The 57671-nt window shown below is 71.9% G+C and carries 49 protein-coding genes; 30 read left to right on the top strand and 19 right to left on the bottom strand.

The genetic code is table 11. The features are described 5' to 3' along the window. Nucleotides 1–72 precede the first annotated feature (72 nt). Nucleotides 73–693, bottom strand: coding sequence for a TetR/AcrR family transcriptional regulator (locus KXC43_RS07465; protein WP_221375225.1), 621 nt, complete (start codon nt 691–693; stop codon nt 73–75). Nucleotides 694–794: 101 nt separating this feature from the next. Here KXC43_RS07465 and KXC43_RS07470 point away from each other — a divergent pair, with 101 nt between their 5' ends. Further along, complete coding sequence (locus KXC43_RS07470; RefSeq protein WP_221375226.1) at nt 795–2270, top strand: MFS transporter; 1476 nt, start codon at nt 795–797, stop codon at nt 2268–2270. A 400-nt stretch (nt 2271–2670) separates the two neighbouring features. On the opposite strand, the gene KXC43_RS07475 is transcribed toward KXC43_RS07470, so the two are convergent. Next, the gene (locus tag KXC43_RS07475; protein WP_221375227.1) at nt 2671–3468 is read right to left on the bottom strand and encodes a CE1 family esterase; all 798 of its coding nucleotides are present in this window, start codon (nt 3466–3468) and stop codon (nt 2671–2673) included. Between the two features lie 83 nt (nt 3469–3551). Here KXC43_RS07475 and KXC43_RS07480 point away from each other — a divergent pair, with 83 nt between their 5' ends. From KXC43_RS07480 to KXC43_RS07495, 4 genes are all read left to right on the top strand, one after another. Then, nucleotides 3552–4193 carry a TetR/AcrR family transcriptional regulator gene (locus KXC43_RS07480; protein WP_308129000.1) on the top strand — a complete coding sequence of 214 codons (642 nt, stop codon included), beginning with the start codon at nt 3552–3554 and terminating at the stop codon, nt 4191–4193. 427 nt (nt 4194–4620) lie between these two features. Continuing rightward, nucleotides 4621–5199, top strand: coding sequence for a TetR/AcrR family transcriptional regulator (locus KXC43_RS07485; RefSeq protein ID WP_221375229.1), 579 nt, complete (start codon nt 4621–4623; stop codon nt 5197–5199). Then, entirely contained in the window at nt 5196–6368 is a 1173-nt protein-coding gene (locus KXC43_RS07490) for a GDSL-type esterase/lipase family protein (RefSeq protein ID WP_221375230.1), read from the top strand. Before KXC43_RS07485 ends, KXC43_RS07490 begins: the two co-directional genes overlap by 4 nt. Nucleotides 6369–6546: 178 nt before the next feature. Continuing rightward, nucleotides 6547–7158, top strand: coding sequence for a hypothetical protein (locus KXC43_RS07495; RefSeq protein WP_221375231.1), 612 nt, complete (start codon nt 6547–6549; stop codon nt 7156–7158). A gap of 57 nt (nt 7159–7215) precedes the next feature. Here KXC43_RS07495 and KXC43_RS07500 read toward each other — a convergent pair whose 3' ends face one another. Next, complete coding sequence (locus KXC43_RS07500) at nt 7216–7983, bottom strand: class I SAM-dependent methyltransferase (protein WP_221375232.1); 768 nt, start codon at nt 7981–7983, stop codon at nt 7216–7218. Nucleotides 7984–8368: 385 nt separating this feature from the next. On the opposite strand from KXC43_RS07500, the gene KXC43_RS07505 reads away from it, so the two are divergent. Beyond that, on the top strand, nt 8369–8521 hold the full coding sequence (locus KXC43_RS07505) for a hypothetical protein (RefSeq protein ID WP_221375233.1): 153 nt from the start codon (nt 8369–8371) through the stop codon (nt 8519–8521). Between the two features lie 262 nt (nt 8522–8783). After that, nucleotides 8784–9005: a helix-hairpin-helix domain-containing protein gene (locus tag KXC43_RS07510; protein ID WP_255643768.1), complete on the top strand. Its 222-nt coding sequence runs from the start codon at nt 8784–8786 to the stop codon at nt 9003–9005. A gap of 166 nt (nt 9006–9171) precedes the next feature. Here the strand turns inward: KXC43_RS07510 and KXC43_RS07515 are convergent, their stop codons facing one another. The 5 genes from KXC43_RS07515 to KXC43_RS07535 all read right to left on the bottom strand — a co-directional run bounded on the left by KXC43_RS07515 (nt 9172) and on the right by KXC43_RS07535 (nt 15385). Further along, nucleotides 9172–10113, bottom strand: coding sequence for an endonuclease/exonuclease/phosphatase family protein (locus tag KXC43_RS07515; RefSeq protein ID WP_221375234.1), 942 nt, complete (start codon nt 10111–10113; stop codon nt 9172–9174). 116 nt (nt 10114–10229) lie between these two features. Then, entirely contained in the window at nt 10230–11348 is a 1119-nt protein-coding gene (locus tag KXC43_RS07520; protein ID WP_221375457.1) for an RCC1 domain-containing protein, read from the bottom strand. A gap of 164 nt (nt 11349–11512) precedes the next feature. Then, on the bottom strand, nt 11513–13930 hold the full coding sequence (locus tag KXC43_RS07525) for a glycoside hydrolase family 3 N-terminal domain-containing protein (RefSeq protein WP_221375235.1): 2418 nt from the start codon (nt 13928–13930) through the stop codon (nt 11513–11515). A 96-nt stretch (nt 13931–14026) separates the two neighbouring features. Then, complete coding sequence (locus tag KXC43_RS07530) at nt 14027–14536, bottom strand: gamma-glutamylcyclotransferase family protein (protein ID WP_221375236.1); 510 nt, start codon at nt 14534–14536, stop codon at nt 14027–14029. A 3-nt stretch (nt 14537–14539) separates the two neighbouring features. After that, nucleotides 14540–15385, bottom strand: a complete 846-nt coding sequence (locus KXC43_RS07535) for an aldo/keto reductase (protein WP_308129001.1) — start codon at nt 15383–15385, stop codon at nt 14540–14542. A gap of 68 nt (nt 15386–15453) precedes the next feature. Here KXC43_RS07535 and KXC43_RS07540 point away from each other — a divergent pair, with 68 nt between their 5' ends. Next, nucleotides 15454–15786 carry an ArsR/SmtB family transcription factor gene (locus tag KXC43_RS07540; RefSeq protein WP_221375237.1) on the top strand — a complete coding sequence of 111 codons (333 nt, stop codon included), beginning with the start codon at nt 15454–15456 and terminating at the stop codon, nt 15784–15786. Beyond that, entirely contained in the window at nt 15783–16259 is a 477-nt protein-coding gene (locus tag KXC43_RS07545; RefSeq protein WP_221375238.1) for an SRPBCC domain-containing protein, read from the top strand. Before KXC43_RS07540 ends, KXC43_RS07545 begins: the two co-directional genes overlap by 4 nt. Here the strand turns inward: KXC43_RS07545 and KXC43_RS07550 are convergent. Beyond that, the gene (locus tag KXC43_RS07550) at nt 16246–18609 is read right to left on the bottom strand and encodes a S8 family serine peptidase (protein ID WP_221375239.1); all 2364 of its coding nucleotides are present in this window, start codon (nt 18607–18609) and stop codon (nt 16246–16248) included. The two genes, KXC43_RS07545 and KXC43_RS07550, sit on opposite strands and share 14 nt — an antisense overlap. 149 nt (nt 18610–18758) lie before the next feature. On the opposite strand from KXC43_RS07550, the gene KXC43_RS07555 reads away from it, so the two are divergent. Genes KXC43_RS07555 through KXC43_RS07575 form a run of 5 tightly spaced genes read left to right on the top strand, consistent with a single transcriptional unit; the run spans nt 18759 to nt 28758 of the window. Beyond that, complete coding sequence (locus tag KXC43_RS07555) at nt 18759–19634, top strand: ABC transporter ATP-binding protein (RefSeq protein ID WP_221375240.1); 876 nt, start codon at nt 18759–18761, stop codon at nt 19632–19634. Further along, a complete protein-coding gene (locus KXC43_RS07560; protein WP_221375241.1) occupies nt 19631–20311 on the top strand; it encodes an ABC transporter ATP-binding protein in 681 nt (226 codons plus the stop codon). The genes KXC43_RS07555 and KXC43_RS07560 overlap by 4 nt, the downstream gene beginning before the upstream one ends. Continuing rightward, nucleotides 20305–23433 carry an FtsX-like permease family protein gene (locus tag KXC43_RS07565; RefSeq protein ID WP_221375242.1) on the top strand — a complete coding sequence of 1043 codons (3129 nt, stop codon included), beginning with the start codon at nt 20305–20307 and terminating at the stop codon, nt 23431–23433. Before KXC43_RS07560 ends, KXC43_RS07565 begins: the two co-directional genes overlap by 7 nt. Next, nucleotides 23430–26138 (top strand): FtsX-like permease family protein, encoded by a 2709-nt coding sequence (locus KXC43_RS07570; protein ID WP_221375243.1) that lies wholly within the window; start codon nt 23430–23432, stop codon nt 26136–26138. Before KXC43_RS07565 ends, KXC43_RS07570 begins: the two co-directional genes overlap by 4 nt. Nucleotides 26139–26184: 46 nt before the next feature. Continuing rightward, nucleotides 26185–28758, top strand: coding sequence for a tetratricopeptide repeat protein (locus KXC43_RS07575; RefSeq protein WP_221375244.1), 2574 nt, complete (start codon nt 26185–26187; stop codon nt 28756–28758). A gap of 12 nt (nt 28759–28770) precedes the next feature. On the opposite strand, the gene KXC43_RS07580 is transcribed toward KXC43_RS07575, so the two are convergent. Continuing rightward, a complete protein-coding gene (locus tag KXC43_RS07580) occupies nt 28771–30411 on the bottom strand; it encodes a DEAD/DEAH box helicase (RefSeq protein WP_221375245.1) in 1641 nt (546 codons plus the stop codon). A 159-nt stretch (nt 30412–30570) separates the two neighbouring features. Between KXC43_RS07580 and KXC43_RS07585 the strand changes: the two genes are divergently transcribed. From KXC43_RS07585 to KXC43_RS07615, 7 genes are all read left to right on the top strand, one after another. Next, on the top strand, nt 30571–31080 hold the full coding sequence (locus KXC43_RS07585; protein WP_221375246.1) for a hypothetical protein: 510 nt from the start codon (nt 30571–30573) through the stop codon (nt 31078–31080). Between the two features lie 87 nt (nt 31081–31167). Next, a complete protein-coding gene (locus KXC43_RS07590) occupies nt 31168–32160 on the top strand; it encodes a LuxR C-terminal-related transcriptional regulator (protein ID WP_221375247.1) in 993 nt (330 codons plus the stop codon). Nucleotides 32161–32187: 27 nt separating this feature from the next. Then, entirely contained in the window at nt 32188–33048 is an 861-nt protein-coding gene (locus KXC43_RS07595) for a class II fructose-bisphosphate aldolase (protein ID WP_221375248.1), read from the top strand. Then, on the top strand, nt 33045–33809 hold the full coding sequence (locus tag KXC43_RS07600; RefSeq protein WP_221375249.1) for an HAD-IA family hydrolase: 765 nt from the start codon (nt 33045–33047) through the stop codon (nt 33807–33809). The genes KXC43_RS07595 and KXC43_RS07600 overlap by 4 nt, the downstream gene beginning before the upstream one ends. After that, nucleotides 33806–34420 (top strand): dihydroxyacetone kinase subunit DhaL, encoded by a 615-nt coding sequence (gene dhaL, locus KXC43_RS07605; RefSeq protein ID WP_221375250.1) that lies wholly within the window; start codon nt 33806–33808, stop codon nt 34418–34420. Before KXC43_RS07600 ends, dhaL begins: the two co-directional genes overlap by 4 nt. Further along, nucleotides 34417–35412 carry a dihydroxyacetone kinase subunit DhaK gene (gene dhaK / locus KXC43_RS07610; protein ID WP_221375251.1) on the top strand — a complete coding sequence of 332 codons (996 nt, stop codon included), beginning with the start codon at nt 34417–34419 and terminating at the stop codon, nt 35410–35412. Before dhaL ends, dhaK begins: the two co-directional genes overlap by 4 nt. Before the next feature lie 20 nt (nt 35413–35432). After that, entirely contained in the window at nt 35433–37997 is a 2565-nt protein-coding gene (locus tag KXC43_RS07615; RefSeq protein ID WP_221375252.1) for a tetratricopeptide repeat protein, read from the top strand. Between the two features lie 131 nt (nt 37998–38128). On the opposite strand, the gene fxsT is transcribed toward KXC43_RS07615, so the two are convergent. Next, entirely contained in the window at nt 38129–40243 is a 2115-nt protein-coding gene (fxsT, locus tag KXC43_RS07620; RefSeq protein ID WP_221375253.1) for an FxSxx-COOH system tetratricopeptide repeat protein, read from the bottom strand. Between the two features lie 474 nt (nt 40244–40717). Further along, nucleotides 40718–40885 carry a hypothetical protein gene (locus KXC43_RS07625; RefSeq protein ID WP_221375254.1) on the bottom strand — a complete coding sequence of 56 codons (168 nt, stop codon included), beginning with the start codon at nt 40883–40885 and terminating at the stop codon, nt 40718–40720. A gap of 122 nt (nt 40886–41007) precedes the next feature. Here KXC43_RS07625 and KXC43_RS07630 point away from each other — a divergent pair, with 122 nt between their 5' ends. After that, nucleotides 41008–41271, top strand: a complete 264-nt coding sequence (locus KXC43_RS07630) for a hypothetical protein (RefSeq protein ID WP_221375255.1) — start codon at nt 41008–41010, stop codon at nt 41269–41271. Nucleotides 41272–41474: 203 nt separating this feature from the next. Beyond that, entirely contained in the window at nt 41475–42458 is a 984-nt protein-coding gene (locus tag KXC43_RS07635) for a hypothetical protein (RefSeq protein WP_221375256.1), read from the top strand. Nucleotides 42459–42623: 165 nt separating this feature from the next. Here KXC43_RS07635 and KXC43_RS07640 read toward each other — a convergent pair whose 3' ends face one another. Further along, nucleotides 42624–44267 carry an RICIN domain-containing protein gene (locus KXC43_RS07640; protein WP_221375257.1) on the bottom strand — a complete coding sequence of 548 codons (1644 nt, stop codon included), beginning with the start codon at nt 44265–44267 and terminating at the stop codon, nt 42624–42626. A gap of 152 nt (nt 44268–44419) precedes the next feature. Next, nucleotides 44420–45067 carry a GntR family transcriptional regulator gene (locus KXC43_RS07645; protein WP_221375258.1) on the bottom strand — a complete coding sequence of 216 codons (648 nt, stop codon included), beginning with the start codon at nt 45065–45067 and terminating at the stop codon, nt 44420–44422. A 79-nt stretch (nt 45068–45146) separates the two neighbouring features. On the opposite strand from KXC43_RS07645, the gene KXC43_RS07650 reads away from it, so the two are divergent. Both KXC43_RS07650 and KXC43_RS07655 read left to right on the top strand, forming a co-directional pair. Beyond that, nucleotides 45147–46421: an MFS transporter gene (locus KXC43_RS07650; protein WP_221375259.1), complete on the top strand. Its 1275-nt coding sequence runs from the start codon at nt 45147–45149 to the stop codon at nt 46419–46421. A 329-nt stretch (nt 46422–46750) separates the two neighbouring features. Further along, complete coding sequence (locus KXC43_RS07655; protein ID WP_255643700.1) at nt 46751–47224, top strand: NUDIX domain-containing protein; 474 nt, start codon at nt 46751–46753, stop codon at nt 47222–47224. Here the strand turns inward: KXC43_RS07655 and KXC43_RS07660 are convergent. Next, complete coding sequence (locus tag KXC43_RS07660; protein ID WP_221375260.1) at nt 47209–48306, bottom strand: tartrate dehydrogenase; 1098 nt, start codon at nt 48304–48306, stop codon at nt 47209–47211. The two genes, KXC43_RS07655 and KXC43_RS07660, sit on opposite strands and share 16 nt — an antisense overlap. Next, complete coding sequence (locus KXC43_RS07665; RefSeq protein WP_221375261.1) at nt 48303–48992, bottom strand: GntR family transcriptional regulator; 690 nt, start codon at nt 48990–48992, stop codon at nt 48303–48305. Before KXC43_RS07665 ends, KXC43_RS07660 begins: the two co-directional genes overlap by 4 nt. A gap of 95 nt (nt 48993–49087) precedes the next feature. On the opposite strand from KXC43_RS07665, the gene KXC43_RS07670 reads away from it, so the two are divergent. The 5 genes from KXC43_RS07670 (at nt 49088) to KXC43_RS07690 (ending at nt 54703) form a co-directional block, all read left to right on the top strand. Further along, entirely contained in the window at nt 49088–50341 is a 1254-nt protein-coding gene (locus tag KXC43_RS07670) for an MFS transporter (RefSeq protein ID WP_221375262.1), read from the top strand. A gap of 91 nt (nt 50342–50432) precedes the next feature. Then, nucleotides 50433–51422, top strand: a complete 990-nt coding sequence (locus KXC43_RS07675; protein WP_221375263.1) for an NAD(P)-dependent oxidoreductase — start codon at nt 50433–50435, stop codon at nt 51420–51422. Then, the gene (locus KXC43_RS07680; protein WP_221375264.1) at nt 51419–53038 is read left to right on the top strand and encodes an FAD-binding dehydrogenase; all 1620 of its coding nucleotides are present in this window, start codon (nt 51419–51421) and stop codon (nt 53036–53038) included. The genes KXC43_RS07675 and KXC43_RS07680 overlap by 4 nt, the downstream gene beginning before the upstream one ends. Before the next feature lie 8 nt (nt 53039–53046). Next, on the top strand, nt 53047–54399 hold the full coding sequence (locus KXC43_RS07685; protein ID WP_221375265.1) for an acyclic terpene utilization AtuA family protein: 1353 nt from the start codon (nt 53047–53049) through the stop codon (nt 54397–54399). Next, nucleotides 54392–54703 carry a DUF4387 domain-containing protein gene (locus KXC43_RS07690; protein ID WP_221375266.1) on the top strand — a complete coding sequence of 104 codons (312 nt, stop codon included), beginning with the start codon at nt 54392–54394 and terminating at the stop codon, nt 54701–54703. Before KXC43_RS07685 ends, KXC43_RS07690 begins: the two co-directional genes overlap by 8 nt. 43 nt (nt 54704–54746) lie before the next feature. Here KXC43_RS07690 and KXC43_RS07695 read toward each other — a convergent pair whose 3' ends face one another. From KXC43_RS07695 to KXC43_RS07705, 3 genes are read right to left on the bottom strand one after another with little or no spacing between them, the layout of a single operon-like run. Continuing rightward, complete coding sequence (locus KXC43_RS07695) at nt 54747–55265, bottom strand: PepSY domain-containing protein (protein ID WP_221375267.1); 519 nt, start codon at nt 55263–55265, stop codon at nt 54747–54749. Next, the gene (locus tag KXC43_RS07700; RefSeq protein ID WP_221375268.1) at nt 55262–56551 is read right to left on the bottom strand and encodes a sensor histidine kinase; all 1290 of its coding nucleotides are present in this window, start codon (nt 56549–56551) and stop codon (nt 55262–55264) included. The genes KXC43_RS07695 and KXC43_RS07700 overlap by 4 nt, the downstream gene beginning before the upstream one ends. Beyond that, nucleotides 56544–57212 (bottom strand): response regulator transcription factor, encoded by a 669-nt coding sequence (locus KXC43_RS07705; RefSeq protein WP_221375269.1) that lies wholly within the window; start codon nt 57210–57212, stop codon nt 56544–56546. Before KXC43_RS07705 ends, KXC43_RS07700 begins: the two co-directional genes overlap by 8 nt. Nucleotides 57213–57671: the final 459 nt, after the last annotated feature.

Raw genomic sequence — 57671 nt, forward strand, 5'->3', positions numbered from 1 at the left:
GGCGTCACGACCGGTCCGGCGTCACGACCGGTCCGGCGTCACGACCGGTCCGGCGTCACGACCGGTCCGGCGTCACGACCGGTCCGGCGTCACGCCGTAGACGAGGCGCAGGATCGCGTCGGTCAAGGTGTCGAGCAGTTCGTCGTCGGGGTAGGCGGCCGGGTGGGCGTAGGCCTCGGCGAAGGTGACGCTCCGCAGGTTGACAGCCATGGTCGCCAGCAGCGCGGGGCGGCCCATGACGGTGAGACCGGCGCGGGCGTCGCGTTCGATGCGGCGGCTGAACGCCGTGCAGCCCTCGGCCACCAGGCGGTCGCGGATCTGCATGACGTCGGGGCCGGGGTCGGGGTTGATGAAAGCCTCACGCAGCCAGCGGCCGTCGATCTTCCAGCGGACCAGCGCCCGGCTCAGGCCCAGCCGCAGGGCCTTGCGGTCGAGGCCGTCGGAGGCCAGCCACTCCGCCATCTCGAGATCGTTCTCGCCGATCACCTGGTCGACCAGCGCGGCCAGCAGAGCCTGCTTGGACTCGAAGTAGAAGTAGAAGCCCGAACGAGCGATGCCCGCCGCTCCGGCCAGCTCGTCGATGGTCACCTGGCTGATCGGCTTCTCCCGGAACACGAGGCGGGCGGCGGCGAGCAGGGCGCGCTCACGCTGATCGCCCTTGGTGGGTCCGCGGCGGCTTCCGATGGCAGGCACGGGCCGATCCTACAACCCCGTCGTCGAAGGAAATCGACGTCACATCCCGCTTTTTCGACACTGTGTTGAGAATCGTCGCCGACGCGTCTAGCGTTCGCGTCATGCCGTCCATCTCACCGTCCCGGCTCGTGCTGCCGGTCGCGTGCTACGCCGTCCTGCTGGTCTCGGCTCTCCAGACCCTCGTCGTGCCGGTCATCGCCAACATCCGGGCCGACCTCGGCGTCTCAGCCACCGCGGCCAGCTGGGTGGTGACCGCCAACCTGCTCGCCGCGGCCGTGCTCACACCCGTGCTCGGCCGGCTCGGAGACCTGCACGGCCGGCGCCCCGTCATGATCGGCATCCTGGTCGTGGTGCTGGCCGGCTCGCTGCTCGCGGCCACCACCACCAGCCTGCCGCTGCTCCTGCTGGGCCGGGTCGCCCAGGCCGCCAGCTTCGGCCTGTTCCCGCTCTCCATCGGCGTGCTGCGCGAGGAACTGCCGCCGGCCCGCCTGACCGGCGCGATGGCTCTGGTCAGCGGCATGCTGGCCGTCGGCGCGGGCGCCGGCCTCACCGTCACCGGCCTGCTCATGCGAAACGGCGGCGACTACCACCAGCTGTTCTGGCTGGCCACGGCCCTCAGCGTCATCGGCCTGGCCGGCGTGGCCGCCCTCCCCCGCCGCGCCGCCGCCGCCACCGGCCGCCTCGACCTGATCGGCGCCGGGCTGCTGGGCCTCGGCCTCGTACTGCTCCTGCTCGCACTCCAAGAGGGCAACGGCTGGGGCTGGGGCTCACCGCAGGTGATCGGCCTGCTGGTGGCCGCCGTCGTCGTGCTGACCGCCTTCGTGCTGATCGAACGCCGCATCAGCCAGCCGCTGGTCAGCACCCGCATGCTGACCCACCGCCCGATCGTGGTGGCCAATCTGGCCGGGATGTTCCTCGGCTTCTCGATGTTCGCGGTCTTCCTGGCAGTATCGAGCCTGGTCCAGACCCCGCCGACGGCAGCCGGATACGGCTTCGGCTCGACGGTCCTGGCCGCCAGCCTGGTCTACCTGCTGCCCGGCAACGCCAGCGGCATCGTCACAGCCCCGCTGGGCGGCCGGCTGGTGTCCCGCTTCGGCGCAAAAGCCACCCTGGTCGCGGCAGCCGCAGTGGCCGGAGCAGGCTTCGCGATGCTGGCCGCGCTGCACGACGCCACCTGGGAGGTGATCGTCGGCGCGCTGCTGGTCAACACGGGCGTGACCTTCGGCTACGCAGCACTGCCGGCCCTGCTGATCGAGAACGTGCCGCCCGCCGAGACCGGCATCGCCAACAGCGTGAACTCGATCGCCCGCACGGTCGGCATGTCCCTGGGCACCGCCTTCGTGGTCACGATGGTGACCCGCAACCTGGTGCCCGGCACTCCCCTTCCCCACGAGAGCCAGCTGGTCGGCGTCTTCGTCACAGGCGCGGTACTCGCCGCGGCCGCAGCAACCCTGATCGCCCTGGGCCTGCCGCACCGCCGCCCAGCGCCAATCTCCACGCTGGAGGCCGAAGAGGAGGCCGTACTCGGTGCCGCGGGCGTCGACATCCCGGCCGGCCTCGGCTCCACAACACGCTAGCCACCTGGAACGGGCGCCATGCTCCGGCGGCCGTTCCCGCGCCTCGCCGTTCCCACCCGCTCAGCAGATGGAAGGCCGGGCCGGGCCGCCCCACGCAATCCACGAGACGATGTAGCTGGTCGTGCCGCGCCGGCTGCACCAGCCTCACGAGAGGCGCTTGCCACTCAAACCGGCCACCACGACCAGTTCTGCGGGACCAGACCTTCGAGACGCGGAGGCACAAGCCGACCACCACGATCAGCCACGCCAGATTGCGAGATGCGTGCCTGCGGGCCGACAGCGGGGCCTTGAGGTGTGGGGCCGTCAACCGTTCACTCTGTCGCGGTGCGAGACAGGCGGATCGGCCGACGCGCCGCGACCGATCGCGTGACTCTCCATCGGGCCTGGTTTGTCTCGGGCGTCACGACCAGAGGAACTCGGCCATTGCTGTGGTGGTGTGGAGGTCGTGGTTGGTGCGGCCGACCAGCCTGGGCGCCGGGTGGGGGCCCGGGACCGTATGGCCCGCGCCGCGGGCGGTGAAGAGGCGGACGGGTGCGTGTCCGGCCTGGTGGTGGTCTGTGCGGCTGAGTGAGGCGGAGATCTCCACCGTCGTCGGCGGGGCCGTGATGCCGTTGCGGGCGGCGAAATAGGCGGCGGTCTCGGGCGCGGAAAGCATCTCGCCGCCGACCTTGAAGGCGAGGCGGGCCCAGGCCGCCATTTCGCCGCCCTCGTAGGGCACGATCCGGTCGGCCGTGCCATGCACGATCAAGACCGGTTTCGGTACGACGGGGAGGCCGGGAACGAGAAAGTTCGAGGGCGCGGGCTGCTGGGCCGCGATGATGGTCGCGCCGGCGATCAGGTCGGGGCGCTCGTGCAGCAGCCGCACCACCATCCCGCCGCCGTTGGAGTAGCCGGCCGCGTAGACCTCGCGCCCGTCGGCGTGGTGTTTGACCACGGCCTCGGCGAATGCCACGTCGTCGACGCCGGCCAGGCGGGCCGGAAAGCGACTGGCGACGCGCGCGTCATTCCAGTTGCCGCGGAAGCCGTCGAGGTAGGCCACAGCCGTTCCCGGGATGGCGTCGAACACCCCACCGGTGAAGGAGCGGAACTTGGCGGCGTTCTGCGTCGAGCCGTGGAAGACCAGCAACAGGCGGTCGTGTCCGCCGTCCGGCTCGATCAGGGTGTAACTGCGGGTGCGCCCCGCCGCGTCGATCTGCATGGCAAGCCCCTCGCCGTTCGCGGATGACCTATCCGTTTCAGCGTAACAGCATCCGGATGGACTATCCGGTTATCCTGGTCACCGTGACCCGCAGAGACGCCGCCCGCAATTGGCAGAACATCGTCGACACCGGCCGCGCGTTCCTCGACGAGGACCGTCCGCTGCGACTCAACGAGGTCGCCCGCGAGGCGTCGATCGGCGTGGCTACGGTCTACCGCCACTTCCCCACAGCCGAGGCGCTGCTCGAAACGCTCGCCCGCCCCAGCCTGGAGAAGCTGGTCGCCGACGCCGAGGCCTCCTTGCGCGGCGACGACGACGAATGGGCCGCGTTCGCCGGCTTCCTGACCGCCGGCATCAACGCGCAATTGGCAGACCCCGCTGTCCAACCGGTTGTCGCCGCCGCCACACACGAGCTGCCCGAAACCGCCGAACTGGTGGCCCGCCTCAACGCGCTGACCGGCGAACTGCTGGCCTGGGTGCACGCCGCGGGCCGGATCCGCCCGGAGGTGCAGCGGGCCGACGTGATCCGGCTGATGTGCGGCGTGGTGTTCGCAGCCACGGTGCACGCCGCGCCGTCCGAGCGCCCGGCCTTGACCCGCCGCTATCTCAACGTCGTACTCGAAGGCCTGTCACTACGCGATGCAAGTGGCCAGGGGCGCGGCGGCGACGGCCAGGGCGCTGAAGACGAAGGACAGGCCGCGGCGGACCGGCATGCGCAGCCGTGAGCGGCTTTGCTCGATGGTGACGTCGGTGGCGCTGAAGGTGTGGACCCATGGCGCAGAGCAGTAGCGGCGGCACTGACAGCCGTTGGCGATACGTGCCGGCCCGCCCCGGCCTAGGGTGCTCGACCTCAACCACCCCGCCGGCCGCAGATTGGCGCGCCGGGAACTATTTGACCGCCACCTCCAGCCACTCCAGCGGTCCCCGCAGCCGCTGACCGCCGCCTTCAGAACGTTCGCGACCGCCACGGAGCCTCGCGGCCGCCGCGTCCAGCCGCTGACGCCTCGCCGCGGAACCTCATGACCGGCGCTTGTAACAACCCGCCGACCCGCCATGGACGCTCAGCCGCCGCCTGAAGCCACTCGTCGTCCGGCGCATCGAGTTGCCTAAAGGCTTTAGTCAAGTGCACAATGGCTTTAGGAAGGAGCGCACATGGCACGAGCGGGACTGACGGCGGAGCGGGTTACCCGGGCCGGCGCCGAACTGGCTGATGAGTTGGGCTTCGAGCAGGTGACGCCCTCGGTCGTCGCACGGCACTTCGGGGTGCAGGTGGCGAGCCTGTATTCGCACGTTCGCAATGCGGAAGACCTGCGTGTCCGCATCGCTCTGCTGGCGCTGGAAGAGATGGCCGACCGGGGGGCTGAGGCGTTGGCCGGGCGCGCCGGGAAGGACGCGCTGGTTGCGCTCGCCACCACCTACCGCGACTACGCGCGCGAGCATCCCGGCCGGTACGCCGCGGCTCAGCTGCGGCTCGACCACGAGACCGCCCTGGCCAGCGCCGGGCCCCGGCACTCGGCCATGACGCGGGCGATCCTGCGTGGCTATGAGCTGGCCGAGCCCGACCAGACTCACGCCGTCCGGCTCATCGGCAGCGTCTTCCACGGCTACATCACCCAGGAGTTGGGTGGCAGCTTCGACCACAGCAAACCCGGCCCCCAGCAGTCGTGGGAGCGCATCCTCGACGCGCTCGACGCCCTGCTGCACCACTGGCCCCACGAAGGACGACAATGATCACCACCCCTGTCACGGCCGACCTGATCCGCGGCGCCGTCGAGCTCGAGCAGACCACCCACGGCCTGTTGCCGCACCGGCTGCCCGCCTGGGCGCGGGCCCAGGGCAACGACCCGCAACTGGCTACGGCCGAGGCGCAACCTTCCGGCGTACGGCTGGTGTTCCGCACCAAAGCGGCAGTCATCGAACTCGTCACCGCACCGACCAAGCTCGTCTACCGCGGCGCTCCGCCCCGGCCGGAAGGCGTCTACGACCTGTACGCCGACGGTGTTCCCGCCGGCATGCAGACCGTGACCGGCGGCACCACCATCACCATCGACCTCGCCACCGGGGCGGCGGAAGCCGAGCACGGTGAGCCCGGCCGCGCCCGGTTCGAGGGCCTGTCCCCCACGCTCAAGACGGTCGAGATCTGGTTGCCCCACAACGAGAAGACCGAGCTGATCGAGCTCCGTACGGACGAGCCGATCGAGCCCGCACCCGCCTCCGGCCGCCCGCGGTGGCTGCACCACGGCAGCTCCATCAGCCACGGCTCGAACGCCGACAGCCCGAGCACCACCTGGCCCGCCGTCGCGGCCGCCCGGGCCGGCTTCGATCTGACCAACCTTGGCCTGAGCGGCAGCGCCCTGCTCGACCCGTTCACCGCCCGCACGATGCGCGACCTGCCGGCCGACCTGATCAGCGTCAAGATCGGGATCAACATCGTCAACGCCGATCTGATGCGCCTGCGTGCCTTCGGCCCCGCCGTGCACGGCTTCCTCGACACGCTGCGCGAGGGCCACCCGTCCACACCGTTGCTGGTCGTGTCGCCGATCCTGTGCCCGATCCACGAGGAGACACCCGGCCCCGGAGCCTTCGATCAGGCGGCGCTGGCCGAGGGCCGGCTCGGCTTCATCGCCACGGGCGACCCGGCCGAACGCGCCGCGGGCAAGCTGACCCTGACCGTCATCCGCGACGAACTGACCCGCATCGTCACCGAACGCGCCAAGACCGACCCGAACCTGTCCTATCTGGACGGACGCGAGCTGTACGGCCAGGCCGACTTCGCCGTACGCCCGCTGCCCGACCAGCTCCACCCGGACGCCGCCACCCACCGCGTGATGGGCGAACGCTTCGCGGACCGGGCCTTCCCCCAGTTCAGCCCCATCGCCCCCGCACAAGACGCTCGGTAACCAGGCGCACAGGCGGCGGCCAGGCCGACGAACACGAGTAACACCTGACCGCCGCCGCGGGTGGCCCAAGGCTCCATCTCGCTCCAGAGAGCCGGTGGCCGTCGGCACCTGGCGAAAGCAGCCACAGCCGTCGGCACGCAAGGCACCCTGCCATCGCCGCCGGAACTAAGGTGGGAGCGTGTTCGAGCCCAGCTTTCTGGAGGATGACCAGCTGTTCGGTGCTCTGGACCGCGGTGCTCCGGATCTGCCGCTGGTGGTGCCATCGGGTGGGGTGGTGATTGCGGCGGCTGGTGTCTGGGGACGGTACGGCTCGGTCGTTGCCCTGCGCCGTGACGGGCAGGACGGCGATGCGCTTCTGTCCGACGTCCATCTGGTCGAACGGTCCGTCGACGGCCAGTGGCTGGCGCCGGACAGTTGCTCGGGTTCCGGCCTGCCCGAGTGGGTGCTCCGTCGTCATGACGGACCTCTACCGGATTCACACAGCAGCGACCTGACGAATCTGGGCGCGCAGATGGCCCACGTGGGCGGCAGCTGGCTGGCTGAACTGACCGTCGTCGCCAGCCGGGCGATCAGCACGGTCGAGATCCGGTACGGGGGTGAGGAAATCACTGCGCCCGTACCGCCTGGCGGGCTGGTTACGCTACCCGGCCTCGTCCGGTCACCCGACGATGTTGCCGAGTTCAGAGGCTTCGACGATACCGGCGAACCGCGATCCGTGGCGTACTACAGCCCGTTGACCGAGTCCGACCGCAAGGTGGGTTGGCCCGCCGAGTCGTTGTGGGCTTCATAGAACAACCGGTACGCATGCACCGGCGGCAGCGGGCGATCCGCTCGTGCTGGCGTGTGATCAGACGCTGCCGTCGGGTTTGCGGGCGGTCCAGAGGGTGGCCGAGCGGCGGAGGACGAACTCCGGCATCGCGGCCACACGCTCCAGCAGGCGAGCGTGCATTTCGGCGCGCTTGTCCGCGGGGAGTCCGTCGATGAAACGGCCGGAACCGTGGGATCGGCTCCAGCGCCAATAGGTTTCGCCATCCGGAACGGGCAGCGCCACCTCGAGGGTCACCGCCGCGACATCGATCAGGCTGGACTGCTCGAAGAGTTCGCTCTCCTCGACGTCATTACCGTGCCGCCCGGATCCGTCGGCCTGAAATCGGCGGTACTCCGCATAGAGGTCGACGAGCGGGTCCGGCCACGGATCAGGCGCGCCGTCGGCCCGGCCGGGAACAGTGAAAGTCAGGTGCGCGCCGGGCTTCGCCACTCGGACGGCCTCGGCCAGGGCGGCGCCGGGGTCGTCGATGATGTGAATGGCGAATCCACAGACGATCAGGTCGAAGGTGCCACTCTCGAAATCGAGACGCGTGGCGTCCAGAACGCGGGCGTCGACGGCCGGGAAGTCGCGCTCGAGAAGCTCGATCATGCGGGGCGAACCGTCGACCGCAACGACCTCACAGCCACGGCCCAGAAGCTCGCGCGTGAACGCTCCCCGGCCGGCGGCCAGATCCAGAGCTCGGATTCCGGGCGCCGGATCGATACGGCGCACAACATCCTCGGCGAAACGGCCGAAGAACGGCAGGATCTGATCGTACGAATCGGCGACGCCGTCGAAGTGCGCCACCACCGACTTTCCTGCCACGCGAAGGCTCCTCACGACGCTGGGGATCTGAGCTTGTGCCAGGCGCCGCGCTTCCCGAGCGGGGTGCCCACCGAAGAGAGCCAGGCCAGTCTCGCGGGGCGACTTCGCCGGGACAACCGGTTTCGAGCACCGAAGGGCGTGCGGAGCCCCGAGCAGCGCACGCACGGCGCAACGGCCGCCCGGTCGACCACGTGCGGCGTGGCTCCGGCGGCGCGCTTCGTCAGCCGGCCCGCGGTCAGGCCACGACGGCGCCGGAACGACGACGAGACCGCCCTATCAGGGGATTCGAGTCCCCGCCGGCTTGCCCACGCTTGCGGCACCGGGCGAATGGGTATGTCAAGGGGACGTCACTCGAGGAGGAACCCGCATGGCAAGCTTTGCCCAACGTGTCCGCGCCTTCCTGCAGAGCCCGAAGGGGCAGCAGATGGTCGACCAGGGTCGCCGGCAGTTGGCCAAGCCCGAGAATCAGCGCCGGCTGCGCGGGCTGTTCACCAAGCTCCAGGGCCGCCGCCGCTACTGACCAGCAGGTGCGATGGCGTCACTGCTACCCGGCCGCTGCGGCCGTGGGTGGTGGCTGAAACATCAGCCGCCGGCGGTCGGTGTCGAACGACCGCCGCGGCGGCGCCTGGGAGGCCGGCCGGGTGGTGGCGCGTCCGTCGGATCACGGCGCACGGTAAGTCGGCTCAGCCGGAAGCGGATGTACCGATGGAGCCGCTCCAGGCCATGGCTGGATCCCGCGTCGGGAGGAAGTCCGGATGCGGGATCCGCACTATCGTGGACTCGTGAGCACTCGCGATGTGCCGGCGCAGATCGGTGATCTGCCGCCCATCGGGCGACCGGCCAACAGCGCCTTGCTCGTGGCGGGCGTTACGACGCTCGTGCAGGTCGCGGGCTACCGCCGCCGCGACCTGCTGGCCCTGCACGGGGTCGGGCCCAAGGCGGTCGCCATCCTGGCCTCCGCACTGGCCGAGCACCACCTCGCCTTCGCCGACGAACGGCCATAGACCGATTACCGCCTCGCCCTCGCCGACGAACGGCCATGGACCACGCCTCCTCTACGCCGGTCGGCTCCGCTCGGGAACAGATGCCGGTCGTCAGCGGCGTCCGGCGCGCATCACCGCGATGTCACGCCCATATGAGCCAGCCACGTCCTGACCTGACAGCGGCCGTTCAGGGCAGGCGGAGGCGGACCTGTACGGGCAGGTGGTCGCTGGGGTACTGGCTGTCCCGGTGGTAGGCGTTGATCAGGGCGGCCGAGGCCGTGATGCCGGGCGTGGTGAGCACCCAGTCGATGCGCGGGCCGTCGGGCACCAGGGGGCTGTAGCCGTGGAACGTGCCGTAGAGGCGGCCGCGCCTGGTGGCCGCGGGCCAGATGTCGCGGAGGCCGGCCCGGGTGACCAGCATGTCGTAGACGTAGCTGCCCGGCTGGGCCGGCGTGTTGAAGTCGCCGGTCAGGACGGTGGGCAGCGGCGGGTCCGTCGTTTGCAGGCGGGCGCGGATCAGGTCGGCGGACATGCGGCGGGCGTGTTCGCTGGCGTTGTCGAGGTGGGTGTTGACGGCGTAGAAGCGTCTGCCGGTCTTGCGGTCCTGGAACTGGGCCCAGGTGACCATGCGAACCGACCACCCGCCCCAGGTTTCCGAGCCGGGGGCCTCGGGGGTGTCGGAGAGCCAGAAATGACCGTACGCCTGCCGGGTCAGCCGCTCCTTGTTGTAGAAGATGGCCATGAACTCGCCGCGATTGCCACCCAGCCGGCCCGTGCCGACGTAGTCGTAGCGGTCGCCCAGGTCGTCTTCGAGGTCGCGCAGCTGGTCGTTGAGCCCCTCCTGGGTGCCGATCAGGTCGGGCTGCTCGGTCGTCAGCAGGTTGCGCATCACCGGGCGGCGCTGGGGCCACGAGTTCGGCAGGCCGGGGCCGGCGTAGCGCAGGTTGAACGTCATCACGTGCAGGTCGGCGGCTGCGGCGCGACCGGCGAGCGCGTCCATGGCCGATGCCGCCGGGCCACCCGCAGCGCCCGGAAGCGCCAACGTGGTCACAACGGCCAGCACCGCGGACATCAGCGACCGCAAGGCGGATCTGCGACCAGTCGCGAATCGAGCGACGCGAATCGCCATGAGCGCATGATAGTTGGCGCCGTCGACGGGCACGCGCAGCCAAACAAGCGCGCGCAACGAACGGCCGAAGGAGGGGCACGCGCCTCCCGGAAGGGAAGCGCGTGCCCGCAAGAAACTCAGCTCGGCAGGGAAACCTGCTGCGGGGCCTGCCGCTGGGTGGTGGTGCCGTCGCCCAGCTGCGCGTTGTCGTTGTTGCCCCAGCACCACAGGCTGACGTCCGTACGGAAGGCGCAGTTGTGATAGCCCGCCGCCGCGTCGGAGGTCCAGGTGGTGGCGGTGCCGATGCGGGTCGGAGCGTAGCGGTGGGTCGTGGTGCCGTCGGCGAGCTGGCCGTAGGCGTTGTTGCCCCAGCACCAGAGGCTGCCGTCGGTGCGGGTGGCGCAGGCCGTGTCGAAGCTGGCGTTGACGCCGTTCCAGGTGGTGGTCGTGCCCACCTGGACCGGGGCGGCCTGGTAGTTGCCGGCGACGCCGAGCTGGCCGTAGCCGTTCTCGCCCCAGCACCACAGGCTGCCGTCGGTGCGCGTCGCGCAGGTGAACAGGTAGCCCGCGGTCACCTCGGACCAGGACGTTCCGGTGCCGACCTGGGTCGGGGTGGTCTTGTAGCCGAGCGCGCCGGTGCCGAGCTGCCCGGTCGAGTTGTCGCCCCAGCACCACAGGGTGCCGTCGGTGCGCGCCGCGCAGGTGTGGGCGAAGCCGGCCGTCACGCTCGCCCAGTTGGTCGCCGTGCCGACCTGCAGCGGGCGGGTCGCGCTGTAGACCGCCGCGCCGTCACCGAGTTGCCCGAAGCGGTTGAACCCCCAGCACCACAAGGTTCCTTCGGTACGCACCGCGCACGTGTGGCTGTCGCCAGCGCTCACACCGGCCCAGGTGGTAGCGGTGCCCACCTGCACGGGAGCGGTCCGCCGGGTGGTGGTGCCGTCGCCCAGCTGGCCCCGGTTGTTGCTACCCCAGCACCACAGCGTCCCGTCGGTCCGGACGGCGCAGTTGTAGCTGGTGCCGCCGTCGATGCCGGCCCACGACGTCGCGGTCCCCACCCGCACGGGCGCGGTGCGGTTCGTGGTCGTGCCGTCCCCCAGCTGGCCGCTGTAGTTGCCACCCCAGCACCACAGACTGCCGTCGGTGCGGATGGTGCAGGTGTGCCCGTACCCGGTGGCGACATCGGAGGGCGCCGGAGCGGCAGCAGCCGGGGCCGCCAGGGCGCCGACCCCGGCGATCACCATGCCGATCACCATCATCAAGGCGCGGATCTTGTTCTTCACGTGGGGACTCCTCCTAGGACGACGACGAGGGGACGACGAGGGGACGACGAACGGAACGATGAGGAGACGACGAGCAGGACGACGAGCAGGACGACGAGCGGGACGACGAGCGGGTCGACGAGACGACGATGCGGGGAAAGTCACGAGGCCTCGCAGGTGGCGCCGTTCAAGCTGTACGAAGCGGGCCGCGGATTGCTCCCGCCGTGTGAGCCGTTGAAGCCGAAACTGACGGTCGCGCCGGGAGCGAGGGCGGCACTCCAGGCCTCCCCGGTCGCAGTCACCACTGAACCGGACTGGGTGACCCGGGCCGACCACGCCTGCGTGATGCTCTGCCCGCCGCTGAACGTCCAGGTCAGCGTCCACGGCGAGACCGCGGTGATCCCGGTGTTGGTCACCGCGACCGTCCCGGTGAAGCCCGTGCTCCAGTCGTTCGTGGTGTAACGCACCCGGCACGAGCCACCCGGCGTGCCGGTCGCCGTGGTCACCGCGAGCGCCGCCGAGCGGGCCGAGCGGTTGCCGGCCGCGTCCCGCGCTGCCACGGTGAACTCGTAACCGGTAGCCGGACTCAAACCGCTGACCGGGTAGGTGGCGACCGCGGGCGAGCCGATCAGCGCCCCGTCCCGATAGACGTCGTAACCGGCCAGGCCGCTGCCGCCGGTGTCGGTCGACGCCGGCCAGGTGAGGGTCAGGCCCGTCGCCGTCACTCCGGTGGCGGTGGGGGCGGCCGGCACACTCGGCGCCGTCGTGTCGGCCGGCGGGTCCGAGTAGGTCAGCCCGAAGCCGTACGGGTAGAGGGGTATCTTGCCGTCGCCGTCGTTGATGGGCTGCTGGGCGGCCGACTGCATCCACGTCACCGGCAGCTTGCCGGTCGGGGCGTAGTCGCCGAAGAGCACGTCGGCCACGCCGGCCCCCTCCGTGCCCGGGAGCCACGCCGCGAGCAGCGCGTTCCAGTTGCCGACCTCCGCGGCGATGTCCAGCGGCCGGCCCGAGACCAGCACCACGATCACCGGCACCCCGGCCGCGCGCAGCCGGGACAGGGTGGCCAGGTCGGTCGCGTCCAGGCTCATCGAGCCGGGCCGGTCGCCCTCACCCTCGGCGTACGGCGTCTCCCCCACCACTGCGACGGCCGCCCGGTACGAGCTGTCGATGCCCGTGCCGTCGCGGTTGTAGGTCACCGTCGTGCCGGCGCCGACGGCGGCCCGGATGCCGGACAGGATCGACGTGCCGGTCACCGTGTTGCCGCTCGCGCCCTGCCAGCTCAGCGTCCAGCCGCCGCTCTGGTTGCCCAGGTCGTCGGCGCTCCGGCCGGCCACGAAGATCTTCCCGCCGGTCTTGGCCAGCGGCAGGATCCCCTTCTTCAGCAGCACCTGCGACTGGCGTACGGCCTGCCGGGCCAGCGCGCGGTGCTCGGTGCCGCCGATCGTCGTGGCGAGACTGCGGTCGGCGTACGGCTTCTCGAAGAGCCCCAGCTCGAACTTCTTGGTCAGGATGCGGCGGTTGGCGTCGTCGATCCGCGTCATCGGGATCTGCCCGGCCTGCACCGCGGCCTTCAGGTAGCCGACGAAGACCTTCCAGTCGGTCGGCACCATCGCCATGTCGAGCCCGGCGTTGACGGCGGTGACCACCTCGGCCTGGGTGAAGCCGCGCTGACCGTCGAGCTGGTCGATGGCCGCCCAGTCCGAGACGACGAATCCGGTGAACCCGAGCTCGCCCTTGAGCAGGTCGGTGATCAGGTATTTGTGTCCGTGCAGCTTGGTCCCGTTGAAGCTGCTGAACGAGAGCATCACCGAGCCGACGCCGCGCTCGATGGCCGCGGTGAACGGCGGCAGGTGAACGCTCCGCAGCTCGGCCTCACTGATCTCGGTGTTGCCCTGGTCGACGCCGCCCGTGGTGCCGCCGTCGCCGATGTAGTGCTTGGCCGTGGCGAGCACCCTGTTGTCCTGCAGGCCGTCCACGATGGTGGTCATGGCCGTCGCGAGCTCCGGCTTTTCCCCGTACGACTCGTAGGTGCGCCCCCACCGGTCGTTGCGCGCGACGCACAGGCAGGGCGCGAACGTCCAGTCCTGACCCGCTCCCGTGACCTCCTCGGCGGTGGCCTTGCCGATCCGTTCCACCAGCGCGGCGTCCCGGGTCGCGCCGAGCCCGATGTTGTGCGGGAAGATCGTCGAACCGGGCACGTTGTTGTTGCCGTGCACCGCGTCGATCCCGTACAGAATCGGGATCTGGAGCGGCGTAGCCAGGGCGCCCCGCTGGTAGCCGTCGTACATGTCGGCCCAGCCGGCCGGGGTGTTGTTCGCGGGCGCCGACCCGCCGCCCGAGAGCACCGAGCCCACCCGGTACGCGGTGATGTCGGCGGCGGTGGTCGCCCCCCGCTCCGACTGGGTCATCTGCCCGGCCTTGTCGTCGAGGCTCATCCGCCCGAGCAGGTCGGCTACCCGTGTGGCGACCGGGAGCGACGGGTCCTGATAGGGCAGGACGGCCGCGGCCCGCGCGGGCGGCACAGCGATGACAGAAAGGCCGAGCGCTCCGACAAGCGCGGCCGTCCCCAGTGAGCGCATAGCGTGTCCCTCAGGCCGATCAGATATTGACCGTCATGGTTGCATGGGAGCGCTCCCATTACAATGATGCTTCCACGGTGTGAACAACTCCCGCCGTCAGCGACGGAGACGGCGGAGCGGAACGACGGGGGCTGGAAGCGGTTCCAGGGCCGGAATGCCCTCGTGGGCGCCGAACGCCGCGACCACGGTCTCGAGATAGTCACGGCGGATGCGGGCCGTGCCGGCTGCGATGCCATGGCGCGCCCGCTCGGCGCTTTGGGGCCGGGCCACGTACGTCCACGCCGGCCCGGAACCGTCCAGCTCGACAGCGATCCGCGTGTAGTTGCCCTCCCGGGCGTCCAAGGCGGGCAACTTGTCGTCGGGCAGGCGGAAGAGCACGCCCTCCACCGCGGCGCCCGGCTCGATCGTCAGGAAGAGCACCTGGATCGGCGGCCGGCTCCCGTCGCTCACATCCTCGTAGACGACCGGTCCGTTCGCGGTGTTGTCGGTGCACACGTTCCAGGTGCGCGACCACCCGGTGAGCCGGGCCCGGGCCGGGTCGCGGCCGCCCAGCGCCGCGATGGTGGCCGGCGCCACCAGGGACCCGTACCCGAAGACGACAGCCACGGGTCAGGCAGCCTTCGTCAGGGCCTCGTACTCGTCGTCGGTCAGTTCGACACCGGCCGCCGCGCAGTTCTCCTCGAGGTGCGCCACCGACGAGGTGCCCGGAATGGGCACCATGACCGGGGAGCGGCGCAGGAGCCAGGCCAGCGCGAGCTGACCGGTCGTCGTGCCCGGGTGCGAGCGGGCCACCGCGTCGAGCGGGCCGCCCGGCTGGGCGAGCGCGCCCGCGTCGACCGGCGCCCACGGAATGAACGCGATGCCCTGCTCGGTGCAGTAGTCGACAAGCTCCTCGGCGCGGCGGTCACCCAGGTTGTAGCGGTTCTGCACGGACGCCACAGGCACGCCGGCCGCCTGCGCCTGCTCGACGTCGGCCACCGTCACCTCGGACAGCCCGATCTGGGCCGCGAGCCCCTCGTCCAGGAACTCCCGCAGCACGCCGAACTGGTCCGCGCGCGGAGTCAGCGGGTCGATGCGGTGCAGCTGCCACAGGTCGATCCGGTCGACGCCAAGGCGGCGCAGGGACATGCGGATACACTGGCGCAGATATTCGGGACGCCCCACCGCCGCCCACTGGTTGGGCCCGCTGCGGGTGAAGCCTCCCTTGGTGGCGATGACGACGTCGCCGTAGCCGCGGCCGTCGTGCAGGGCCTCGCGGATCAGGTCTTCCGACACCTCGGGGCCGTACGAGTCGGCGGTGTCGATGAACGTCACGCCGAGCTCGACCGCCCGGCGCAGCACCCGGATCGCCTCGTCGTGGTCGCGCGGCGGTCCCCAGATGCCCGGGCCGGTGATGCGCATCGCGCCGTAGCCCAGCCGCTCGACCGGCTTTCCACCCAGATTGATCGAAGTCACCCGTCCAGTATCCGCCCCTCGATACTTAGCCCTTGCGCTAAGTATCGAGCCGGTCAATACTTAGCCGCATGGCACAGTATTCGGCGCAGCTCGACGACGTGTTCGTGGCCCTGGCCGACCCGACCCGGCGCGGTGTCGTGCGGCGGCTCGGTCAGGGCCCGGCCAGCGTGGGCGAGCTGGCCGGCGCCTTCCCGATGACCCTCCCCTCCTTCATGAAGCACGTGCGCACCCTCGAATCGGCCGGGCTCATCCGCACCACGAAGGCCGGCCGGGTACGCACCTGTGTGCTCAACCGCGACCGCCTGACCGTCGTGGAGGACTGGCTGGCCGAGCAGCGCGACCTGTGGCAGCAGCGCACCGACCGTCTCGAACACTTCGTCACCGAGGAGAACCCGTCGTGAATCCCGATCTCGATCTGGCCCTGAACCGCGTCATCCGGGCCCCGCGCGCTGCCGTCTGGCGCGCCTGGACCGACCCGGCCCGCCTGGCCCAGTGGTGGCTCCCGGCTCCCACGAAGTGCCGTGTCGACCGCTTGGAGGCCCGCCCCGGCGGCGGCCTCGTGACTCGCATGAGCGAGGACGGCGTCACCTACGCGCCGCACATGGACGCGCTCTTCCTCGTGGTCGACGACGAGGAGCGGATCGTCTTCACCAACGCGGTCGACAGCGCCTGGCGGCCCACGAACCCCGAACCGGTGGCGCTGACCGCGGAGATCACCTTCGCCGACCACCCGGACGGCACCGACTACCGCATCCTCGTGCGTCACGGCGATCCGTCGGCCCGCGACCGCCACGAGAAGATGGGCTTCCTCGACGGCTGGGGCGCCGTCACCACGCAGCTCGCGGCGGTCGCGGAGGGCTCTACCTCGGCGTGAGGCCGGTCCCGCCGGAGACCACGAGGGCGAAGGGCTGCCGGGGGCCGGCGGTGACCGAGACGCCGCGCACCCGCACGGTCCAGGTGCCGGTCGCCGGAGCGGGCACCGTGACCTGCTGGACGTTGTTGGTGGCGGTCGGGAACGGCGTCGTGTCGCCGTTCAACACGGTGCCGTCCGGCGCCTGCACCTGCAGGTAGAGCTGGTTGACCAGGGAGCCGACGCCCTCCAGCGACGGCGCGTCGGTCCAGACCAGGGTGGCCTTCAGCGGGACCTCGGGACCGGCCGCGGGCACGGTCCAGCGCCGCATCTCGCCGGTGCCGACGGCCGCGCCCGGGTCGTCCACGTAGCGCAGCTGCTGGTCCGGAGCGGGCGCGAGCGTGGCCGTGACGTCGACCCGGCCGAAGCCGCAGACGTTGTTCGGCCCGGCGGTGATCTCGCCGGTGAACTGGCCGCGCATCGTGGCCGCGCCGTTGATCAGCATCGCCTTGATCAGCGCGGCCGAGGGCGTGGCGCCGCCGGCGACCAGGCGTTCGCGGACCAGCGCGGCCGCGCCCGCCACGAGCGGCGTCGACATGCTCGTCCCGCCGCTCCAGCAGTAGAGGTCGCGCAGTTCGTGCCCGGCCGGCAGGCCGCCCCACAGCGGATCGACGCCGGGTGGGAGCGCCCTCGACCGCAGCGACAGCACGTTGGTGCCGGGGGCGACCACGTCCGGCTTGATCCGGCCGTCGTCGGTCGGGCCGCGCGACGAGAACGCGGCCATGCCGTCGACGTCGTCGGAGACGTGGCCGGCCGCGGTCAGCCGCGGGAACTTGACCGTCTGACTCCAGTCGATGTCCCGGCCGGGTGGCGGTACCGAGCCGCGCGGGTGGTTGTTCTCGCTGGCCCCCACGGTCAGGCAGTTCTTGGCGGTGGCGGGCGTGCCGATCGAGTCCGGGTCGACCACGCCGTTGCCGTTGACGTCCTTGCCGTCGTTGCCGGCCGAGAACAGGATCAGCATGTCCGGGTTGTTCCACACGAACTTGTCGACGGTGCGGGCCGCGGCGTTGTAGACCCCGGAGTTCGCGGCGCCCCACGAGTTGGTGTGGATGCGCACGCCGTCCGCGTGGGCCGGGCCGAACAGATCGGTCAGGTCCCCCGGCAGGCCGTACAGGCCGTCGGCGGCCGGCGGCCAGTCCGCCGGGTTCACATTGACCCCCTCGGCGGCCAGCTGGGCGGCGGTCTTCCAGTTCACGCGCTGGCCGATGGCCTGGAACCAGACCTCGGCCTCGGGCGCGGCCCCGGCCGGCACGAACGCCGAGCCGGTCGCCTTGGCGGCGGCCCCGTCGCCGAGCACCGAACCGGTGACGTGAGTGCCGTGCCCGGACTTCTCGTCGGCCGGGCCGTCGTCGCTGTTCGGCGGGTCGGTGACGAACGGCGCCAGTCCGGGGCCGGCCGGTAGGCTGGTGATGCGACGGACCCGGCCCCGCAGGTCGGGGTGGATGTCCTGGGGATCGCCGGTGTCCAGCCCGGAGTCGGCGATCCCGACGAGCTGGCCGCGGCCGGTCACCGTACGGCCGGCGAACGTGTGCCCGGTGGGCACGCCCATGACGGTGAGCGCGCGGTCGTTGTGCAGCTCGGCGAAGGCGAACGGCAGCACGGCCTGCACCCCCTGCGTGCCGGCCACCTCGGCGATCGCGGCCGGCCCGGCTTCGGCCACGACCGTACGCCCGGCGGTCGACAACACGACGCCGCCGGCCGCGCGGATGCGGGCCGACACCTCGGCCGTGCTCTCGCCCGGGAAGACCGTGACCTCGATCCGCTGCGCGTCCGACCCGGCCAGGTCCTCGGCGGCCACCGCGGTCAGCAGGGTGGCGCCCAGCTCACGCGCCAGGTCACGGCGCAGCTTGGCCGAGACCTTCATCGCCGGCCGGTACGGGGTGACGTCGTCCACCCAGGGCTGGGCGGCCAGCTCCGGCACGCGCTCGGGCAGCATCCCGATCAGCAGCGTGAACCCGGGGACGCTGTCCAGCACGGCGCCGCCGAGCGACTGCACCACGCCGAGCCACTCCGGCGCCGCCGGACCGGCCAGCTTGACCAGGTAGTACGCCGTACGCCCGGCGTGCTGTTGGAGCGGCACCTCGTCCTGCGCCCGGACGGCGTCGGCGAAGGCGAACCGCGAGCCGGCGACCTGGGTGACCTCGTCGGGCAGGGCCGTGGCCTCGACGCCGCCCGCGGTCAGCGTCGCCAGCTGGTCGTCGGAGCCCCGGACGAGCATCGAGTCGGGATATTCGGCGAGCACCTCCACCCCGGCGGCACGGACGGCTGCCGCGTCCCGAGGCTCCAGCAGTGTCACGAGCATCTTGGTGGCCATGGCGGTCCTCCCTGGTCGGGTCGTTCGAAGACCTCGTCCCCTGTCAGTGGAGTCCTCGCCCGCCGCGCGGTTATCCGGAAGTCGGCAGGACGACACGGCAACCACCTGATCGGATATAACAGTGATCACCAAACGGGTGGAGGTGAGTCATGTCGGCGGACGCCGCGGCGCTCATCGTGTGTGAGAGCCTGGTGCGCATCTACCAGACCGGACCGGTCGAGGTGCAGGCGCTGCAGGGGCTCGACCTGGTGGTCGACAAGGGCGAGATGGTCGCCGTCGTCGGGGCCTCCGGCTCGGGCAAGTCGACGCTGCTGTCGATCCTGGCCGGGGTCGACGCGCCGACCGCGGGGCGGGCCCGGGTCGAGCAGTGGGACCTGCTGGCCATGTCCCGGGCCGACCGGGTGCGCTACCGGCGGCACACCGTCGGGTTCGTCCGGCAGCAGACGGCCAGCAACCTGATCCCGTACCTGACCGCCCAGCAGATGGTCGACCTGCCGATGACCGCCGCCCGCACCCCGGCCCGCGAGCGCCGGCAGCGCTCGGCCGACCTGCTCGAGGCGCTCGGCGTCGGCGCCCTGGCCGGGCGGCGGCCCGGTGAGCTCTCGGGCGGGCAGCAGATGCGAGTGGCCATCGCGGTCGCCCTGGCCAACCAGCCGCACGTGCTGCTGGCCGACGAACCCACCGGCGAGCTCGACACGGCCACCTCGGCCGAGGTGTTCGGCGCGCTGCGCGACGTCAACCGCGACCTCGGCGTCACCGTCGTCGTGGTCACCCACGATCCCGCGGTCAGCGGTCAGGTCGAGCGCACGGTGTCCATTCGCGACGGCCGGACGAGCAGCGAGGTGCTGCGCCGCACGGCGACCGCCGACGACGGCGGCACGCATGTCATAGCCGAGGAGTACGCCGTGATGGACCGGGCCGGGCGCATCCAGGTGCCCCGTGACTACCGCGAGGCGCTCGCCCTGACCCGGCGGGTGCGGCTGGCCCTGGAGCCCGACCACATCACGATCCGGTCGGACTCATGACGGGCGCGCTGCTGACCGTACGCGGGGTGAACCGCACCTTCGGCTCCGGAGCGGGCGCCGTGCATGCCTTGCGGGACGTGTCGTTCGACGTCGAGCCGGGCACGATGGTGGCCCTGGTCGGCCGGTCCGGATCGGGCAAGACCACCCTGCTCAACGTGATCGGCGGGCTCGACCGGCCCGACGCGGGCTCGGTCGTGGTCGACGGGCTCGAGGTCACCGGCCTCGACGAGGACGGACTGTCCCAGCTGCGCCGCGACAGGGTCTCGTACGTGTTCCAGACGTTCGGCCTGATCCCGGTGCTCTCGGCGGCCGAGAACGTGGGCGTGCCGCTGCGGCTGGCCCGGTCCGAGCCGGCCGGGCGGGAGCGCCGCGTCAACCTGCTGCTCGACCTGGTGGGACTGGCCGATCACGCCCAGCAGCGACCCGGCGAGCTGTCCGGCGGCCAGCAGCAACGCGTGGCCATCGCCCGCGCCCTGGCCGCCTCGCCCCGGCTGCTGATCGCCGACGAGCCCACCGGCCAGCTCGACGCCGAGACCGGGCTGGCCGTCATGGGGCTGCTGCGCGGGGTGGTCGAGTCCGAGGGCGTGACCGCCGTGGTGGCCACGCACGACCCGGTGATGATGGCGCTGGCCGACCGGGTGATCCAGATCAGCGACGGCCGAGTCCCCGCGTGCTGAGGCTGGTCGCCCGGCGGGCACGGGCGCACTGGCCGCTGCTGGCCTCGCTGCTCACGATCCTGGTCATCGGCGCGACGCTGCTGGGCACGAGCACCCTGCTGGTCACCCGCACCTCGGAGCGCGCGGTGGAGGTCTCGGCGGCGCGGGCCGACCCGGACGACGTCACCGTCACCGCGTACGTCGGTGCTGTGGCCGCCGCGAACGCCCGCTCGGTCGCCACCGACTCCCGGGACGTGCTGCTCGCGGCGGTCGCCCCGTTCGCGGCGACCACCGCCACCCGCGCCTCGGGAACACTCCGCCGGCTGCCACTGGCCGACGGGGAGTCGGACGGCGTCGAGGGCGGCGGTTACCTGTCCTCGGTCGAGGACCTGCCGGCGCGGTCCGCGCTGATCACCGGCCGCTGGCCGCGAGCCGGGACCACGGAGGCCGCGGTCCTGCAGAGCACCGCCCGGCTGCTCGGTCTGAAGGTCGGCGACCGGGTGCGGCTCGGGCCCGAGCTGGGTCGCTCGCCCAACGGGCCGGTCGCGGTGACCGTGGTCGCCATCGTCCGGCCCCTCCCGGACACCGGCTGGGACCGCGATCCCCTGGGCGGCAACGGGTTCGACCCCGACCCGCTGGAGAGCACCTCGGCTCGCCAGATCCACGCGTACGGGCCGTTCCTGGTCGACCTGAACACGCTGCTCTCCGGGCGGAACGCGCTCAGCCGGATCGAGGTGACCGCGCGCCCCGACCTGTCGGCGCCCACCGAGCGTGGCCTCAATGAGCTCACCGCCTCGCTGCTCGCGGCCAACCGCAAGCTGGAGGGCACGCTCGGGGAGCGTGTCGAGATCCAGCGCGTCTCGTCGCCGCTCCCCCAGCTGCTGCTCGACGCCCGCGACCAGCAGCAGCTCACGTCGGGAGCGGTGCTGGCGCTGGCCCTGATCGGCCTGGTGCTGACGGCCATCGCGCTCACCCTGGCCGGACGGCTGACCACCGGGGTGCGTACCACCGAATTCGATCTGCTGGCCGCCCTGGGCACGAGCCGGGCGCAGTTCACCGCCGTCGCCGCGACCGAGGCGGGCGCGATCGCGGCGCTCGCCGTCGCGCTGTCGGTCCCCCTGTCGTCGCTGCTGTTCGCCGGGCTGACCCACCTGCCTCCGCTGGCCGGCGCGGGGCTCGGCGCCTCCGTGACCGTCACCTGGACGCAGGTGCTGGTGGTGGCGGCCGGCGCCGTGGCCCTGGCCGCCTTGCACCTCGGGCTGTCGACCCGGCCCGCGGCCGATCCCGGGGACCGCCGCCGGCACCGCGAACTGCTCGCCCGCTCCGGGCTCGACCTGCTGCTGGTGGCGCTGGCGGCGGTCGGCTGGTGGCAGCTGCGGGCCCAGCCGGCGGCGGCCGGTTCGCGCGCCGACGCCGTCCGGATCCTCGCCCCCGCCCTGATCCTGACCGCCGGGGCGGCGCTGCTGCTGCGTGCCCTGCCACCCCTGTTGCGCGGGGCCGAACGGCTGGCCGGGCGGTCCCGCGGCTTCACGCTCTCGCTGGCCGCCGCCGGAGCCGCCCGCCGACCGCAGGCTCTGGCCGCCGGGCTGCTGATCTGCCTGGGCTGCGCGGCCGCGACGTTCGGCACGGCGTTCGGCTCGACCTGGCAGACCTCACAGCGCGAGCAGGCCGACCTCGCGGTGGGCACCGACCTCGCCATCGCGCTCACCACGGCGCCCGTCACCGGCCAGAGCGCCCGGATCGCGGCGGCCACGGGCGGCGTGATCAGCCCGGTCGCCCGGCAGAACATCGTGGTCGGCCAGTGGCTCGGCGGCCCGGAATCCGCGCCCCAGCTCGTCGCGATCGACACGCGGCAGGCCGGGTCGCTGCTGCGCGGCCGGGCCGGGCAGCAGGACGGGTGGGCCGGGGTCACCCGTACGCTCGTCCCGCCGTCCCCGGTGACCGGTGTCGCCCTGCCCCGGGGCAGCTCCCCGGCCGTCACCGGCACGGCCACCGGCGACCGGCCGATCGCCGTCACCCCGCACCTGATGCTCCAGGACGACACCGGCCTGCGGACGACATGCGACGGCGACCCGGTCCCGCTCGACGGCCGGGCCCACGCGGTGACCGGCTGCGTGCCGGTCACCGGGCTGCGGCTGGTCGGCGTCACGCTGTCGGTCCTGGGCGAGTCCGGCATCCAGCACGTGAGCGCGATCGACGCGACCGTGACGCTGCCCGAGGCGCCCGCTTCGGCCTGGACCGTCCGGTCCGCCGCGCCGGAGTCCAACCAGCTCAGCGATGCGAGGGTCGAGGCGGACGGCCCTCGGCTGCGCCTGAGCGCCGTCGCGAGCTTCGCCGACACCACCCCGTCGACCCGGGTGCTGGTCGCCACGGCCTTCGCCGATCCCGGGCCGGTGCCGGTCGTCGTCTCGGAACGGTTCGCGGCCGAGGTCGGCGCCCGGCGCGGCTCCGAGATCACCTTCGCCGTCGACCAGACACCCGTGCACGCCACCATCGCCGCGATCGTGGCCGAGGTGCCGTCGGCGCCCGGCGCGGCCGCGCTGCTCACCGATGTCGACCTGCTGAGCCGGGCCCTGGCCGTCCGCGGCAACGTGGACTCGCCGGTGACGGCATGGTGGGTCGGCCGCCCGGCCCGCACCGACGTCGGCGACCTGCGGCTGGGCACAGTCACCACCCGCGCAGCCGAGACCGAGCGGCTGACCGGCAGCCCGCTGCGCGCCTCCTTCCCGGCTGTCCTGCGCGTCCTGGTCGTGGCCGCGGCCGTCCTGCTTCTGGGCGGCGTCCTGCTGCAGGTCACCTGCGACATGCAGCTGCGCTCGGTCGAGGTGGCCCGGCTGCGCGGCCTGGGCGTCTCGCGGCGGGGCATCCGGGCTGCGCTGCTGGGCGAGCAGGCTGCGGTCGTGCTGCCGCTGCTGGTGGCCGGGGCCGGCGTCGGCGCGCTGACCACCTGGCTGGTCGCGCCCCTGCTGATCCGTTCGGACACCGGCGCGGCCGCCGTGCCGGCCGCGGTCGCGCACTGGCCCTGGGCGGACGAGATCCTGCTGCTCGCCGGGCTGGCCGGCGCCTGTGCCCTGGCCGCCGGGGTAGCGGTCCTGATCCAGGTCGGCCGGGCCGACGCCGCGCATCTGCGGGTGGCGTCATGACGGGCCTGCACTGGCCGAGCATCCGGGGCCGGGCCCGCGCCGACGCCGGCCCGCTGCTGCTGGTCGCCCTGGTGGTCGCCGTCGTGGCCGTGCTCGTCGGAGCCACCCCGCCGATGCTGCGCTCGACCTCCGACGAGGCCACCCGCGACGCCGTACGCCGGGCCGCCGACGACGCCGCCGTGCGGGTCGAGGCAGAGTGGCCGGACGACTACGGGCCGACCGGTGGCCGCCTGCGTGCCCCGCGGCTCGCCGACGACGTCGCCGGCCTGTCCTCCCTGGCCGCGAACGACCTCGATCCCGCTCTGCGGTCCGCGCTGCGGCCTCCGGTGGCCACCGTTTCGAGCATCTCGATGGCTGTCACGGACGGCAGTGTGCAGCGCCGCCTGCAGCTCGAATACCTGCGCACGGAGTCCGGTGGCCCCGAGGTCACCTGGATCGCCGGGCGCGCCCCGGGGCCCTCGACCCGCGACCAGTTCGCCGAGATCCCGCTCAACGGCGCCCCGTGGCCGATGCAGATAGGGCTGTCCGAGGCCGACGCGGCCGTGCTCGGCGCCCGCCCGGGCGACAGGATCCCGGTCCAGGACGACCGCCGAAACCCTTACAACGTCCGGGTCAGCGGCATCTTCCGGCCGGTCGACCCGGCTGATCCGGCCTGGCGGCTCGCGCCCTGGCTGCTGCGGCCGGCGGCGAACCGGGACGGCCTGGGCAGCACCCGCTTCGGCGGCCTGCTCTCCGACGAGTCGCTGCCCGACGCGCGGCTCGCCTTCCGGTCCGACCAGTTGCGCCGCAGCGTCCGCTTCGACGCCGACCCGGACCGGCTGACGTGGGAGTCGGCCCAGGCCCTGGCGTCCGCGGTGGCCACCCTCAAGGGGCTGTCGGCCGTGTCAGCCGAGCGCGACACCTCGCTCAAGTGGGCCACCCAGCTCGACAGCGTCCTGCGCGACCTGCGGAGCCAGATCGCCACCGCCTCGGCCCAGGCCACCGTGCTGCTCCTCACGGTGCTGGTCGGGGCGCTGCTGGTGGTGAGCCTGACCGCCGACCTGCTGACCCGGCGCCGCGCGCGGTCGCTGACCACCGCCCGCGAGCGGGGCGCCTCGCTGCCCGCGATCGCTACCGAACTGACCATCGAGTCGGTGGCGGTGGCCGTCCCCGCCGCCGCGCTCGGGCTGGCGCTGGCCGCCGCTCTCGCCGGCAGCGCCTCGGTGACCTGGGTCCTGCCGTTTCTGCTGCTCACGGCGGCAGCCGGCCCCGCCTTCGGGACGCTCGCGGCCGCCCGCGCGACCCGCGACAAGCGCTCCCCGGCCAACCGCAGCGCGCGCCGGTGGGCTTCGCGCACCACGCTCCTGCGCCGGGTCGCCGTCGACGTCGCCGTGGTCGCCCTGGCCGTGGGCGCGCTGGTCGCGCTGCGGCAGCGGGGCATCGGATCGACCGACGAGGGCGACGTCGGTCTGCCCGCCGCCGCTCCGACCCTCGGCGCGCTCGCCGCCGCCCTGCTCCTCATGCGCCTGCTGCCGCGCGGCACCGGCGGCGCCCTGCGGCTGGCCCTGCGGTCCCGGCGCCCCATGGTGCTCTTCGCGGCCGCCCGGGCCGCCGCGACCGCGTCCCGGCTGCTGCCCGCGCTCACCGTCACGGCCGCGATCGCGCTCGCCTCGTTCGCGGTCACGCTGCACGCCACCACCGACCGGGGGCTGTCGGACGGCGCCTGGCAGGCGGTCGGCGCCGACGCCCGGCTCACCGTGGGCTCCGAGGCCGCCGGCTCCACCGTCGCGATCGCCGGACAGGTCGCCGCCGCGCGCGGGGTCAGCGCGGTCGTCACGGCCCGGGTCGTCGAGAGCGAGCGGTTCATCGCCGACCAGACCTCGATCGCGGCCCGCCTGGTCGTCGTCGACACCGCGGCCTTCCGGCGGCTGCTGGCGGCCACTCCCCTGCCCGGGTTGCCGGACCCGGCCGGGCTGGCCGCGACGAACGACGGCACCGTGCCGGCGCTGGTACGCACGAGCGACGGCAGCCTGCGGCCCGGCACGCAGTTCCGGCTACCGCTGCGGACGAACAGCGCCATCCCGATGGCCGCGATCGGCGCGGCCCCGGCTGTCGGCAACGGCGACGACGTGATCGTGGTGGACGTGGCCACGGCCCGGGCGGCCGGACTGGAGTCCGCGCCGAACACGGTGTGGGCGACCGGCCCCGGCGCGGCCGAGGCGATCCGGGCCACCGGCGCCGACGGGCGGCTGACGACCCGGGCCGGCGTGCTCGAAGAGCGTCGCACGGCCCCGCTGACCGCCGGTCTCGTCCGGCTGCAGCTGATCGCGGCCGGGGCGCTGCTCGCCCTCGGGCTGCTCGGCTTCGCGCTCGCGGCGGCGGCCAGCGCGCCCGAGCGGTGGGAGACCCTGGCCCGGTTGCGCACGCTGGGGCTGCGGCCGCGCGACGCGCACCGGGTGGCGGCGGGCGAACTGCTGCCGGTGGCCGTGGTCGCCGTGGTCTGCGGGCCGCTGCTGGGGGCGTTGCTCGCCCGGCTCACCGTGGAGCCGCTGGCTCTGAGGGTGCTCACCGGCCAGGTCGCCGTGCCGGTGACGGTCGTGCCGTGGTGGACGGCCGAACTGGTGACCCTGGTGGCGTTCACGGCGGTGCTCTCGGCCGTGGTGGCCACGGAGTCGTCCGTACGAAGGAAGCGAAGGCTCGGCGACGTGCTGCGCGTGTCTTCCTAGCGGGTGCTCGAGAATCGATACTGTTCCACGTCGATATCCGGTGTGGATGACTTCGCGCCCGCTGACGTGGGGAGGGCCGGCTGTGCCGCTGGGGAAGCAGGCGCCACCCGATCCGGCGGCGGCGCGAGGGCTGGACGATCTCGCCGACGGGTTGCGGCGGTTGAAGGCATGGGCCGGGGATCCCTCGTACGAGACGATCAAGGAGCGGGTGAACACCGGTGGGGGCGAGCCGGTGTCCCGATCGACGGTCGCGTACTGCTTTCAGCCGGGGCGGCGGCGGTTCGACACCGGTCTGGTGCTTGCGGTGGTTCGGGCACTACATGCCGACGAGGCATACGTGGGCCGGTGGCGCTGGGCGCTGCGGTCGGTGAGCGGCGAGATCGAGGCCGTGTCGCAGGTGCGGGCGCACGACAAGCTGCCGCCGGATCTGATGGGCTTCACCGGGCGCGACCACGAGCTCGACCGGCTGCACGACGCCCTGGAGCAGGCGACCGGCAGCGCCGGCCCCGTCGTCATCTCGGCCATCGAGGGGATGGCCGGGGTCGGCAAGACGCAGCTGGCCATCCACGCCGGGCACCAGCTGCACCGGCGGCAGCCGTTCGAGCGGGTGCTGTTCGTCAACCTGCGGGGGTTCGATCCCGACCCGGCCCAGCCGCCGGCCGATCCGGCTGCGGTGCTCGACGGGTTCCTGCGCCTGCTCGGCCAGTCCGGCCAGGTGCCGCACGGTCTGGAGGCCCGCACCGCCGCCTACCGGGAACGGCTCATCGGCGTACGGGCCCTGGTGGTGCTCGACAACGCCGCCACCGTGGAGCAGGTCCGGCCGCTGCTGCCGGCCACCCCGGGCTGCCTGACCGTGGTGACCAGCCGGCGCAGCCTGACCGGTCTGGACTCGGCCATCCACCTGGCGGTCGACGTGTTCACCCCGGACGAGGCGCTGGCCTTCCTCGCCCACGCCGTGCCGGGGGTGCCGGTCGGCGCGGATCCCGGCGCGGCGGCCCGCATCGCCCACCGGTGCGGCTACCTGCCGCTGGCCCTGGGCCTGGTCGCCGGGCACATCGCCGGCACCCCGGACTGGACGCTGACCGACCACGCCGAACGCCTCGACGAGCGCCACCGCCTGCGGCGGCTCGACTCCGGCGTCGAACTGGCCCTCGACCTGTCGTACCAGCATCTGCCGGCCGACCGCCGACGCCTGTTGCGGCTGCTCGCGTTGCATCCGGGGCAGGACTTCGACCCGTACGCCACCGCCGCCCTGACCGGCACCGATGTGGACACCGCACGGGTCAGTCTGCGCCACCTGCGTCAGGACCACCTGTTGCAGCCGGCCGGCGAGGAGCGCTACACGTTCCACGACCTCGTCCGTGCGTACAGCGCTGTCATGGCGGCCGAGGAGGAACGCCCGGCGGAACGCCGCGACGCGCTGACGCAGCTGTTCGACCACTACCTGGCCACCGCGGCGGCCGCCATGGACGTCCTGTACTCGGCCGAGACCTACCTGCGGCCGCGGATCGACCGGGACGGTCACCACGTGCCCGACCTGAGCGACCCCGACGACGCCCGGAGGTGGCTGGACACCGAGCGCCCGACCCTGATCGCGGTCGCGGCCTTCACGGCGGCCAACGGCTGGGAGTCGCACACGACGCGGATGTCGCGGGTCCTGTTCCGCTACTTCGACGGCGGGCACCACACCGACGGGCTGACCGTGCACGGCCACGCCCTGCAGGCGGCGAGCCGCAGCGGCGACGCTGCCGGACGCGCACACGCCCTGACCGACCTCGGGGTCACCCACATCCACCTCGGCCGCAACGACGCCGCCCGCGACCACCTGCACCGCGCCGCCGAGCTGTTCGGGCAGCTCGGCGACCTGGCCGGTCTCGCCCGTACGCAGAACAACCTGGGCATGGCCGCGGAGAGCTCCGGCGACTTCCCGGCCGCCACCGGCCACTACCAGCAGGCCCGGGATCTGCACCGGCAGGTGGGCAACCGGACCGGCGAGGCGGGAACGCTCCGCAACCTCGGCAACGTGGCGGGGCAGTCGGGCCGCTACGACGCCGCCACCGAGCATTTCACGCAGGCCCTGGCACTGACCCGGCAGATCGGCCACCGCGTCGGCGAGGCGGGCGCGTTGAACGGCCTGGGCGAGGTCGACATGCGCTCCGGCCGCTACGAGCAGGCCCAGGATCACCTGGAACAGTGCCTGGCCCTGTTCCGCCGGCTCGGCAACCGCCTCGGGGAGGCCGACACCTTGGAAAGCCTCGGCCGGCTGCACACCCGGCTCGGCCGCCCGGAACAGGCCGAGGAGTGCTATCAGCGGGTGCTGACCATCTGCCGCGAGAGCGGCTACCGGCTGGGCGAGGCGGGCGCCCTGAACGGCCTGGGCGAGGCGGCCCACGCCACCGGCCGCCGCGCCGCCGCCGTCGAGCTGCACACCGCGGCCGGGGCGGTCGCCGTTGCGGCGGGCGCGCTCGACCAGAGCGCCCGCGCCCACGCCGGCCTCGGCCACGCCCACCGGGCCCTGGGCGACCCGGCCCGGGCCCGCGAGCACTACGAGCAGGCGCTGGCTGTGTTCACCGGCCTCGGCATGCCGGAGGCCGACGAGATCCGGGCGCACCTGGGCTGACCGCCCACCCGGTCAGCGGCCGGGACGCTCCCGGCGGACCGTCGGACGGCGGCCGCGGATGGTCGCCTGGGACAGCGCCTTGATGACGCGTTCGGCGGCCGAGTCGGGCACCTCGACCAGCGAGAAGCGGTCGGTGATCTGGATCGCGCCGATGTCGCGGGCGGGCAGCCCGGACTCGCCGGCGATGGCGCCGACCAGGTCTTGCGGGCGCAGGCCGACGCGGCGGCCGAGGCCGACGAACAGGCGGGTCACCCCGGAGTCGGTGGGCCGCTGCCGGGTCTCCTTGTCGCGGCGGGCCGGGGCGGGCGACGGGATCTCCGGCTCGTCGACGTCGCCGCCGGCCGCCTCGTGCAGCAGCTTCACCGCGGCCAGGGCGACGTTCTCGATGTCGTAGTCGTCGGTCAGCGAGTCGATCACCACGCGGAAACGCTCGAGGCCGTCGTCCTCGAGGGCGGCCTGCAACGAGGCGCGCGTCAGCTCGAGCCGGCGCGCGCGCAGGTCGGTCACCGTGGGCAGCCGCTCGATCGGGATCCGGCGGCCGATCAGGCGCTCGATGGCCTTGAGCATGCGCTGCTCACGCGGTTCGGCCAGGGTGATCGCGACGCCCTCGCGCCCGGCCCGGCCGACCCGGCCGATCCGGTGCACGTACGCCTCGGGCGCGGACGGCACGTTGAAGTTGATCACGTGGGTGAGCTGTTCGACGTCGAGCCCGCGGGCGGCGACGTCGGTGGCCACGAGCAGTTCGGTGCTGCCGCCGCGCAGCCGGCCCATCACCCGGTCACGCTGGTCCTGGCTCATCCCGCCGTGCAGCGCCTCGGCCCGGTAACCACGCCCGTTGAGCGCCTCGGTGACCTGGTCGACCTCTTCGCGGGTACGGCAGAAGACGATCGCCGCCGTGGGCGCCTCGACGTCGAGGATCCGGCCGAGCGCGGCCGCCTTGTGCGGACGGCCCACGATGTACGCGCTCTGACGCACCAGCGGCATCTCGCCCGGCGCCGAGTCCTCCCGGCCCATCCGGATCCGGACCGGCTCGCGCAGGTGGCGGCGGGCGATGGCGTCGATCCGCGGCGGCATGGTGGCCGAGAACAGCACGGTCTGCCGTTCGTCCGGGGTCTCGGCCAGGATCGCCTCGATGTCCTCGGCGAAGCCCATGTCGAGCATCTCGTCGGCCTCGTCGAGCACCACGGTCCGCACGTCGCTCAGGTCGAGGGTGCCGCGGCTGATGTGGTCGAGCACGCGGCCGGGCGTGCCCACCACGACCTGCACCCCGCGCTGCAGCGCCTGCAGCTGCCGTCCGATCGGCTGGCCACCGTAGACCGGCAGCACGCGGACGTTCAGCTCGCGCCCGTACCGGTGGACCGCCTGCGAGACCTGCTCGGCCAGCTCACGGGTCGGCACGAGGGCAAGCGCCTGCGGCCCGGCCGTCCGGTCGGCGGTGAGCGACTGCAGGATCGGCAGGGCGAACGCCGCGGTCTTGCCGGTGCCGGTGGCGGCCTGCCCCACCAGATCGTGCCCGGCCAGCACGGGCGGGATCGCCTCACGCTGAATCGGGGTGGGCTCTTCATAGCCGAGGCTCAGGAGCGCGCGCAGCAGCTCCGGTCGAAGCCCCAATCCCGCGAAGCCAACCTCGGACTCGACCAGGTCTTCGTCCATGACCAGCAGTTTACGAGCCGCCCCATTCGCGTCGTCCCGCGAGGTCTCCGGCGTGACACCTTGACCGGTCCGACGGTCGCCGATTTCTCGCTCAAGCACGGCTTCTGCCTGCCGATGGACGAGATGACCAGCACAGGACCGGCAAGAAGGGCACGCCCCATGCAACCGTCTCCCCCGCCGCCGTGGATGGTGCAGTACAACCCGCAGGCGCCGGCCGCGCGTGCCCGGAATGTTCCACGGAAGGCCCTCGTCGTCGGTGTGATCGCCGTCGGGGCGTTACTGGGCGCCGGCACGGCGGGGGTCAACGCGTACGCCAAGCACCAGGTCTGCGCGGCGCTCGAGGGCGACTCCTCGCTGACCGGATCGGCCGGTTCCGAGGCTCCCACCGAGGCCCAGTTCACGCAGGTCCGCAAGGGCGCCGACCAGATGCGCGGCTATGCACGCATGCTGGTCATCGACGGCGACCTGCGCTCCGCGGTCAACGGTCTCGCCGACGACGCCGACCAGCTCGTCGACGTGCTCGCCACCACCGGCACCGGATCGGTCGACCGGATCGCGGGCGGCGGTGGCATGACCGAGTTGCTGACCATCGCCGGTTCGGTGAACAGCCACGCCCGCGCCGCTCAGCGCGCCTGCGACCTGCCGGTGACCGGCATCTTCAGGCATTGACCATCGACGCCCTCCGCCGACCGGGAGGTCGGACGGCGGAAACGGCTGCTGTTGATTCGTGGGGGCCGCGAACCTAGCCTCCGAGGTATGCCCGGAGTGGGGTTTCGGCTCGATGCGGCGGTCGCCGACGTGTACGGCGACCTGCGGCTGGCGCCTGTGCTGCGGCGGCTGCTGCGGCACAGCGGGCGGCTGACCGGCTCCGCGGCGGGCAGCATCTCGCTGGTCGACGCGGCCCGCGGGCAGTACGTGAAGGCGGCCGAGATCGGGGCGCGGTGCCGGCTCGGGCAGCGGTTCCCCCTCGACGAAGGCGCGACCGGGCGGGCGTTCGACCGGCGGCGGCCGGTGGTCATCCCCGACTACGGGCGGCTGCGCGCGGGGCATCTGGCCGGCACCGATCCGGCCAGCCGGGGCGCGGCGGTAGCCGTGCCCATCTGGTGGCGGGGCGACGTCATCGCGGTCGACGTGGTGTTCGCGCCGGATGCCGGCGACTTCAGCGCGGGCGCGGTCGACGACCTGGAAGCGCTGGCCCAGACGGCGGCGGCCGCGATCGTCGTGTCGGGGCGGCACGACCCGTCGCTGGCCGCTCTGATCGCCCGGCGGGTGCCCGCCACGGTCACCGAGGCCGGCGCCGTGCGGCCCGTCTCGCCTGCGGTCGCCCGCATCGCCACCGACCTGGTCGCCGCTGCGGCGCGCGCCGCCGGGCACGGGTCGCAGCGAGTTGCGCTGGTCTACGGCGAGGACGGTCTGCGGCTGCTGGTGCAGCAGGAGGGCGGCCTGCGCGCCGACGGGGAGCTGCGCCGCGAGGGCGTCACGGTCGAGGAGGTGCCGGGCTGGGGTGTGCTGGTGCGCGCCGAATTCCCGTACGCGCTGGAACCGCCGCCCTTCTCGCCGCGCGAGGCCGAGGTGCTGGCCCTGCTGCGGGAGGGGCTGACCGACCGCGAGATCGCCGCGCGCCTGGTGGTCTCGCCCAAGACGGTCGAGAAGCACGTCGCCGCCGTCCTGCGGAAAACCGGAACGACCCGGCGGACGGCAGCTGTGGTTCACGCCCTCGACAACGGGTGGATTCCCCCATACCGGTGACCGGCGCCACCGGCTTGACTGAGGCCCGTGCCCATCGTCGCGCTGAAGGACATCCTGGACCGTGCGCTCGCCGAGCGGTACGGGGTCGCCGCCATCAACATCATCAACGACCTCACCATCGAGGCGGTCGTCGCGGCCGCCGCCGAGGAACGGGCGCCGGTCATCCTGCAGACCTCGGTCAAGACCGTCCGGCAGTACGGCCGGCGGCAGCTCCACGACATCGTCGAGGCGCTGGTCCGCGAGGCTGACGTGCCGGTCACGCTGCATCTCGACCACTGTCCCGACCGTACGGTGATCTCGGACTGCCTCGACGGCGGCTGGAACTCCGTGCTGTTCGACGCGCACGAGCTCGACGTCGCCGAGAACCTGCGGCAGACCACCGAGGTGGTGGCCGAGGCCCGCAAGACCGGCGCCCACGTCGAGGGCGAGATCGAGGGCATCCAGGGCGTCGAGGACGACGTCGGCTCCGACGACGCGCCACGGGTGCAGAGCCTCGAGGTCGCGGTCGACTTCATCGAGCGTACGGGGGTCGACTGCTTCGCACCGGCCATCGGCAACGCCCACGGCCAATACCGGCAGGCGCCCGTGCTGGACGCCCGGCGGATCACCGACCTGGTCGCGGCGACCGGCGTCCCGATGGCGCTGCACGGCGGCACCGGGCTCTCCGACGACCAGTTCACCGACCTGATCGCCCGCGGCTGCGCCAAGGTGAACATCTCCACCGCGCTCAAAGAGACGTTCATGAAGTCCGGCCTGGAATTCCTGCGCGAGACGGCCGAGCGCGACAAGTGGGACCCGCCGTCACTGTTCCGGCACCAGCGGACGGCGGTGCTGGAAATGGCCCGGCGGCACATTCGGCTGTTCGGCGGATCGGGGCGGGCCTGGTGACCGCGCTGATCTTCGACTGTGACGGGGTTCTGGCCGACACCGAGCGCTACGGGCACCTGCCCGCTTTCAACGCCACCTTCGAGCAGTTCGGGCTGCCGGTGCGGTGGAGCGAGCAGGAGTACGGCCGGAAGCTGCGGATCGGCGGCGGCAAGGAACGAATGGCCAGCCTGTTCGACGACCCGGCGTTCGCCGCCGCGGCCGGCCCGGGTGATCGTACGGAAAAGCTTCTGGCCTGGCACAAGGCCAAGACGGCGGCGTTCAAGCAGCTGGTGGCGGACGGGAAGGTCCCGGCCCGGCCCGGCATCAAGCGGATCGTCACGGACGCGCTCGAGGCCGGCTGGACCGTCGCCGTCGCCTCCACCTCGGCCGAGGAGTCCGTGCGGGCGGTGCTGGCGAACGCGGTCGGTCCGGCGGCGGCCGAGATCCCAGTCTTCGCCGGCGACGTGGTGCCGGCCAAGAAACCCGACCCGGCCATCTACCAGCTGACCGTGCGGAACCTCGGCCTGAACCCGGCCGAAACGCTGGTCGTCGAGGATTCGCGCAACGGCCTGCTGGCCGCCACCCGGGCCGGGCTGACCTGCGTGGTCACGGTCAACGACTACACCCGCGACGAGCAGTTCGACGAGGCGGTCCTGGTCGTCCCGGAACTGGGCGACCCCGGCCGTCCCCCGGTCGAGGTGCTGGCCAACCGGGGCGCGGCGCGGCCCGGGGCCTATCTCACGCTCGACGACCTGCGCGCCTGTCTGGGAGGGCCGGCATGACGATGCGGCAGACCGAGTTCGTCGTCCGGGTGATCGCCGAGACGGCCATCGAGAACGAGAAGTACTTCGGCGACCTGGACTCGGTGGTCGGCGACGGCGACTTCGGCTATTCGCTGGCCCGCGGCTTCGAGAAGCTGCTCGAGGGCTGGGACGGCCTTGACCGCACCGACCCGGGAACGTTCCTCAAGAAGTGCGGCATCGTGATCACGTCACGCATCGGCGGCACGTCCGGCCCGATCTGGGGCACCGGATTCCTGCGGGCCGGCGCGGCCGCCGGGGACGCGGCCGAGCTGACCGCCGTGCAGGTGGTCGCGATGCTCCGGGCGGCCATCGAGGGCATCAAGGCGCGCGGGCAGTCCGACGTCGGCGACAAGACGCTGCTCGACGCGCTGGTCCCGATGACCGACGCGCTGGCCTCCGGGGGCCTTCCGGCGGCGGCCGTCGCGGTGCGGGAGGCGGCCGACGCCACCGCGGAGATGGTCGCCAAGCGCGGCCGGGCGGCGTACACGGGCGAGCGCAGCCGCGGCTCGGTCGACGCCGGCGCCATGGCGGTGGCGGTGCTTGTCGAACGGATCAGCGAGACCTGGCCCAAGCAAGGAGACGCATCGTGAAGAAGTTCGTCAACGACCCCAAGAACTACGTGGCCGAGATGCTCGAGGGCGTCGCGCTGGCCAACCCCGGCGCCCTGCGCTACGTTCCCGCCTACAACCTGATCATGCGGTCCGACGCCCCGAACGACAACAAGGTGTCCATCGTGCAGGGCTCCGGCTCCGGGCACGAGCCGGCCCACGTGATGGAGGTGGGCAAGGGCATGCTCGACGCGGCCTGTCCCGGTGACGTGTTCGCCGCCCCGCCGATGGATTACGTCTACGAGACGGCGAAGCTGCTGTCCTCCCCCAAGGGCGTGCTGCTGCTGGTCAACAACTACACCGGCGACCGGATGGCGTTCGACATGGGCAAGGAGATGGCCGAGGCCGACGGCGTCCGGGCCGAGATCCTCACCGTCAACGACGACGTCGCGGTGCAGGACTCCACCTACACCGTGGGCCGGCGCGGCGTGGCCGGCAACTTCTTCGTCATCAAGGCCGTGGGCGCCGCCGCCGAGCAGGGCGCCGAGCTCGACGAGGTGATCCGGGTCGGGAAGAAGGTCAACGACGTCACCCGGACGATGGGGGTCGCGCTCACCGCCTGCACCCCGCCGGCCAAGGGCTCACCCCTGTTCGAGCTGGGCGCCGACGAGATGGAGTTCGGCGTCGGCATCCACGGCGAACCGGGCCGCGAACGCCGCAAGTTGAAGGACGCCGACGCGATCGTCGACGACCTGCTCGAGGCCGTGGTCACCGACCTGCCGTACGACCGGGGCGACCGCGTGGCCCTGATGATCAACGGCCTCGGCGGCACCCCGCTCAGTGAGCTCTACATCCTCTTCCGCCGCGCCCACCAGCGGCTGGCCGACCGGGGCATCACCGTGGGCCGCAGCTACGTGAACGAATACTGCACGTCGCTCGACATGGCCGGCGCCTCGCTGACCCTGGTCCGCCTGGACGACGAGATCGAAGGGCTGCTGGCCGCGCCGGCCGAGGCCGCCGTCCGCGTCTTCTAGACACCTATAGGGTTTCGTGCATGTCTGTGCCGCACGATCTCGACACGCTCCCGGACCCGTCCACGGCCGGGGACATCGACGAGCTGGCCGAGCGGCTGCGCCGGCTGAAGGTGTGGGCGGGCGACCCCTCGTACGACAAGATCAAGAGCCGGGTCAATGCGACCTGGACCGCCGAGGGGCGGCCCGCCGGGGAGCTGACGATCAAGTCGACCGTCGCCAACTGCTTCCTGCCGGGCCGCCGCCGCCTGAACACCGACCTCGTCCTGGCCGTGGTGCGGGCGCTGTGTCCCGACACCGGCTACGTGGCCCAGTGGCGCCAGGCGCTCCGGGTGCTCGCGGGTGAGGCCGAGGCGGTCTCGCAGGCCCGGGTGCAGGACAAGTTGCCCCAGGATCTGGTCGGATTCACCGGCCGCGAGGACGAGCTGGCCGAAGCCCTGCGCGCCGCCACGGGATCCGTCGTCATCACCGCGATCGAGGGCATGGCCGGCGTCGGCAAGACCCAGCTCGCCGTCCACGCCGGACACCGGCTGCTCCGGGACGACGCGTACGACCAGGTGCTGTTCGTCAACCTGCGCGGCTTCCACCCCGACCCCGCGCAGCCGCCGGCCGACCCGGCCGCCGTGCTCGACGGCTTCCTCCGCCTGCTGGGCCTGCCCGGACACCAGGTGCCGCACGGTCTGGACGCCCGCACGGCGGCCTACCGCGAGCGGCTGGCCGGCCGCCGGGCCCTGGTGGTGCTGGACAACGCCGCCACCGCCGAGCAGGTGCGGCCCCTGCTGGCCGAGCGGCCCGGCTGCCTCACCCTGATCACCAGCCGGCGCAGCCTGCTCGACCTGCCGTCCGCCGGCCGCATCGCGGTCGACGTGTTCACCCCCGACGAGGCGGTCGCCTTCCTGGCCGGCGCCCTGCCCGAGGCGCCGGTGGGCCCGGATCCCACCGCCCTGGAACGGATCGCCCGCCGCTGCGGCCACCTGCCGCTGGCCCTGAGCCTGATCGCCGGGCACATCCGGGCCACCCCGAGCTGGACCCTCACCGACCACGCCGACCGGCTCGACGAACGCCACGACGAGCGGCGCCTCGACTCCGGCGTCGAACTCGCCCTCCGGCTGTCCTATCAGCACCTGCCGGCCGACCGCCGGCAGCTCCTGCGGCTCGCCTCGCTGCACCCCGGCCAGGATTTCGACGCGTACGCCGCGGCCGCGCTGGCCGGCTCCGACCTGCCCACCGCCGAGGCGTCACTGGCCCATCTGTGCCGCGACCACCTGCTGCAGGAGACGGCGCCCGGCCGGTACACCTTCCACGACCTGGTACGCGCCTACGCCGACGCCCGCGCCCGCGACGAGGACCCGCCGGCGGCCCGCCGCGCCGCCCTGACCCGGCTCTTCGACCACTATCTGGCCACCACCGCGGCAGCCATCAACGCCCTGCACCCGTCCGAGGCCCACCTGCACCCCACGATCGAGCCGTCCGGCAGCCCCGTCCCCGACGTGACCAGCCCCGGCGCGCCCGTGGCCTGGCTCGACGCGGAACGGCACACGCTGGTCGCGGTGGCCGTGCACACCGCGACCCACGGCTGGCCCAGCCACACGACCCGGTTGTCCGGCGTGCTGTTCCGTTACCTGATCGGCGGAGGCCACCACAGCGAGGCGCTCACCGCGTACACCAACGCCCATCACGCCGCCCTCGGCAGCGCGGACCTTGCCGGGCAGGCGGCCGCCCTGACCAACCTCGGCATCTCGTACCTCTACGCCGAGCAGTACGACCTGGCCGCCGACCACCTGCGGCGGTCCCTGGAGCTCTGGCGCCGGATCGGCCATCCCCGCAGCCAGGGCCGCGCGCTGTTCAGCCTGGCCGCCATCGAGGAACGGGCGAGCCGCTTCCAGTCCTCCGTCGACCTGCTGCGGGAATGCCTGGCCTGCTACCGCGAGGCCGGCGACGAGACCAACGTGACCACGACCCTGGGCAGCCTGGCCGTCGCGCTCGACCGGCTGGGCCGCATCGACGAGGCGATGGAGGCCGGCCTGCAGGCGCTGGCCCAGGCCCGCAAGGTCGGGCACGAGCACGGCGAGGGTTACGCCCTGGACGTGGTGGCCAACATCGAGATGCGGGCGGGCCGGTACGAGCCGGCCCGCGACCACCTCGAGCGGTGCCTGGTGCTGCGACGCCGGCTCCACAACCGCCTCGGCGAGGGCAGCGCGCTGGACAGCCTCGGCATGCTGCACACCCGTCGGGGTTCCCTCGACGAGGCGGCCGGCTGTTTCGACCGGGCGCTGGCGCTCTTCCGCGAGATCGGCAGCCAGGAGGGCCAGTGTTTTTCCCTCAACGGCCTCGGCGAGGTGGCCCTCGCGGCCGGCCGGCCCGCCGAGGCCCTCACCCGCCACAGGGAGGCCCACGCCATCGCCGTCACCATCGAGAACCGCTACCAGCAGGCCCGCGCGGTGACCGGACTGGGTCACGCCCACCGGGCGTTGGGCGACGAGGCCGAGGCACTGCTCCATTTCAAGCAGGCCCTTGCCCTGTACGAGGATCTGGGCGTGCCCGAGGCCGAGCAGGTGCGCGCCACCTTGGGCGAGGACACCATCTGAACAGTCGGACAGGCGTCACGCAGAGGGCGGGACAGGATGTTCTTGTTGAACCCTTCTCAGACCGCCGCGCGTGGAACGGAATCTGGCACCCGGCTCGGTTGGCACAGAGTCACCGCGACCGGCTGACGGGTTCACTTGTGTTCTTTGTCTCGTCGCGCGGCGATGTCAGCTTCCAGTCGCCGTGCGGCTCGGCGTCGCCCGAGCTTGCGGAGCGACCGGGCCAGATGTTCGGCCGACCTGATGGTGTCGGGGTGATCGCGGCCGAGAATTCTCTCGAAGTCAGCGAGGGTCTGGCTGTGCAGCTTCCTCGCCTCCGCGAAGCGCCCGAGCGCGTGCAGGTCCAGGGCGACGTTCATGGCGGAGCTGAGGGTGTCCGGATGATCTCGTCCTAGGATTCGGCGGTACCCCGAGTACGTTTGTCGATGCAGCTCATGGGCGGCTTCTCGTTCGCCCAGGTCCCGCAGCGTGCTCGCCAGCTCGCTGGACGAGACGAAGAATCCTTCGTAGTCGTCCCCGAAAACGTCCCGTCGTCTCTTGAGGATGTCCTCGTGCATCTCGCGGGCGATCTCCAGATGTCCGAGCCGGTGCAAGTCCTGTGCGAGGTTGCAGGCCGAGGTGAGTGTGCGCCGGTCGTTCTCACCAAAGATGCGCCGGAAACGTCGATGGGCATCCTCGTCGTACCGTCGCGCCCGCACGTAGTCCCCGCTGATGCGCGACAGTTGCCCCAGATGGTTGGTGCAATGCAGGACCGCTTCGTCGTCCGGGCCGAATCTCGGTGTCCAGGCGGCCAACCATTGCAGAGCAAGGGATTCGGCAATCCGGGTATCTCCGCGGACCAGGAAATACCAAATCATGTCGGTCGCGAGAATCCGGAGGTTCGCGTCGGGCGAGTCTTGCGGACTCTGGGCGAGGATGTGCGGTGCCAGCATCGCCCATTCGGACCACCTACGAGGATCGCGACCGTCGTCCGGCCGCGCTTTGGAGAGCAGATTGGCAATCAGCCGTCTAGCGGCGACGTGGTCGTCCGCATGGCTGCCACCGCGCTGAATGGCCTGCACCAGACGGTGTAGTTGCAGCGTGTCGCCGTCCACCTTGCCAAGGCCGTACCTTGACAACTTCCCGAGCAGGCGACGCTGTCCCAGGGGCGTCTGCAAAGACTCTCGCAGTTCTGCCGGCAGGCTCGGGTCCGGGGTAAAGACCGCCACGGGGATCGGTTCCGGGCCGAACCAGCAGCACAAATGAAACAGCTGGACCGCAGCGATGTCGTCAGCCAGCAGACGATCGCGGGATATGTGCAACGTAGCCGCCAACGGCACCGGGTAGGACGGCGACGGCGACTCGCCCATCAGGATGTGCGCCCGTTCGGCCAGCTCCGCGAGGTAGGTCTCGGCCGGAATCCCGGTCTCGGCGAGCATTCCGCCCGCTTGCGCGATTGCCAGGGGCAGGTCGCCGAGCATGTCGGCCATCCGGTCCGCCGCCGTGGCGGAGAGCGCCGGCACCTGCCTCCTGAGCAAGGCCGTCGACTCGGCCCGGGCGAAGACGTCGACGGGCACCGGAGCCGCGACCTGACTCCATGCCGGATTACGCGAGGTGATGATCGTGTGGCCCGGGCCGGCCGGAACCGCAGGCCACAACGCACCAGGGCCCTCCGCGTTGTCGAAGACCACCAGCCAGCGGCCATGACGTCGCAGATAGGCACGGGCTTCTCGCTCGGCATCGCCAGCATCACTATCGTCGCTGACCAGTCCCAGAGCTGCCGCCAGTGCGCCGAACTGCTCACCGAGAAGCTCGGTCTGCTCAGCGGCGATCCACCACACCAGGTCGTAGTCGGCGACATACCGGTGTGCGTACTCGGCCGCAAGCTGCGTCTTGCCGACACCGCCCCAACCGTGCAGCGCCATGACGACTGCGGCACCGTCGGACGCCAGACGTGTTCTTAGATGGGCCAGGATCGCCTCGCGTCCGACGAAGGAGATATTCCGGCCGGGGACGTTCCACAGTGACGGCAGCGATCCCGGCTCCCGAGCAGGCTCCTGCGTGGCCGTCACGGGCGGGGTCGCGGGTTCTCCGGCCTTCCGAGCCGAAAGCACCGTGACGATCACGGCCAGCAGTCCGGCCAGCCAGCTCCCCCTCTCCAGCCAGTGCCACACCGGCGAGTTGGAAGCGGCGAGGCCATCAGCTAGGCCCCGTCGCACCAGCAGCGTCACACCGGCGGCCACGAGGACCACGACAGCGACAATCGTCACGACGCGACTACCCCGACGGGACCACTTAAACATCACATCGTAATTGTGGCAGCACATATCGTGACACTGGAAGGTGTGCAGCAGGCCTCCGGGCCGAGCAGGCGAGTTGTCACAGCGTAGATAGCGCCTACGAATGAGCGTGGAGTGGAATGCATGAACGACTCAGCCCATGTCGGCCGGAACCTGCACGCAGCAGATCATCTACCAGCGCCCGGGTGCTCCCCGCCGAAGCAGAGATTACGTGCGCGGATGACCTGCCGGCGAGAGAACCGGCCTCAACGGTTCCGGCCGATGAGAGTGCGCGCGCGACGGCTGGCGGTGAGCCGTCGCGACGCGTGGCGCACGTCGAGGAGCCCGACGCACGCTTGTAGCCGATGAGCGTGCTGTGATCATGCATCGCTGACCGAAAGAGGCAGTCGACCAGCCTGGAAAGGTTGAGCGGACACCAGGGTTCACGAGTCGCTCAGCGGATGGCTACCGCCGCCGGCGCGGCCGCAGCAGGAAGCGGATGGTCAGCAGGGCTGCCCCGAAGAGCACCCCGATGGCCGACACGGCCGCGGCCGCTACCTCCGCGATGGCCATCGAGGGTGTCCGGGCCGAAACCAGCGTGACGATCGCCGCCCGAACGATCGGGCGGTACATGAAGGACGGTCCGCCACCGAGAGCACCACGCCGCCCGGCTCGGTATCGAGCAGTACTTCGGGCTGCAACTGCACCAGGACGGTCGCGGCCGGTTCACCGGCGAGGTCCTCGACAACACGGGCGTGGCGGCCGAGAAGCGCAACGTCGCGCGTGCCATCAGGCTGTCCGGCCGCGTCGCGGTACTCGCCGTAGGCGACTCCGAGTCAGATCTTCCGCTCTGGGAGTCAGCCCCGAACAAGATCGTGGTTGGCGCTCGTGAGCCGCAACGGGACTGGCCCGGCGACCGCACGCTGCGGGTGGATCCGGGCGATTCGCGGTGGGAAGGGATCCGAGAGTGGCTGGACGCCAAAGTTGAGGCCGTGGGCGTGCGAGACCTGCCACTCTGAGATCGGCAGGGAGCCGATCGCGAACTCATGGGGAGGGTCGAACGCCACGCACATGACCGGCCGGAGCGGATCGCCGACCACATCGAGGGTCAGCGGATGTGGACAAAAGCACCGCTTGACTGGGGTGACGCGCACAGAACCCGACGGTGCCGGCTGTTCCGTTATATGAGTATTGCGGCATGAAGTGTCGATCTCCTTGGGGCATGCTGCTGGCCGTCGCGGTCGTGGCGGCCTCCCCCACCCCGGCCCGAGCCGACGATCCCGGCCCTGTCTTCGGTGTCATCGCCTCGACGCAGGGCTCTCCGCCCGACACACCGGAGGAGCACATCCGGCAGTACGACCGGCACCGCGCCAACTACGGCGGCCCGATCGGGATCCGCATCTTCTCCGGTGGCCCGCCCCCGCTGCCCACCGACAACAACCGGCCCGGTCGTCTGCTGGCGTGGGCCGCGAACGACCATCCGGAAGAGACGATCACCGTTTCGCACAAGACCCGGGACGACGCGCGCCTGCGGCGGCTGCTCGACTGGGCGCACGCCCGCAAGCTCCGGCTCTCGATCATCTATCGGCACGAGGCGCAGCCGGACTGGTTCGAGTACGGCCAGCAGGGCGCCCGGCCCGACGTCTACCGCGCGACTTACCGCGCCTACAAGGCGGTCATCCAGGCCCACCCCGGTCACCGGCGGGTGACCCTCGAGAAGAACCTGATGTGGTTCTGGCAGTACCACCACGTCAAGACCAAGCCGGAAAGCGACTGGCGCCGGTACGTCGAGCGGAACGACCCCGCCGACGTGCTGTCGTGGGACACCTACTCGTTCCCCGGCATGCCGACCAGGCAGGGCCACTACGCCACCCCGCACGACTTCTTCCAGTACGCCCGCGACGCCTGGAAAGAGTTCGGACTGCCGTGGGGTGTCGGCGAGATCGGCACCATCGTCCAGGACGGCGAGGGCAAGGGCGTCGAGCGGGCCTGGGACCCCGACGGCACGCGCTTCACCGCGTGGGTCGGGCGGATCGCCCGGGCCGCCCGCAACCCGGCCACGATCGACGCCGGCTACGCCGGGATGCCGCCGGCGCTGTTCGTCAAGTGGTGGGGCGCGCTGGACGCCGACGACCAGGATCTGAGCCTGGAGCAGGTGCCCGCCGCGGCCGCCGTGTACCGCGGCCTGATGCGCCGCCGACCTTGATGGCGAGTGATCGGGCCTCGTGCGGCGGATGGTCCGGCGAACCCGGGAAGCGGCCAGGACGGGGGTGCTCGGCGGATCCGGGTGGATGAATCAGTCGTACGAAATGACAAGCGCGAGGCGAGACGGCCTGGACCGTCTCACCTCGCCTCGCTTCGTGTTCATCAGTCAGTTGTCGACGAGCTGCCAACTTTGGCCGGGGTCGGTGGCCGAGCAGGTCTGCTGAGTCAGGATGACGCCGGCCGTCTTGGAGCCGTCGGCGATGTCCAGGCACTTGCCGGTCGTCTTGTTGCGCAGGCGGGTCCAGCCGGCCGGGTCGGCGTCGATGGTCCACTGCTGCTCGCCGTGGGTGTTGTCGCCGCACGTCCACTGCAGGGAGCGCTGGCCCTCGGTGCTCGTGCCGCCGCCGATGGCCAGGCAGAAGCCGCTGCGGTCGTTGCGGATCTGGGCGTAGCCGCCGGCCTTCGCGGTGAGGTGGAACTCGGCGTGGTTGGCGTCGTTGCAGGTGGCCTGGACCAGTCCGGCGCCGTTGGTCAGGACGCCGTTGTTGCTCGCGCAGAGCTTGCTGTGCTGGTTGATCAGGCGCGTGCCCACGTTGCGGGTCGTGACCTTCCACTGCTGCTCGCGGTTGCCGGCGCCGCGGCACGGCCACTGGATCGCGATCTTGCCGGCCGTGGTCGAGGCGGCGCCCATGGCCAGGCATTGCTTGCTGTTGACGTTCTGCAGTGCGACGTAGCCGGTGCCGTCGGGGACCATGGCCCAGGTCTGCTCGAGGTGGGTGTCGCCGGCGCACGGCCACTGCAGCACTTCGGCGCCTTCCTCGGTCGAGCCGCCGCCGATGGCCAGGCACTGACCGCTGTGGTCGTTGCGGATCTCGTACGCCCCGCTCGGCCGCTGCCGCAGCCGCCAGTCCTGCTCGGTGCCGCCCTGGCAGCCCCACTGGATCGCGCGGGCCGCGTTCTCGGTCGATCCGGCGTTGATGGCCAGGCACAGGTTGCTGTTGTCGTTCAGGATCGTGCTGACCTGGCGCTCGGGAAGGTACCGGCCGAACCAGGACCCGAGGTCGTCGACCCGGGTCTGTGAGCCGCCGCGGGCCGCGTCCTGGTCGGCGCCGAGGCAGCCGCCCTGACCGTCGGCGGCATGGGTGATCGCCACGAGCTGCACGGTGGCGCCGGACTCGCGCAGGCCGGGACCGCCGGCGTCGCCCTTGCACGGCCCCACCTGGGCCGAGTCGGTCGCGGTGAGCGCCAGCGTGGCCGGAGCCACGGCGCCGACGGTGAACGTGCCGAGATGCGGCCGGTCCGGAACCCAGTCGGACGCCGTACGCCCGAAGCCCGCGACCGTCAGCACCTCGCCGTCGGCCGGGGCCGTCGTGGCCAGGGCGACCGGAGCCACGTCGTTGACGGCCACGGCGAGCCGGACGAGGGCGACGTCGCGGTCCGGGTGCGGCACGACGCGGACCACGGACACGGTCTGGCCGCCGGCCGCCTGCGACAGGTTGGACCAGCCGATCAGGGCCGTCGTCTTCTGGCTGGGCGGCCCGTCGGCCACGGCCTGGCCGGACGGCCGGAAACAGGCCTTGGCGGTGACGACCCAGCGCGGCGCGACCAGGACGGCCGAGCAACTGGTGCTGCCCGCGACGCCCGGCGTCCCGAACTGGACCTTGGAGACAACCTTGTAGGCCTCCGCGGCGGGCACCGCCTCGGCCGCCGGCGACGGGCCGACGACCAGCAGCCCGACCGACGCGGCGACCAGAGCCGCCGCGGCCGCCTTCCGCTTGCGGACAGAGTTCCAGGCAGACAATGCAGACATGATGTGGTTCCCCCGTGTTCCGGGGACGCCGCCGCGACAGCGGCCCGGCGTCCCACGCCGACAACCAGACCCATGGATGACCGAGAAGTCACGTCCATCGATCTGACCGAGGTCACCTTACACAGCGCCCCATCGCCGTGGCGCCCGCCCGCCTACCAGGTCGCGTCGAGACCGTGACTGCGTTCCTGATGGTCGTCGAGCGCCTCGGCGAAGGCGACCCAATCGCCCCGCTGAGCGTGCCCGAGCAGATTCCGGTGCGCGGCGATCGCCTGCTGCGGCTCGCGGAAGATGCGGTCGGCGCTGCGCAGGATCGACAGGTACTGCCTGTCCTGCAGCCGGTCGTAGATCGAGAGCATCATGCTGTTCGCCGCGAGCTCGACAAAGGCGCGGTGGAACCGCATGGCCAGGACGGCGAACCCCTGGACGTCGCCGCTCAGCAGCGCGCCCTCCTGACGGTCCAGGTTGTCCGCGAGGCGTGCGGCCAGCCCTTCGCGCCGAGCCGGATCGGCCCGCCGGACCCCCGCGGACTCCAGAGCGTGCCTGGTCTCGGCCGATTCCCGCACCTCGTCGGCGGTCAGTTCGCGGACGAGGGCGCCGCGCTGGGCATAGATGGTGACCCACCCCTCGTCCTGGAGACGGGTGAGCGCGGCCCGGACCGGCGTGCGGCTCATCGACAGCGTGGCCGCCAGCTCGTTCTCGCTGAGCATGCTGCCCACGGTGAGGTCGCCGCGCATGATGGCGGCGCGGATGTGCGAGTGCGCGCGATCCGCCGCGCTGGCTCCCTGCTGGGCGAGGCTCACCCGCATATCGTACTGACATCCAACTGGGATACAAGTAGGGTACGAGTCGGCACGCCGCTGTTCCCCGGAAGGAGCACCCATGCCGTCCGCCCCCTCCGCCACGGATCCACCCCTCACCGACGAAGCCCGGCACGCGCTCTACCGCCGCTCGCTGATCGTGGTCGTCGTCTCCCAGGTCTTCGGCGGCGCGGGCCTGGCCGCCGGCGTCACCGTCGGCGCGCTGCTGGCGCAGGACATGCTCGGCAACGACAGCCTGGCCGGGTTGCCGACCGCGCTCTTCACGCTCGGGTCGGCGCTGACCGCATTCGCCGTCGGGCGCCTCACGCAGCGGACCGGCCGCCGGGGCGGGCTGGCCGCCGGGTTCGCCGCCGGTGCGCTGGGCGCGGTCGGGATCGTGACGGCGGCCGTGGCCGACCGGCCGGTGCTGTTGTTCCTGTCGCTGTTCGTCTACGGGGCCGGCACCGCCACCAACCTGCAGGCCCGCTACGCCGGCACCGACCTCGCGCCACCCGGCCGGCGAGCGACCGCGGTGTCGATCGCCCTGGTGTCCACGACGGCCGGAGCGGTCGGCGGGCCGCTGTCGGTCGACCTGCTGGGCGAATTCGCCGTGTCCGTCGGGCTGCCCGCTCTCACCGGTCCGTTCGTCCTGGCCGCGGTCGCGTTCGCGGTGGCCGGGCTGGTCCTGTTCGTCTTCCTGCGGCCCGATCCCTACCTCGTCGCCCAGCGCCTGGCGGGCCCGCCCGCCGTCGCGAGCACGGCCCCGGCCGGGACCGACAAGGGCGTCGTCGTCGGCGCCACCGTCATGGTGCTGACCCAGGTGGCGATGGTCGCGATCATGACCATGACGCCGGTCCACATGCGCCATCACGACCGCGGCCTCGGGCAGATCGGCCTGGTCATCAGCCTGCACATCGCCGCCATGTTCCTGCCCTCGCTGGTGACCGGGCGCCTGGTCGACCGCCTCGGCAGCCGTCCGGTGGCCGTCGCCGCGGCGGTCACCCTGCTCGCCGCCGGCATCGTGGCGGCCGTCGCGCCCGGCGACTCGGTGGCCGGCCTGACAATCGCGTTGATACTGCTCGGGCTGGGCTGGAACTTCGGCCTGATCAGCGGCACCACGTACATCGTCGAATCCACCACACCCGAGACCCGCGCCCGGACCCAGGGCTCGGTCGACGTCCTCATCGCCCTGTCCGGCGCGGGCGGCGGCGCGGCCTCGGCCGTCATCACCGACGCCACCAGCTTCGCCACCCTGTCGCTGGCCGGCGGGCTGCTCGCCCTGCTGCTGATCCCCGTCCTCGTCTGGCAGCGCCGGCCGTCCCATACTGCGACGCCCGGGGCGGCTCCCCGCCCCTAGCGTCGGTCGCAGGCCTGGGAGGACGTTTCCGACGCGACGATCGTGGAGCCGACCGACGTGGTCGTGCGGGTCGACACCACCACGATCTGCGGCACCGACCTGCAGCCGGCCGGCATCACCGACGAGCGGGCCGTCTTCCTGGCCGACGCCCTGCCCACCGGCTACGAGGTCGGCGTGCTGGCGGCCGCATCCCGGCCGAGAGGATGGGCACCCACACGTTCATGTTCGACCAGATGGACGAGGCCTACGACGTCTTCGCCGACGCTACCGCCCACTCCGCCCTCGAGGTGGTCATCAAGCCGGCCTGAGGCGCCCATTACCTTGGCCACATGAGCGACGATTTCACGGCCACGCTGCCGCGCAAGCGGATGGGCGCGGGGGCCCTGCTGTCCGACGACCGGGGCCGGGTGCTGCTGGTCGAGCCGGCCTACAAGGACTCGTGGGAAGTTCCGGGTGGCGTCGTGGAGGCGGGCGAGTCGCCGTACGCGGCGGTGGTGCGCGAACTGGAGGAGGAGCTGGGCCTGGCCATCGAGCCGGGGCGGCTGCTGGCGACCGACTGGGTGCCACCGCGACCCGACCGGACCGAGGGCGTGATGCTGCTGTTCGACGGCGGCGTGCTCGCACCGGAGCAGGCGGCACGAATCCGGTTGCCGGCCGCCGAGCTGCGCAGCTGGGCGTGGTGCGACGAGCGGGCGGCGGGCGAACGGCTGCCGGAGCTGCTGGCCCGCCGGATCGTCGCGGCCCGGCGCGCCCGTGACGAGGGCACGGCGGCCTATCTGGAGAACGGCTACCCGGTCGCCTGATCGCGGCTGCGGACGCGCTCGGCGACGGCGTGGCCGAGTTCGGCCGTGGTGCCCTTGCCGTGCAGGTCGGGTGTCAGCGGGGCCTCCCCCGGGCCGTACGCCAGAACGTCCTCGATCGCGCCGAGCAGGTGCGCCGCGGCCTCGGGGTGGCCCAGGTGGTCGAGCATCATCGAGCCGCACCAGATCTGGCCGATCGGGTTGGCGATGCCCCGGCCCGCGATGTCGGGGGCCGAGCCGTGGACGGGCTCGAAGAGGCTGGGGTGGTCGCGTTCCGGGTTGATGTTGGCGCTGGGGGCAATGCCCAGCGTGCCGGTGCAGGCCGGGCCGAGGTCGGACAGGATGTCGCCGAACAGATTGCTCGCCACCACGACGTCGAACCGGTCGGGGTGCAGCACGAACAGGGCGACCAGGGCGTCGATGTGGAACTTGTCCACGCGTACGCCGGGGAACTGTTCCTGCATGGCCGCGACGCGCTCGTCCCAGTACGGCATCGTGATGGAGATGCCGTTGCTCTTGGTGGCCGACGTCAAGTGGTTCCGGGGGCGGCGGGCCGCCTGTTCGTAGGCGAAGCGGAGCACGCGGTCGACGCCGACGCGGGTCATCACCGTCTCCTGCAGCACGGTTTCGCGCTCGGTGCCCTCGAAGATGCGGCCGCCGATGCTCGAGTACTCGCCCTCGGTGTTCTCGCGCACGACCACGAAGTCGATGTCGCCGGCCTCCCGGCCCGCGAGCGGGCTGCGGACGCCGGGCATCAGGCGGCAGGGGCGCAGATTCACGTACTGGTCGAAGGTGCGCCGGAACTGCAGCAGGCTGCCCCACAGCGAGATGTGGTCGGGCACCACCTCGGGCCAGCCGACCGCTCCGAAGTAGATCGCGTCGTACGCCCGCAGCGTCTCTTCCCAGTCGGGCGGCAGCATCGTGCCGTGACGCTGCCAGTAATCGGCGCTGGCGAAGTCGAAGGTGTCGAACTCGAGCCCGATGCCGAAACGGCCGGCGGTCGCCTGCAAGGCTTCGATACCGGCCGGCACGACCTCTTTTCCGATGCCGTCACCGGGAATCACGGCGATGCGATGGTTCGTCACGGGGCCTCCCTCAAAGCGGCGAGTCCGCCCTGGGCGTCGGAGAGCGCGAGTTGCTCGGCGGCGGCGGAGTCGCCGGCGCGCAGGGCACGGACCAGAGCGCGGTGGCTGGTGTACCTCTCCATGCCGAACGTATCGTCCTCGGCCACCCTGCGCAGAAGTAGTTCCCGGCGGCGGGGGCGGCTGAACACGCGGCTCTGCTCGAGCATGCGGACGAGCACCGGGTTGTGCGCGCAGGCGCTCACGGAGTCGTTGAACTCGAGCATCGTGTCGAGCAGTTCGTGCAGATGTCGCTCAACGGGTTGTTCGTTCCGGCGGCGTTCCTTGAGCAGGATGAGCAGATCGTCCGCGCGGTCGAGGATCGTGTCGAGCGCGTCCAGCTGAGCCGCGGTGGCGTGCCGGGCCGCGAAGCGGGCGACCAGGCCGCGCAGGCCGACCTCGACCTCGGCCAGGTCGTCGATGGCGGCGTCGCGGATGGTGGCGACCAGGACCGTACGCGGGCCGATGCGCTCGATGAGGCCGTCGAGCTCCAGCCGGCGCAGGGCCTCGCGCACCGGGGTCGGGCTGATGGCCAGCCGCTCGGCGACGCCCCGCTCGGTCACCTTCTCGCCCGGGGCGAGTTCCCCGGTGGCGATGGCGGCGCGGAGGTGACCGTAGGCCTGGTCGGCAAGCGTCTCGGCTGCGGGCATGACGGCACTCTAACGCATGCCATCTTTAAGAAGCGATGCAACTGTTGACGTTTTTGCTATAGCAATTTAACGTGACGCCGGACACAGGAGGCGACATGGCCGAGGTGAGAAACCACCGGAAGATCACGTTCTTCATCGCTCTCGCGCTGTTCGCGCAGGAGTCGACCTGGAACTTCTACGACAACCAGGTGCCCGTGCTGCTGCGCGAGCACGTCACGAGCGCGGCGCTGGTCGGCGCGCTGATGGGCATGGACAACCTGCTCGGAATCTTCATCCAGCCCTGGATCGGCAACCGCTCCGACAACACCCGCACCCGGTGGGGCCGGCGGGTGCCGTATCTCGCGGTGGGCATGCCGCTGGCCGCGGTGCTCTTCGTCTTCCTGCCCTGGACCACCTCGGCCACCGTGCTGATCGCCGTGATGGTCGGCTACGCGCTGGTCGCCAACACCATGCGGCCGCTCGCCGAGTCGCTGGTGCCCGACTTCATCCCGCCCGAACGGCGCAGCCGGGCCAACGCCGTCGTGAAGATCGCGGCCGCCCTGACCATCATCGTCGCCTCGCTGATCAGCCTGCTCGTCGTCGACGACCATCCGCACGCGGCCTTCGCCATCCCGTCGGCGATCCTGCTGGTCGTCACGGTCGTCATGGTCGTGAAGGTGCGCGACAGCCGGTCCACGGGCTATCAGGAGGCGCTGGCTTCAGACGCAGCAGCCGGCCCGGGCGAGACTCGGGTGCCGCTGCGGCAGGTGGTCACAGACATCGTCGTCGACCGGGACCGTCGCCGCGTTCTGCTGCTGCTCACGGTCATGCTGTTCGGCGGGGCCTGGTTCGCGTCGCGGTCGCTCATCACGCCGTACGGAATGGAAGCGCTCGGCCTCACCCGGGGCGAAGCAGGCGGGTTGACGCTGCCCAGCGGCATCGCCTACGTCATCGCCGCCTACCCGGTCGCCCTGCTGGCCGAACGCTACGGCCGGCTGAAGACCATGGGCGTGGGCATGGCCGTCTTCGCCGCCGCGCTGGCCGCCGGATCGGTCGTGCAGACCGCCACCGCGACGGTCATCGTGTTCTGCGTCGCCGCCGTCGGCGCGGCCGCCTTCCTCATCAACGCGGCCGTCGTGCTGTGGAACCTGGCGCCGTCGAGCCGGGTGCTCGGCACCTACACCGGCCTGTACGCGGTCACCTGGTACCTCGGCGGTTTCGCCGGGCCCGCGCTGATCGGCGGCGTGGTCGACCTGGTCGGCTGGAACAGCATGCTGCTGGACATCGCCGTGCTGGCCGCCCTGGCCATCCTCGTCCTGGTGCGCCTGGGCCGCCTCCAGGCCCGCACCGAAGCCCCGATTCTGAAGTGAGGAGCACCCCGCTCACCGCCCTACGGGTTGCCGTTCGGCAGTGCGAGCCCGAAAAGCGCACGGAACTCCCGACTCCGAGATGAAGGACCGCATGCCGACCATTCTCATCACCACCGACTATCTGACGCCGGGCGACGAGGTGGACGCCTACCTCACCGGGCTGGGCTTCACGACCCGGCACGATCCGTTGCGGGGCAAGCGATCGGCGGCCGGCCTGATCGCGGCGCTCGACGGCGTGGAGGGCGCGCTGATCGCCAATGAGCCGATGACGGCGGAGGTGCTTCGCGGCGCGCCGTCGCTGCGCGCGATTGTGCGTACGGGCGTGGGATACGACTCGGTCGACGTCGGGGCGGCGGCCGCTCTGGGCATCAGCGTCAGCAACCTGCCGGGCATCAACGCCAACGCGGTCGCCGAGTACACGATCGGGCTGCTGCTCGTGCAGGCCCGGAATCTGGTGGGGCTGGCCACCGGGGTCGCCGGGGGTGGGTGGCCTCGGGGCGACGGCTTCGAATTGCGGGGCAAGACACTGGGTGTCATCGGCCGGGGCGCGGTCGCCCAGCGGGTGCGTCCGCTGGCCGAGGCCCTCGGTATGACCGTCATCCAAGAACCATGGGATGAGCTGCTGCGCGAATCCGACTTCGTCACCATCCACACCGCCCTCACCGAGAAGACCCGCCATCTGATCGACGCCGCGGCCCTGGCCCGGATGAAACCGACCGCCCACCTCATCAACACCGCTCGCGGGGCGATCGTCGACGAGGCCGCGCTGGCCGAGGCCGTCCGAACGGGACAGATCGCCGGCGCCGCCCTCGACGTTGTGGACAACGAGCCGTTGCCCGCCGACAGCGTGCTGCGCGGGATCGACACCATCACTGTCTTTTCCCACATGGCCGGCCAGACGGCCGAGGCCCGCCGCGACGCCGGACTGCTCGGCGCCCGGGAACTGGTGGCCGCACTCGCCGGCAAGCCGAACCACCCCGTCCCAAGCCCGAGCGAGACGAGACGTCTCGTCTCGGCCGGCGGCGAGACGGACCGTCTCGTCTCGCAGACAGCGCAGTACAACAGCGTGGAGGGTGCATGAACGCCGACGTCATCGTGGTGGGGGCCGGCCTGGCCGGGCTCGTTGCCACGGCCGAACTGGCGGCTGCGGGGCGATCGGTTCTGCTGGTCGACCAGGAGCCGGAGCAGAGCCTGGGCGGGCAGGCGTTCTGGTCGTTCGGGGGGCTGTTCCTGGTGGATTCGCCCGAGCAGCGGCGCATGGGCATCCGCGACTCGCAGGAGCTGGCCTGGCAGGACTGGCTGGGCAACGCGGGCTTCGACCGGCCCGAGGACGAGTGGCCGCGACGCTGGGCCGAGGCCTACGTCGACTGGGCGGCCGGCGGGAAACGGGCGTGGCTGCGGGAGAAAGGCATCAAGCTCTTCCCGATCGTGGGCTGGGCCGAGCGCAGCAACAACTCGGTGCCGCGCTTCCACATCACCTGGGGCACGGGGCCCGGCGTCCTCGAACCGTTCATCGCGGCCGCCCTCGCGAGCGACCGCGTCACCATCGCGCACCGCCATCGGGTCGATTCGCTCATCACCAGCGGCGGCGTGGTCACCGGTGTCGCCGGGCGGGTGCTCGAGCCGAGCGACGCCGCCCGGGGGCAGGCGAGTTCGCGGCGCGAGGCCGGGGAGTTCACGTTCACGGCTCAGGCGGTCGTCGTGACCTCCGGCGGGATCGGGGGCAACCATGACCTCGTACGCCGCCATTGGCCCGCTCGTCTCGGGACGCCGCCCGAGCACATGATCAGCGGTGTGCCGGCCCATGTGGACGGGCGGATGCTCGGCATCGTCACAGACGCCGGCGGGACCGTCATCAACCCGGACCGGATGTGGCACTACGTCGAGGGCATCGAGAACTGGGACCCGATCTGGGAGCGGCACGGCATCCGCATCCTGCCCGGCCCGTCGTCGCTGTGGCTGGACGCGCTCGGCCGGCGCCTGCCGGCGCCGCTCTATCCGGGCTTCGACACTCTCGGCACCCTGGCCCACCTGCGCACGACCGGCCACGACCACAGCTGGTTCCTCCTCACACAGCGGATCATCGAGAAGGAGTTCGCGCTCTCCGGCTCCGAGCAGAACCCGGACCTGACCGGGCGCAGCGTGCGCCAGGTGCTCGGCCGCATCCGGGCCGGGGCGCCCGCGCCGGTGGAGGCGTTCAAGCGCAACGGCGCCGACTTCGTGGTCGCCGATGACCTGGACGAGCTGGTCAAGGGCATGAACGCGGTGACCGCCGAACCGCTGCTCGACCCGTCGGACGTGCGGCGGACGGTCGAGGCCCGCGACCGTGAGCTGAACAACGGCTTCGGCAAGGATCTGCAGGTCGCAGCCATCCGCAACTTCCGCAACTACCGCGGTGACCGTTTGATGCGCACTGTCGCGCCGCATCGGCTGCTCGACCGGGCGGCCGGGCCGCTCATCGCCGTACGGCTGCATGTGCTGACCCGGAAATCCTTGGGCGGCCTGCACACCGACCTGGACGGTCGTGTTCTGAACACCGACGGCCAACCGGTGCCCGGGTTGTACGCGGCGGGCGAAGCGGCCGGGTTCGGGGGCGGCGGCATGCACGGTTATCGCGCACTTGAGGGCACTTTTCTCGGCGGCTGTCTGTTTTCCGGCCGTCAGGTCGCACGCGCGCTCAGCTCGCTCACGAAATGAGGACATCGATGGAAGTACGCGTACTCACGCCGACCGGCATGCTCGGGGCGGGCTTCCCGCCCGAGACCGTCACGCGGGGGCTGGAACTGGGCGCCGACGTCATCGCGGTCGACGGCGGCTCCACCGATTCCGGGCCGCACTACCTGGGCTCGGGCACCGCCAAGACGGCCGCCGCGGCCGTCGCCCAGGATCTGCGCCTGCTGCTGCGCGCGGCCGCGAACGCCCGGATCCCGCTGATCGTCGGCTCGTGCGGCACCAGCGGCACCGACTCCGGCGTGGACTGGGTGGCCGGCATCGCCCGCGAGATCCTCGCTGCCGAGGGCCTCGACCTGCGCATCGCCGTCATCTACAGCGAACAGCAGGCGGCCGGCCTCGATATCGAGCGGATCCGACCGCTGCCGCCGTCCGGCCCGCTCGACCCGGCGACCCTGGAGAGCTGCACCCACATCGTCGGCATGATGGGCCACGAGCCGATCGTCGCCGCGCTCGAGGGCGGCGCCGACGTGGTGCTGGCCGGGCGGGCCACCGACACCGCCATCGCGGCCGCCCTCCCACTGATGAAGGGCCTGCCGCCCGGCCCGGTCTGGCACGCGGCGAAAATCGTCGAGTGCGGCGGCCAGTGCACGACCAACCCGCGCGCCGGCGGGGTGCTGGCCACCATCGACCAGGACGGCTTCACGATCGAGCCGCTCGACCCGGGCAACTCCTGCACGCCGTACACGGTGGCCGCGCACATGCTCTACGAGACGGTGAACCCGCACTCGATGCGGGAGCCGGCCGGCACCATCGTCGTGTCGGACGCGACCTACACCGCGCTCGACGACCGGCGCGTCCGGGTGGAAGGGTCCCGCTTCGAGCCGGCCGCCCAGCACACCATCAAGCTGGAGGGCGCGCGGATCACCGGGTACGAGACGATGTCGTTCACCGCGATCCGCGACCCGCACATCCTCGGACAGATCGACACGTGGGCGGCGTTGCTGCGCAAGATGATCGGCGAGTGGGTGGCCCGCACGCTCGGGCTGGGCGACGGCGACTACGACTTCGACCTGCGGCTGTACGGCTACGACGCGATCCTCGACGACATCGAGCCCGACCGCAGCCCGCCCAAGGAGGTCGGCGTGATGCTGCTCGTGCACGCGGCCGACCAGCAGACCGCGACCGCGGTGGCCAAGGTGGTCAACCCGCTCATGCTGCACCTGCCCACGCCGGACATGAACTACCTGCCCAGTCTGGCCTTCCCGACCTCGCCGGCCGAGACCGAGCGCGGCCCGGCCTACGAGTTCGTGCTCAACCACGCCGTCGACGTGGACTCCCCCACCGCCCTGTTCCGCATCCATCGGCTGGAGGCCACCGATGCCTGAGACCCGCACGATCGCCGACCTGGCGCTGGAGGTCCGCTCCAAGAACGCCGGACCGTTCTGGGTGACGATGGAGGTGTTCCTGCGCGACCGGGCCGGCTACGACCGGATCGCCTTCCTGGACGCCCCGGTTGTGGCCCGCCTCTACGGCGTCGACCCGGCCACCATTCAGATCTTCCGCATCCCGGCCCTCAACGTCGTGAAGATCTCGTTCCCGCGTCCGGTCTCCCAGGGCAGCCTTCGCGACCGCGACATCCACGCCGGCCAGCACCACGTGCCCCTGGCACAGCTGCCGGTCAGTGCCTGACGGCCTGCGCGCCACCTGGTGGCGCGCAGGCCGCTGGAACCTGTCAGTCGTCGGCGTTCTTGGCGAGCACCTTGAAGGCCCCGTCGAGCTCGACGTTCCATTCGGTGTTGTCGGCCGCCCGCACCTCGACCTCGTAAGCGACACCCTGATCGTCGCTCTTCTCGGCATCCAGGACGGTGCCACCGCCGACAGCGTCCAGCGCAGCCTTCTCGGCCGACGTCCGCTCGGCGTCAGGCAGAGCGGCGTCACCGGTATCGGCTGCCTCGGCCTGCTGGGTGAGCACCTTGAGGTCCTTGTCGAGCGTCACGTCGACCTCGCTGCCGTCCTGCTTGCGCACCTCGACCTCGTACGCCTCGCCCTGGTCGTCACTGGCCTCGACGTCGAGGACGGTTCCGCCCCCGACCGCCTGGACGGCCGCGTTGCCCACCCGGTCGCGATCGCTGCCGCTGACATCCGGGCCCGCGTTGGCCGCGGTGGCCCACACGCCACCGCCCACGGCGAGAGCGGCGACGGCCGCGGTGGTGACAATGACGCGCTTGCTACGGAGTTTCGTTGTGTTCATGCCCCAGAGCTTGCGGGAGGCTCGCTGAAGCCAGCCTGAAAGCGCACGGTGAATCGAGCGCCGCCCAACGCCGAACGGGTGACGGCCACGGTCCCGCCGTGCGCGGTCACGATTTCCCGGACGATGGCCAGGCCGAGCCCGCTGCCACCGGCGTCGGCGGCCCGGGCCTCGTCCAGCCGCACGAACCGGTCGAAGACCCGCTCCCACTGGTCCTCGGGAATGCCCGGGCCGTCGTCGTCGACGGTGAGCTCGACCGTGCCGCCGCTCTGCCGGACGCCGACGGCCATGGTGGCGGCGGCGTGCCGGGCGGCGTTGTCGGTGAGGTTGCGGACCACCTGAGCCAGGGCGGAGGCGTCCCCACGAATCCGGCCGGGTCCCACGGCCTTGGTGTCGACGGCGAGTCCCGTACGGCTGACCCGCCGCGCCTCGGCCAGTGCCAGGTCGTCGAGGTCGACGTCGTGGCGCACGCGGCCGCTCCCACCGTCGTCGGCCCGGGTGAGCAGCAGCAACTGGTCGACCAGCCGCTGCAGGCGGGCCGACTCCTCCAGCACCGTCCCGGCCAGCTCACCCTCGGGCAGGGCGGCCGGATGGGCCTGGGCGACCTCGGCCACCTGCCGGATGCTCGCCACCGGGGACCGCAGCTCGTGGGAGGCGTCGGCCACGAAGGCGCGCTGCCGGTCGCGGGAATCCTCCAGCCGTACCAGCATCTGGTTCATGGTTCGGGCCAGCCGTCCGATCTCGTCGCGGGACTCCGGCTCGGGCACCCGGCGGTCGAGCCGGTCCGCCGTGATTTCCTCCACCTCGCGCCGGATGCGCTCCACCGGGGCCAGCGCCCGCGACGCCACCACCCAGGTCACCCCACCCACCAGCAGGACGAGGAGCGGCAGCCCGACGGCCAGCGGGGTGATCAGGGCGTCGGTCGATTCGTCGACGTCCTCGAGCGAGACGGCGACCGAGACCCGGTAGCCGTCCTCGTTCTCGGTGACCACGAGGTACTGGTCGTCGGCGCCGGGCAGGCGCACCCGGTCGGCGGCACTGTCCGGAAGCGGGACGCCGGACCGTTGGACGGCGCCGTCGGGCGACGTGAGCTGCCACAGGAGGTCGTCGTCCGGTGGCGGCCGCTCAGCCTGCTGCAGGATCGCCGAGGCCCGCTGCTCAGCCGTCGCCTCCAACCCGTCCCGCAGCGATCCACGCACCATCAGCACCAGGGCGAAGGCCCCCACGAGCAGGGCGGCCGACACGACCAGAACGGCAGCGACCGTCGTACGCCATCGGACGTCAGCCACCGTTGTCGCCGCCCAGCCGGTAACCCGCGCCGCGCAACGTCTCGATCGAATCCCGGCCGATCTTGTTCCGCAGGTGCCGGATGTAGACCTCGACGATGTTCGGGTCGCCCTCGAAGTCGGCATCCCACACCCCGTCCAGGATCTGCCGCTTCGACACCACATCCCCCGGATGCCGGGCCAGGAAGGCGAGCAACGAGAACTCGCGGGTGGTCAGCTCGACCTCGGCACCGCCCCGCCACACTCGCCGCGCGGCCGGATCGAGCCGCAGATCCCCCACCACCAACTCGGTCGGACGTTCCCGCGCGCCCCGCCGGCTCACCGCCCGCAGCCGGGCCACCAGCACCGGGAACGAGCAAGGCTTGGTCAGATAATCGTCGGCGCCGGTATCGAGCCCCTCCACCTGATCCCACTCGCCGTCCTTGGCCGTGAGCATGAGAATCGGCGTCCAGTCCCGCTCCGCCCGCAGCGTCGCACACACCTGATATCCGTTGAGACCAGGCAACATCAGGTCAAGAACAATGGCGTCGTACGAGTTCTCGCGCGCGAACCACAACCCGTCCACCCCGTTGTGGGCGACGTCGACCGCGAACCCCTCCGCCTCGAGCCCGATCCGCAACGACCGGGCCAGCCGCTGCTCGTCATCAACGACGAGGACGCGCATCAACACACCTCCAGAAAACGGCCGATCCACCATCCTCCCGCAACCACCCTGAACGCCGCCTGAACACGCCCGCCGAGCCCCACCGGCCGACGCTCGCCGGACTGCTGACACCAAGGACTCGGTGCTTCCCCATCTCTGCCCTTGGAGTCGTGTCGGGCGCCTACGCAGACCACGACGGCTGACCTCGGCCGTTCCGTGGCACTCGCCTCGGGGGCCGTCAGCCGCGGCGCTCTCAGCCCGGCTTCAGCGCCTTTCTCCCCGGTGACAGCGTCTCCCCTGCCCGTTCCGCAGCGCCTGGCTTTCGAATGACAGCGCCCACGCGGGCGGTGTTACTGCGTCTTGCTGTCCGGCGGGCGAAACCGCTCACCCCAGTGACAGCGCCCCCCAACAAGCTCCCTTTGCCGGCCCACAACGCGCCCTGCAGCGTTTCCTGCTTGGCGACGATGCTCATGCTTCTCG

It is taken from the genome of Paractinoplanes polyasparticus, assembly GCF_019710575.1.
Taxonomy (GTDB): domain Bacteria; phylum Actinomycetota; class Actinomycetes; order Mycobacteriales; family Micromonosporaceae; genus Actinoplanes; species Actinoplanes polyasparticus.

Bases quoted from the DNA above. Each gene is read 5' to 3' on its own strand.
- KXC43_RS07635 (WP_221375256.1), top strand. From the start codon at position 41,475: ATGCTGCTGGCCGTCGCGGTCGTGGCGGCCTCCCCCACCCCGGCCCGA.
- KXC43_RS07665 (WP_221375261.1), bottom strand. From the start codon at position 48,992: ATGCCCGCAGCCGAGACGCTTGCCGACCAGGCCTACGGTCACCTCCGC.
- KXC43_RS07695 (WP_221375267.1), bottom strand. From the start codon at position 55,265: ATGAACACAACGAAACTCCGTAGCAAGCGCGTCATTGTCACCACCGCG.
- KXC43_RS07670 (WP_221375262.1), top strand. From the start codon at position 49,088: ATGGCCGAGGTGAGAAACCACCGGAAGATCACGTTCTTCATCGCTCTC.
- KXC43_RS07570 (WP_221375243.1), top strand. From the start codon at position 23,430: ATGACGGGCCTGCACTGGCCGAGCATCCGGGGCCGGGCCCGCGCCGAC.
- KXC43_RS07705 (WP_221375269.1), bottom strand. From the start codon at position 57,212: ATGCGCGTCCTCGTCGTTGATGACGAGCAGCGGCTGGCCCGGTCGTTG.
- KXC43_RS07585 (WP_221375246.1), top strand. From the start codon at position 30,571: ATGCAACCGTCTCCCCCGCCGCCGTGGATGGTGCAGTACAACCCGCAG.
- KXC43_RS07590 (WP_221375247.1), top strand. From the start codon at position 31,168: ATGCCCGGAGTGGGGTTTCGGCTCGATGCGGCGGTCGCCGACGTGTAC.
- KXC43_RS07555 (WP_221375240.1), top strand. From the start codon at position 18,759: ATGTCGGCGGACGCCGCGGCGCTCATCGTGTGTGAGAGCCTGGTGCGC.
- KXC43_RS07560 (WP_221375241.1), top strand. From the start codon at position 19,631: ATGACGGGCGCGCTGCTGACCGTACGCGGGGTGAACCGCACCTTCGGC.
- KXC43_RS07615 (WP_221375252.1), top strand. From the start codon at position 35,433: ATGTCTGTGCCGCACGATCTCGACACGCTCCCGGACCCGTCCACGGCC.
- KXC43_RS07485 (WP_221375229.1), top strand. From the start codon at position 4,621: ATGGCACGAGCGGGACTGACGGCGGAGCGGGTTACCCGGGCCGGCGCC.
- KXC43_RS07675 (WP_221375263.1), top strand. From the start codon at position 50,433: ATGCCGACCATTCTCATCACCACCGACTATCTGACGCCGGGCGACGAG.
- KXC43_RS07525 (WP_221375235.1), bottom strand. From the start codon at position 13,930: ATGCGCTCACTGGGGACGGCCGCGCTTGTCGGAGCGCTCGGCCTTTCT.
- KXC43_RS07655 (WP_255643700.1), top strand. From the start codon at position 46,751: ATGAGCGACGATTTCACGGCCACGCTGCCGCGCAAGCGGATGGGCGCG.
- KXC43_RS07540 (WP_221375237.1), top strand. From the start codon at position 15,454: ATGGCACAGTATTCGGCGCAGCTCGACGACGTGTTCGTGGCCCTGGCC.
- KXC43_RS07650 (WP_221375259.1), top strand. From the start codon at position 45,147: ATGCCGTCCGCCCCCTCCGCCACGGATCCACCCCTCACCGACGAAGCC.
- KXC43_RS07640 (WP_221375257.1), bottom strand. From the start codon at position 44,267: ATGTCTGCATTGTCTGCCTGGAACTCTGTCCGCAAGCGGAAGGCGGCC.
- KXC43_RS07490 (WP_221375230.1), top strand. From the start codon at position 5,196: ATGATCACCACCCCTGTCACGGCCGACCTGATCCGCGGCGCCGTCGAG.
- KXC43_RS07515 (WP_221375234.1), bottom strand. From the start codon at position 10,113: ATGGCGATTCGCGTCGCTCGATTCGCGACTGGTCGCAGATCCGCCTTG.
- KXC43_RS07470 (WP_221375226.1), top strand. From the start codon at position 795: ATGCCGTCCATCTCACCGTCCCGGCTCGTGCTGCCGGTCGCGTGCTAC.
- dhaL (WP_221375250.1), top strand. From the start codon at position 33,806: ATGACGATGCGGCAGACCGAGTTCGTCGTCCGGGTGATCGCCGAGACG.
- KXC43_RS07625 (WP_221375254.1), bottom strand. From the start codon at position 40,885: ATGTACCGCCCGATCGTTCGGGCGGCGATCGTCACGCTGGTTTCGGCC.
- KXC43_RS07690 (WP_221375266.1), top strand. From the start codon at position 54,392: ATGCCTGAGACCCGCACGATCGCCGACCTGGCGCTGGAGGTCCGCTCC.
- KXC43_RS07475 (WP_221375227.1), bottom strand. From the start codon at position 3,468: ATGCAGATCGACGCGGCGGGGCGCACCCGCAGTTACACCCTGATCGAG.
- KXC43_RS07680 (WP_221375264.1), top strand. From the start codon at position 51,419: ATGAACGCCGACGTCATCGTGGTGGGGGCCGGCCTGGCCGGGCTCGTT.
- KXC43_RS07580 (WP_221375245.1), bottom strand. From the start codon at position 30,411: ATGGACGAAGACCTGGTCGAGTCCGAGGTTGGCTTCGCGGGATTGGGG.
- KXC43_RS07685 (WP_221375265.1), top strand. From the start codon at position 53,047: ATGGAAGTACGCGTACTCACGCCGACCGGCATGCTCGGGGCGGGCTTC.
- KXC43_RS07505 (WP_221375233.1), top strand. From the start codon at position 8,369: ATGGCAAGCTTTGCCCAACGTGTCCGCGCCTTCCTGCAGAGCCCGAAG.
- KXC43_RS07550 (WP_221375239.1), bottom strand. From the start codon at position 18,609: ATGGCCACCAAGATGCTCGTGACACTGCTGGAGCCTCGGGACGCGGCA.
- KXC43_RS07520 (WP_221375457.1), bottom strand. From the start codon at position 11,348: ATGATGGTGATCGGCATGGTGATCGCCGGGGTCGGCGCCCTGGCGGCC.
- KXC43_RS07575 (WP_221375244.1), top strand. From the start codon at position 26,185: ATGACTTCGCGCCCGCTGACGTGGGGAGGGCCGGCTGTGCCGCTGGGG.